Here is a 57251-nt window from a genome sequence, read left to right as displayed (position 1 = left end):
TCGGCATGGCAAGTCTGCGCTCGGATGGTTCGCAAGCCGATGCACGTTCCATCCTGATTGAGCAGAATATCGGCGAAGGTGCCGCCGTGCTGCGCGTTTTCGTGCCTGACGCGACGTGGAACACGGAAGTGCGGCGCTTCTTTGCGGAGGCGGAATGCGCTCCGTTTGAAGGGCTCTAATTGCCTGCCCCAAAAGTCGTCAGGCATTACCCCAGCCAAATGCTGTTTCTTTATGGCACGGTTAATGAGTTGCTAAGGCTTCAACGCTACTATCCGGAATACCGACCCATGCGGGGAGCACTTCCGCATTGACCGGCTGCTGCCGGATGCGCGATCTGCAATTTGGGACGGGTGAGTTGTGTGCCTACCGGAGTATTCTGCGTGACAAATGATCAGTTCCGCGCCCTGGAGGATATTTCAGGCCACCGGAGCCCGTCGAATTCAAAAGCGGGGAGCAGCAAGGCGGACGACCTTCTGGCGGCCGCGATTTCGGCGTTCGCGGGTATCACGCGCCCCGGACGGCAGGACATGCAACAGCTTGAAGATCTCGCCATGCCGCTACTGCAATGCGCGTCCACCCGCGGCAAGCGTCATGCAGCCAATGCGCTGGCACAATTGGAAGACGCACCGCGCCGCCTCATTCTGACGCTGGCCGACGACCCCGTCGAAATCTCCGCACCGATCCTGTTGCGCTCTCCCCTTCTGCGCCCTTCCGACCTCATCGAGATCATCGGCAAGAACGGTCTTGCCCATGCGCGCGCCATTGCGCGACGCCAGTCCGGTGACGTTCTTTTGCAAGGCGTGCTGCGCAGTTTCGCCGATCCGGTCATCGATCGCACGCTGACCCTTCAGGAAAATCTCGCCAATATCGAGGCCGAACCGCTCGAAAGGCCGGATGTACCCGACCTTTCTGCGGCCAGAGCGCCGCTGATGAAGGAAGACAGTTCCGAACGACTGGCACGCGCGTTGCAACAGCCTTTCTTCGAGGCTGGCGCAACTACCGGCTCACAGCATCTCATCGATACCGCACTGCTGATCGACAGCCAGTTTTTCCGCAATGCGCTGGCCGATACGCTAGACCTGTCCTTTGAACGGTCCGACGCGATCATCGGACAGTGGCCGGATTCGCATCTGCCGATTGCACTCAAGGCGCTCGGATTGTCGCCTGCAGAATGCTATCTCGTCATGACTGCCATTCTGGGGCCTATCGACACCAACCGCGACAGCCTGCGTGAGTTTGTGCATATTTATCGCTCCATCGACCGCGAAAAAGCGATGGCGCTCGTGCGGCGCTGGAAGGCGGAAGACATGTCTGCCATGCTGCGTGGGAAATTGCGTGAAATGGCCGAGGACGACACGCCACTCGCCGACGCCGCCAATTCCGATCACCCGTCGCTTCAGCGATTGGTGAAATAGAGTTCATCAGGAAGAAGTTTTAGAAAGCTTCTCCGTCCTGCGAAATCGAGAACAGTGCCGACGCATCGGCTATATCTTCCAGTTCGACCAGCCACAGGTCGGGGTCGAAGCGGGTTTCCCGCGCCATACGGTCACTTGCCGCCATGTCATCGGCATCGTGCAGAATGCGCAGGAACATGCGCTCGCCGTCATTATCCTCTTCATAAGAAGTTTGCGGCGCAGGCGAATATAGATCGCAGGTGCCGAAGCGTGAGCTTACCTTGATGAAGATTGCGCCCGCCTCCGGCGATCCGCGACGGGCAAGATAGGCAAAGCCGCCCTCGCCCTGAACATTGCGGATCAAAGCCGAAACCCAGAAGTCGGATGTCAGGCGCATCGGAAACCCATCAGCTTATCAGGCCGATCTCGCGCATCTTGGTGATGAGCGTCGCATCGATTTCGCCGGTTACCGGCATACTGAACAGTTTCTGGAATTCGCGCACCGCTTCTTGTGTCGTCTTGCCCGGCTGTCCGTTCACCGGCACGGTGTCATTGCCGAATGCTTTCAACCCGGCCTGTACGCGGATGATATCCTGCGAACTCACTTTCACCGATTGCACGGTGGGCGTTGCCGCCACCTGCTTTTTCGGCGCGGGCTTTTCATAGGAAGCGAGAGCGGGTTTCGGTTTTGAAACTGTTTCCGTCTTCAAAACGGCGGGCTGCGGGCGCGGCGTCGGAACTGCTACCTCGATGACTTTGGCAACATCGTCCTGAGCCGGGGCACTGTTTTGGGCATCGGCCTGCAACTGCGCCGGAATATTTGCTTCCTGCACGCCGAGCTTCTGCTGCAAAGCGCGCCAGCGTTCCACCGCTTCGCGGGTCTGCGGCCCGGTGAAACCATCCACCGGTCCCTTGTAAATTCCAAGCGTCGAGAGACGTTGCTGCAGCCGTGCGATTTCGAGATCGGCATTGGGCGCAAGTGCCGGCAGCATGTCATCAACCGATGCGCTCATGTTCAGCCGGTCCGCCGACAGGCTCGCGGCTTCCAGCGGCTGGGCAGTCTCATTGTTTGCAGGTTCGGCAGAGGCGGTCTCGGTGGACTTCGGGGCATTGTCACTTGCCGCCGCCGTGCCAGGCAGGACTGCACGTGGAGTCGGCTTGAACACAAAGTCCGGTCTTGTGCTGAAGAATACCGCCTTGTGCGCCTCCGGCTGATACCAGAGCGCATTAGCCGAGACGAAACTCATCACCACCAGAAACGCAGTTGCCCCGCCAGTCAGGACGGGGTTGCGCACGATGAAATCTCCGGCAGCAATTGCAAGTGCCGAAGCCGATGTGAAGAAGTAGTGGACGAGCCGCAAGCCGAGACTACGCCGTTTTGCGGGTTTGCGCATCTTTCTGCTCCCGGATTTGGCTGTTGTCTTCGTCGTTCTGCCAGTCATTACGCCTTTCCCCCTGGTGACGGTGCATGTCGATCACCGTGCCAAGTTCCTGATATTCGTCTTCTCCCATGACAACCTGCGGGCCTGCCACCGGAAGGCGGATCGTGACGATCGTGCCTTCGCCGGGGCAACTCTTGAGTTGCATGCTTCCCTGATGCAGTTCCACCAGCCCCTTGACCACAGAAAGTCCGAGGCCACTTCCCTCCTGCGCGCGCGTATAGTTATTGTCGGCGCGCACGAATGGCGTGCCGATGCGCTGCATATCTTCCGGCTCGATGCCGATGCCCGTATCCGACACGCTGATTTCCAGCATCGCGCGTCCGCTCGCCATCACGCGGCTTGCATCGATGGTGACGCAGCCGCCGCTTTGTGTGAACTTCACCGCATTACCGGCCAGATTGAGCAGAATCTGCTGAATGGCGCGGCGATCCGCTACCAGCTCACCAATGCCTGCGCCGACGCGGTGGCAGAAGGCAACGCCTTTCTTTTCAGCCTGCGGCAGCATGACAGAAGTGCACATTTCAGCCGCGTCACGGAAAGCGAAGTTCTGCGGGTCGATGCTGTAATTGCCGGTTTCCAGACGCGAATTGTCGAGAACAGCATTCACGAGCTCCAGCAGGTAATGGCCGGACTGGTGAATGAGGCCCGCATATTCGCGCTGCTTCTCATTGGCCAGCTTGCCGCCCATTTCATGCGATAGCATGTCGGAAAAGCCGATGATCGAATTGAGCGGCGTGCGCAGCTCATGGCTGACGGCTGCAAGCAGGCGGCCCTTGCCGATGCGCTCCGATTCAAGCTCTGCTTTCAGTGTTGCAATCTCGTCCAGAAGCTTCTGCTCGCCTTCGAGCGAGCGGCCAACGAGCGTGATAGCGCGAGCGCTTGCGGCACCTTCGAGACGATAAGTGCGGAAGACCGTATCGCCATTTTCGATGAAACGCAGGCGCACATCGATCTTGCTGGAAGCGGAACCGGCGCGAAGATCGGCCAGAAGCGAAAGATATTCTACACGGTCGGCGACATGAACACGGTCGATGAGCGCCGTGCCTTCCAGCATTTTGGACTGTACGCCCAGAAGCTTTGCCGAATTCATATCGACCGAGGCAACCACGCCATCCGAATCGAGGCTGAACTGCAGGTCACCCGCAGCAACTGCGACTTGCGGCGCGGTGACCTTGATCTGCGCGGGCTTGGCGGCGCTCGCGTAACCACGTGCAACAAGACTTGCTGCATAAAGTACCAGAACAGCGACGGACACATAGCTGCCGCCGGAAATGGCGCCACCGCTTGCCGTCGCAAAATAGCCGAGAATCATGGCCGCGAATGCAGCGCCTGCTACTGCGGCGGCAGGCTTGCGGGTCGCAAACCAGACTTCAAGCGGCAGACCAGCCGCCATCAACCACAAAACCGCATTGCCATGAGAAAAAGCGCCAATGGCAGCAAGACCCACGCCATAGGCAGCGAAGTTCAGGCCAGCCAGAACAGGTGCGGCGACGCCCATCAGCGACAGCGCGCAAAGGATCATGGCGACGCCTGCAAAGCTTGCTGCAAGAATCGCAAATTCCGTAAAGCCCGGTGTCACACCCGAAGCGAGCACGGCCGCACAAAGCAGGACCGGCGCGGTGATGACCGAACCGATAACACGTATGGAGGCCGCATCGGGACTGGATACCCAATGGCGGCAGAAACGTTCGTAAAAACGGCTGATCGCCTGCACATTCATGCGGACGGTCTCGGCTGTTTTCAAAAGAATGGCGTTCAACGTGCCGTACTCACTCGATACTCTTGCATTGTCAAAACCGGAAAACCGTTCGCCGTGACGACGCTCTCCCAGCCAGCAACAGATTGCAGCCGAGGCTTTAAAGAAACGATAAAACGAAACCGCCCAAAGCGGATAAGTGACGCGCCGGGTCTGCTTTTCTGCCTATGGTAAACAGAGAGTAGCGATCAGGTGGCGAAACCATAGCCGCGGCACAATTTTGACGTTCAAAAGCTTTACCATGACGCACATCTTGTCCGAAAACCGTTTCACACTTTTCGCGATGCGCTCCAATAAACCGAACAGTTACGGAATCTTTTCCAATTCATCCGACATTGACGCAAACCGAAGGCACGCAACCGCAAGATGGCAATGATCCGTTTTCTCATCAAATCCGTTTTCTGGTTGTCGTTGGCATTCATCGTGATGCCGCGCTTCTTCCCTGCGGATGAGCAAAACAAGCCGCAGGAGAAGCCAGCCATTGCCGAGACGAAGCGGGAGCCGGATTCAATCGATCAGCTTCTCGCTAATGGCAAAACCGCCGTGGAACTGGGCAAGCTGTGCATCGACAACCCATCCTTCTGCCAGAACGGTACCTCGCTTGTTTCCGGCGCCGGGAGCGGCCTTCTGGAAGGAAGCCGCGTGGCCCTCGAATATCTGAGTGATCGTTTCGGCACCAAGCCGCAACCGCCTGCAAAAGTGGAACCGGCAGCCGCCACCCCTGTGCAGGCCGCAATCGGCATTCCCATCCCGACCTCGCGGGACGAAGCCCTGCGCGCACTGGACCGTCGCCCGACTGGTTCAATTCAACGCTAAAGCTTTTTTAGACACGCAGCTGGGTGCGCTCGAGTTTTCCGTGACCTTGCAGCGTTTCATGACTATATAAGCGGCAAGAAACTTCTTTCAGGCGAGTATTATGACCACGACCATCGATAGCATCATGTCCGATTTCGAATTTCTCGACGATTGGGAAGACCGCTATCGCTATGTCATCGACCTCGGCAAGGAATTGCCGCCCTATCCTGACGATGCGCGCGACGCTGCACACAAGGTTCAGGGCTGCGTCAGCCAGGTCTGGCTGAAGACGCTTCCGCAAGACGGCAACGATCCGGTCATCGAGTTTCTCGGCGATTCCGATGCGCATATCGTGCGCGGTCTGGTGGCCATCGTGCTGGCGCTTTATTCCGGCCACAAGGCTTCAGAAATTCTCGCCGTGGACCCGGAAGCCATTCTGAAAAAGCTCGGCCTCGATGAACATCTGACGCCGCAGCGCTCCAACGGCCTGCGCGCCATGGTGGCACGCATCCGTCGTGAAGCAGAGCTGGCGAAAGAAACAGCCTAAGAACCCGTTCCAAAAGTCGCTCTGTGCGGCTGCAAATGGCAATTTACCTGCGTTCCGGTGCTCATGTACCAAAAGTACATTGCGCTCCGGTACTCGAAAATCACCATTTTCGCACTCACATGCCGCTTTTTGATTCAGGCTCTAAGAGTTTCTCAACCGACAAGGCTGCGGCAAGCAGCCTTTTATCCGTGCCGCCGCGCGCGCTGAGCATGAAGCCGGTCGGCAGTGTCATGCCCGGCATGGGCACGGTGATGCTGCACAGGTCGAACTGGTTTCCGACCTGCGTATCACGCAGCAGCAGCCCTTCCACACGGTCATATTCAGCCTCGTCATTGCTGACCGAAGCAATCGTCGGCGCAACAATCGGCGTAGCGGGCGTTACGAACATATCGAAGCCGCTCAGGCGCTCGTCCATTTGCCGAACAAGCGTTGCGCGTGTTTCCATGATCCCGCGATAGGTTTCCATCGGAACCTTGACGCGGACGGACAGCGGGTGCTTCACACGAATATCGACATTGGCGTCAAGATCGCCAAGCCAGGTCGATGCGTGGATATGACTTGCCTCGATCCCGGCGATGGAGCCAACGCGGGTTGCCTCACGCAGGCGCTGGATCAGATCGTCGACTTCCAGATCGGCGATGATCGCTCCTGCCTTTTCAAGAAGCGCAACCGTTGCTTCGAATTGCTTTGCGACGTCCGGCTCCATATCGGCCAGAAGATAGCCTTTCGGCAGTGCAATGCGCAGACCCTTCAGCGGCAAGGCGTTCGGCAACACCGGCGTTTCGCCTGCCATAATCGCATCGCTTATAATGGCGTCGGCTACTGTCCTGGTCAGCGGACCAACGGAATCGAGCGACGGCGCCAGCGGAAACGCACCGTCGAGCGGAATGCGCCGGGCGGTCGGCTTGAAGCCGACAATGCCGTTCAGCGCTGCCGGAATGCGCACCGATCCCCCGGTATCCGAACCGATGGCGATCTCGCTTGTTCCTTCAGCTGCCGAAACTGCCGCACCCGACGACGATCCGCCCGGAACGCGCGTCGGATCAATCGCATTGCCCGGCTCGCCGTAATGCGGATTGAGGCCGACCGGCGTGAAGGCGAACTCCGTCATCTGGGTCTTGCCGACAATGACCGCACCCGCATCACGCAGACGGCTGACAATCTTGGCATCCTGTGTCGCCGGGGCAGCATCGCGGCGAATAACCGAACCGGCAAGCGTCGGCTCTCCGGCAACATCGAAGAGATCCTTGATCGAAACAATGCGCCCGTCGAGCGGCCCAAGGGCGCGCCCATCACGAAGACGCGCATCGGCGGCATCAGCCTCAGCGCGCGCCTGCTGTGCATAGACCTTGCTGAAAACGTGTTCGCTTGCTGTCCGCGCTTCCAGACGCGACAGGATGCTTTCCAGCCGATCCCGTACCGAATTCATGTGATTTCTCCCCACTTCCCCAACGGACACAAAGTCCCTTTGAGAAAGAGGCGATAGCCCCGCTCCGGAAAGGTGTCAATGAGTGCGCCACCTCACATATTCTGCGGACGCATTTGCGGCCGGTAGTCGTCTGTTCCCCAATGCAGGACAGCGCCTCTGCCCCGCTCCTTTTCGAGTTGAGGATTGTAGTGCCGGTGCAGCGCGGCCAGACCGAACTTGAGCAGCATCTTGGCAGAACGAACGGGCCATTGCCGCTCACGTTCCACGGTTTCAAGCCCTTTCAGGAAGCAGCAGACATCAACCAGAACGCCGTTCAGTTCCGGCCCGACTGCTTCCAGCGCCCGCTCGACGCGGATGCGGCTGGCCAGCGCGATATCGGTCAGCTCTGCCATGCCGCCCGGCCCGCTGCGCCCGCCGCCAACACTGGTGTCCCAGCGCATGGTGACGGACGGCATCAGCGATCCGCGTGTGAAGTCGGCCCGCAGCCTTTCACCGGCAAGGAACTCGCTCTCCGAGATAAAGGAAGAACCATTCGCATTCTTGCGCCTGTAGAGCATCGCAAGAGGCGATTCCTCTGGATTGATCTCAATCTTTTCGCCCTGCTCATAGTAAATCGTCTGCAAGGTTCTTGCCGGGTTGCGCAACGGCTTGCCGCCTTCCTTTGCGCGGTTGATAGTGGGCTGCGATGAAACAAGCCGTTCCTCATTCCAATACAGCAATCCCTTTTTCTGCATGGCCTCCAGTTCGGCGCGGGAAGCAGCGATGGTCACCTGATCCGTTGCAAGCAAGACATGCGAAGCGCGAATGGAATCCTGAACCTCGCAGCCGCCATTTTTCAGAAAGCGCATAATTCTCGCTTCGGACGCTAACAATTGGGTGGTCATGCCGCAAACCTCCAGGCCGTGAAAGCACTTTGCGCAATGCGTTCGAATGTCGAGACAATCGCATCGAACTCCGTATCGTCGCGCATGTCCTCCACCAGATGGCAGGCATGCATTACGGTTGTCCGGTCTCGCGCAAATCCGGCAGCCACTTCACGCATGGCCAGCCCGAAAGCCGTGTGCGCGACATACATGCCGATCTGCCGCAAACGCGCCACCTCTCGCCTGCACCGCAGCGGTGACCGCAATTCAGCGCCGGAAACACCGAACACAGTCACCAGCAAATCAATAAGGGCATCGCATAGCGCTATGTTCTGCCGCTCCCGTGACCGGTCGGCGACACCCTCCACCCTTCCAAGGTTAAGGCTTCGCCCATGCCGCACCGCAAGCAACTTCAATGCTTCGAAAGCTTCCGCCCGTGTATGAATGACATCCGATAGTTCCAAAGACATTCATCTTTCCTCGCCAGAATAGGAATATCTTCTTATACCTAGAAAATTGCAAGTGTGGATAAGTTTCGTAGAAGGAATTGCTGTCTGCGGTTAGTTTCGACAGCCCAAACATAGGCTAAAGCCTTGCCAACACGGGCATTAACGCGTTTGAATCCATCGCGTTTGATGGCCATTTTACAGAAAAATCAGAAAGAATCTAGGAATATTATCCAACGACATTTTGCGTGGCTCATGCTCATTCGCATCAAGAAATGAGGAATGATCGCCATGGACGCGGATATGAAGCAAGCCCGCACACTATTTTTCGCCCGGCAAAAACAGAATCAACGGACCGCAATGCAACGCATTGCCTTGCAGATCATCGCCGGCATCGATCTCGATGAAGTTCTCAAGGCCCCGCTGGAAGAGAAGGAACGGACCAAACGGCGTTTGACGCGTCTCATGGAAAGGGAGCGCCTGAAAGGAATGTGCGGTCACTGGAGTTATGACCTGAACAGGCACATTGCACTAAAACAAGCATTCGACCGGATTGGTTGAAAAGACCATGCGCTTCCGGACGTGCTCAAATCCAAAACAAAATGGCCAGCATCTAGGAGCGTAAGCTCAACGATACTGGCCATTTCTATAAAGCTCTCAGAACAGACACTGCAAAGCGCGGTCCGCTCGACAGTCGGAGCGATTAAGCGTCCTTAGGCTTGCGGCCCAGGCCCATCTTCTTAGCCAGGCGCGAGCGAGCAGCAGCGTAGTTCGGAGCGACCATCGGATAGTTCGGGTCGAGATCCCACTTTTCGCGGTACTGTTCCGGCGTCATGTTGTAATGGGTCATCAGGTGACGCTTCAGCGACTTGAACTTCTTGCCGTCTTCGAGGCAGATGATGTAGTCGTCGTGAACCGACTTCTTCGGATTGACGGCAGGCTTCGGCTTCTCGACAACGACAGGCGCTTCTTCGCGTTCGACGTGACGCTTGAAAGCAGCGTGTACTTCAGCGATCAGCAGCGGCAGTTCACCAGCGCGAATCGAATTATTGCCGACATATGCGGCGACAACGTCTGCAGTAAGGCTCAGAAGCAGTTCCGCGCTTTCGTCGTGCGTGTCCAGATTTTCCATTGTATTTCCTTTTTACTTCTTATTGTTGCGTAATCGACGACTGGAGATCCCCGCCTGCCATCGTCGTTACGTATTCCTAAGCCCTGCCCCATCCGTTCCCGGCTGCGAATACCAGTTGATAATGTCATTTGCAATAGAATTGTCAAACCACATTACATTAACAACAAGTCTTTCTTCTTGAATCATCAAATAGAAAAACTCGAACTCAACCTTACTAAGATGGGGAAACTTTGAATCGCGATGTGTTCGCGTTGCCGCCCCTGCCGTTTATTGAAGGATATGGATGAAGCTGCAGTTCACAGCCGTGCTTCCTTTAATTTGCTCGAACTGCGTTAGCAATAGTTTTCTCCCTCAAGTTTTCTTGTACGAAGTCCAAGACTAACATGTTTCCGCTAGGTAGCTTTTGGCGACAGAATCGGGCCTCAAAAAGGCATTGCTCAAATATATTTCAACGAAATCAACTCGCTTTCGCCACTTCGGCCAACTATATAAATATCACTATCACCCGCCAGAAGGCACGGCTTACCGGCCTTGCAGCAAATTGAAACAGTTTTCATCGGAATTGTGGATGTCTCAAAGCTCCTCCCAACTTCAACCACCGCATGCAGCCAAGCATCTGGTCAATGACACTCGTCACGGGATCACACGCACCGACGATTATGCTTGGTTGCGCGCAGATAACTGGCAGGAAGTATTCAGGGATCCATCGGTGCTGGCCCCCGAAATCCGCACGCATCTGGAAGCAGAGAATGCCTATCAGGCAGCGTTGATGAAGGACACGGAAGCGCTGCAGAAAGGCCTGTTTGCCGAAATGCGCGGGCGCATCAAGGAAGACGACTCCTCCGTTCCTTCCAAGGATGGCCCTTTCGCCTATGGCGTGTCTTATCGTACCGGTGGCGAGCAGCCCTATTTCATTCGCACACCGCGCGATGGTGGCGCGGAAACCATCCTTCTCGACGGCGATGTCGAAGGCAAGGACAAGGCCTATTTCCGCCTTGCATCGGCCGATCATGCACCGGATCACAAGCTTTTGATCTGGGGATATGACGACAAGGGGTCGGAATTCTACAAGCTGAAAGTCCGTGATCTGTCTTCTATGAAAGACCTTGAAGACATCGTCACCGATACGAATGGCGGCGGCGCGTGGGATGCGGAGAGCAAGGGCTTCTTCTATACGCGTCTCGACGAGAACCACCGTCCATCCAAAGTATTCTATCACAAGGTCGGCACGGACCAATCGGATGATCCGTTGATCTATGAAGAGAAAGATCCAGGCTTTTTCCTCGGCGTCGGCGGCTCGGCGCTGGACGACTATATCTTTATCGACATTCACGACCATGAAACATCGGAATGCTGGCTCCTTCCCGCCAACGATCCGGCGGCAAAGCCGCAGCTCGTCATGGAGCGCAAGACCGGCACGGAATATGACATCGCGCCGGGCGGTGATGTCTTCTACATCCTGACCAATGCAGGCGGCGCCAAGGATTTCAAGATTTGTCAGGCGCCTGCCGCCTCGCCGCAGCCGGAAAACTGGGTAGAGGTTGTGGCGGAAAAACCGGGACGGCTGATCCTGTCGCACTCCGCCTACAAGCATCATCTAGTTTGGATGGAACGCGATAACGGCCTGCCGCGCATCGTGATCCGCGATCGCGAAACCGGCGAGGAACATGCCATCGCATTCGATGAGGAGGCCTATTCGCTCGGCCTTCATGGCAGCGCCGAATATGATACGGATGTGATCCGCTTCTCCTATTCGTCCATGACAACGCCGGAACAGCTCTTCGACTACAATATGCGGACACGGGAGCGGAAGCTCTTGAAGACGCAGGAAGTTCCTTCCGGCCACAACGCCCAGGACTATGTTACGCGTCGGGTCTTTGCCACGGCGTCGGACGGCGAACTGGTGCCGGTGTCCCTGCTATACCACAAGGATACGAGGCTCGACGGCTCGGCACCCTGCCTGCTCTATGGCTATGGTTCCTATGGCATCACCATTCCCGCAAGCTTCAGCACGTCACGGCTGTCGCTCGTGGATCGCGGCTTCGTCTATGCCATCGCCCATATCCGCGGCGGCAAGGACAAGGGTTTTGCCTGGTACGAAAACGGCAAGCGAGACAAGAAGGTGAACACGTTCACCGACTTCATCGCTGCTGCAAACCACCTCGTCGCCGAAGGCTTCACCAGTCATGACCGCATCGTTGCCCAAGGCGGTTCCGCAGGCGGTATGCTGATGGGCGCGATTGCCAATATGGCGCCCGAAGCATTCGGCGGCATCATCGCCGAAGTCCCGTTCGTAGACGTGCTGAACACGATGCTGGACGACACCTTGCCGCTGACTCCGCCGGAATGGCCCGAATGGGGAAATCCGATCACATCGGAAGCGGATTACCGGACGATTGCCGGTTATTCGCCCTACGACAACGTCAGCCGCCAGGCTTATCCGGCCATTCTGGCCGTGGCAGGTCTTACCGATCCGCGTGTCACTTACTGGGAGCCTGCCAAATGGGTCGCCAGACTGCGTGAACTGAAGACCGATAGCCATCCGGTTCTGTTCCGTATCAATATGGATGCGGGCCATGCCGGCGCGTCGGGTCGCTTCTCGCGACTGGAAGAAGTCGCCTATACCTATGCCTTCGCACTCAAGGTGGCAGGCAAGGCGGGCAGTGTACTCTGATCCTTTACAACAAGCATCGCATCCAGGTTTTAAGGGTGCGATGCTTCCTTCATTTTACACATGTCTTTATCCCGAAACGAATTCCCACTTTCGGGAGACATGCTCTGGAAGACCGCGCTATTTCACTTATAATATTGTTTTACATCTATTCTTCTTAAGGAGAGACCGATGTTGCGTCAGGTCATTGCTGTTTGCCTCACTTCCGCATCGCTTGCCGTTTTTGTTGCACTGCCGATGTCGGCTGAAGCGCAGGTACGCAAGGATGTCAGCGAATATGCAGGCCAGCGCTGTAACGTGCCGAGACGAGGCAGCGGCATCATCGTCGGTCAGTTCAGCGGCGTGGACGACTCGCCCTTCATCACTGGCGGTGACGGTCTGGTTGCGATCGACCGCGTCCGGTGCTTCAGCAGCATGTCTGAATGCAAGGGATGGCTCTATACGATGCAGAGCAAATACACCAATGCCGGTGCCGCCACTCTGGTGCGCTGCACCAAGCGCTGAACGTCAACTTAAAAACTGCGGTTTTCACGAAGCCTCACGAATGGCATCCTCCCATCACTTGATGCATCGCCTTCGGGCGTCATCTTCGGTTTAGGAGGATCGGAAATGCAGCAGGCCAGTTATGTACATGGTGCGAGCGACAAGCTTCTCATTGGCAATACGATCGGTCGGCATCTTGACCAGATCGCGGAAAAATATCCCGAACGTCCTGCCGTCATTGTCCGGCACCAGAATATCCGGCTGACCTATTCCGAACTCAGACAACTGACCGACCAGCTTGCCGAAGGCTTCCTCGCCATCGGGCTACGCCCTGGCGAACGTCTCGGCATCTGGTCGCCGAACAATCTCGAATGGATTCTCACCCAGTTTGCCAGCGCAAAAGCGGGGTTGATCCTTGTCAACATCAACCCGGCCTATCGGGCGCATGAACTGGAATATGTACTGGGGAAAGTCGAATGCGCGGCGCTGATCCTCGCGCCGTCACTGAAAACCAGCAACTATATCGATATTCTGCGCAGCATCGTGCCTGAACTTGATGAAGCCCGGCCCGGCCATGTGATGTCCGAGCGGCTTCCCAATCTGCGATGCGTGATCCGGCTCGGTGCGGAACAGACGCCGGGCATGTTGAATTTCGACGAGGTCACCCAATCCGGCGACGAAGTCACCGGGCAAGAACTTGCGCAGCTTTCCGAAGAACTGCAATTTGACGATCCCATCAATATCCAGTTCACCAGTGGCACGACCGGCAGCCCGAAGGGTGCGACGCTCTCCCACCACAATATCCTCAATAACGGGTTTTTCGTCGGCGAAGCGATGCAACTTTCCGAACAGGATCGGCTCTGCATCCCGGTGCCATTCTATCATTGCTTCGGCATGGTGCTCGGCAATCTTGCCTGTGTGACCCATGGTTCCTGCATGGTGATCCCGAATGACAGTTTCGATCCACTCCTGACGCTCCAGACCGTTGAAGAGGAGCAATGCACCGGCCTCCATGGCGTGCCGACAATGTTCATTGCCATGCTGGATCACCCGGAATTCAGCCGTTTCAACCTCACCAGCCTGCGCACCGGCATCATGGCCGGATCGCCCTGCCCCATCGAAGTGATGCGGCGGGTAGTGAGCGAGATGCACCAGAGCGAAATCACCATCGCCTATGGCATGACGGAAACCAGCCCGGTCAGTTTCCAGAGCTCGACGACTGACCCTCTGGAGCGGCGCGTTTCCACCGTCGGGCGCATCCATCCTCATCTGGAGGTGAAGATCGTCGATGCAGATGGCAAGGTGGTATCGCGTGGCGAAAAGGGCGAATTGCTGACGCGCGGCTATAGCGTCATGCGCGGCTACTGGAACGATGCGGAAAGTTCAGCTGGCGCCATCGACGATGCGGGCTGGATGCACACGGGAGACCTCGCCACGATAGACGAGGAAGGCTATTGCAACATTGTCGGGCGCATTAAGGATCTCATCATTCGCGGTGGCGAGAACATCTATCCCCGCGAGATAGAAGAGTTCCTCTTCATCCATCCCGCGATCAGCGATGTCCAGATATTCGGTATTCCCGACCGCAAGTTCGGCGAAATCATCTGCGCCTGGGTCAAGCTGCACAAGGATGGCGAGCTTTCCGAAGAAGAACTGATTGAATATTGCCGACAGCGCATCGCGCATTACAAGGTTCCGGCCCATATCCGCTTCGTGGATCAGTTTCCGATGACCGTGACCGGCAAAATCCAGAAATTCGTCATGCGGCAGGTCATGATCGAGGAACTCGAATTGCAGGAAATTCGAACAGCGTAATTATCCCGTCACATCACGAGACATATTCTCCAAGAGCGGGATGTTTGTAAGTTTTGTCGTCGTCTCGCTCCAAGTTTTTGTTTGAACATGATTTTATCCGAAAACCGGTTCCCACTTTTCGGAAACATACTCTAATATTTTCGCTCATGGCGGCTTGCAAAGCGAAGGTGAGAATGCATATTACGTAAACGTAAGATTTTTGGGAGAGTTTCCATGGAAGAACTGATCGCACGCATCACCTCCAAAGTTGGCATTGATGCGGCAACGGCAGAAAAGGCAGTCGGCATGATCCTCGCCTTCCTGCAGAAGGAAGGCCCGGCAGCCGAAGTCCAGAAGCTTCTGACAGCATTCCCCGGCGCTGAAGAAGCAATCGCACAGGTCAAGGGCGGCGGCTTCCTGTCCGGCCTGATGGGCGGCGTGATGGGTCTCGGCTCCCAGCTCATGGGTGCTGGTCTGGGCATGGGTGAAATTTCCGGCGTTGCCAAGGAAACCATCCGCTTTGCCAAGGAAAAGGCTGGTGACGAACCAGTTGATGCTGTCATCGGCGCAATTCCGGGCCTCGGCCAGTTCGTCTGATCAAACTTTACATGCTCGAAAAGGTCCCGGTTTCCGGGGCCTTTTTGTTTTGGGCTGCCCAACCGAGTATACCGGCACAAATAATTACACGGCTCAGTATAAAACAATATTATTTAAGTCATGTTTTTCACGATAACGTGAAGCCGATGTAATAATCCCTATAAATTCAGGATGATACTTTCTGCACTGGGGATTTAACCGACGCAATGATTGCAATGCTCCGGATTGTATCGGATATTTGAACCAAGGGACGAAGTCTGTTCAATTTTTAAATGCGGAGGATCGCATGCGTTTGTTTTTCCTGACTATCAGCTCTGCAGCTGTATTGATCGCCGGCGCAGCACAGGCTGACGTCACCGCAGATCGTCAGGCAATCATGAAGGACCTTGGACGCTCGGTCGGGTCAATTGCTCCGATGATCAAGGGGGAGAAGCCATTCGACGCCACCACAGCACTTGCTGCGCTGGAAAAGATTGATGCCGATGCCAAGAAGCTGGATGTGGATGCGTTGTTCCCAGCCGGTTCGGATCAAGGCGATACTGAAGCTTCGCCGAAAATCTGGGAAACCAAAGACGACTTCGTCAAGCACGTCGAAAAATTCCGGGCCGACGCCGCTACGGCACTGGCTGCCAAACCGCAGGATCTTGATGCGCTGAAGCCAGCCTTCCAGCAGGTCGCCGCCAATTGTGGTTCCTGCCATCAAGCCTATCGCGTCAAGAAGAACTGATCTTCGCTGTTGACACAGAGCACACCGAACGGAAACACTCGGTGTGAAAAAGCATTTTCGGCAAAAGTGCGGTGCAATTCCAGTGCATCCGTACTTTGGAACTGTCACGGTGAATAACGGTCAAAAGAGCGGTCTGGCTCGTCCTGGAACCGCCTCACGGGAACAGATGGAATGGTCCGAAAACTGGCATATGCCGCAGGCGCCGTGGTCGTCCTTGGAGCCGCTGCCTTCTGGATTCTGACCGCGCCGCAGAAGGTGGACGCGACCGTGATGGACGCGATGAAGCCGGGTGATCCCGTCAAGGGCGAACAGGTTTTCTGGGCAGGCGGCTGTGCCTCCTGCCATGCCGCGCCAGGTGCCTCCGGCGATGCACGCAAGGTTCTGGCAGGCGGACATGAACTGGTTTCAGATTTCGGGACATTCATCGCGCCCAATATTTCCCCGTCAGAGCAAGGTATCGGCACATGGACCATACAGGACTTTGCCAATGCGATGCTGAAGGGGGTCGGCAAGCAGGACGAACATCTTTATCCATCGTTCCCCTACACTTCTTATACCAAAATGCAGCCGCAGGATGTGGCCGATCTCTTTGCGTTTATGAAAACATTGCCGCCCTCCGATAATGTCGCAGCGCCGCACAAGCTTTCCTTCCCCTTCACGATCCGACGGGGGCTCGGCCTCTGGAAACAGCTTTACCTGTCCGACCAGCCTGCGGTGGAAATCGCAAATGCTTCCGACCAGGTGAAGCGCGGCCAGTATCTGACTGAAGCCCTTGGCCATTGCGGCGAATGTCACACACCACGCAATGCTATTGGGGGAATAGACACAAGCAAGTGGCTCGCCGGAGCATTGTCGCCCGAAACCGGCAGTGACGGGAAAAAAGGCATAGTGCCGAACATTACACCGGATGAAGCGGGTATCGGCAGCTGGAGCGAGAAAGACATTTCCTATGCCCTGCAAAGCGGCTTTACCCCGGATTTCGATTCGCTCGGCGGATCGATGACCGACGTGGTTGCGAACATAGCCCATCTTGCCGAAGCAGACCGCAATGCCATTGCCGCCTATCTGGAAGCTATTCCGGCGCATCCAAACGGCTATCCTGCGCGTTGAGGGCCGCTATCCGACACAATCTTACCGATCCTTGATTCACTCCGGCCGGATTTTGCTCTATATCATAAGTTAAAGTTGAACAGAGGGAGCAAGCTGCCTGATGACTGCCGAAGACGCTATTTTTCTTGGCGCGAGCCGCAAGCCTGACGACTCCTACCAGCAGCCGGAATATCTAGCGCTGAAATACGGCAACCGGCACGGTCTCGTCACCGGCGCGACCGGCACGGGTAAAACGGTCACGCTGCAGGTTCTGGCCGAAAGCTTTTCAGCGGCTGGCGTTCCGGTTTTCTGCGCCGACATCAAGGGCGATCTTTCCGGCATTGGCGCGATCGGCGTTCAAAATGACGGCCTTCTGAAGCGTGCAGCGGAAGTGAAGCTCGATCCGTACGAAATGCGCGCCGCGCCTGTGATCTTCTGGGATATTTTCGGCGAACAGGGACACCCTGTCCGCGCCACCATTTCCGAAATGGGGCCGCTCCTCCTGTCGCGCCTGATGAGCCTGACCGAGGCGCAGGAAGGTGTGCTGAACATCGCCTTCCGCCTGGCGGACGAAGAAGGCTTGCTGCTTCTGGACCTGAAGGACTTGCAGGCCATCCTCGCCGAAATGGCGGAGCGCTCGGCAGAACTTTCGGGCAAGTACGGCAATGTGAACAAGGCTTCGGTGGGTGCGATCCAGCGTTCGCTTCTGGTCCTCGACCAGCAGGGCGGCTCGAAATTCTTCGGGGAACCGGCGCTCAAGATTTCAGACCTGATGCGCACCACGACCGACGGGCGCGGTGTAGTGAGCGTGCTTGCTGCCGACAAGCTGATGATGAGCCCGCGGCTCTATTCCACTTTCCTGCTTTGGCTGATGTCGGAACTCTTCGAGGAACTGCCGGAAGTCGGCGATCCCGATAAGCCGCGGCTCGTCTTCTTCTTCGATGAAGCCCATCTTCTCTTCGATGAAGCGCCGAAGGCTCTGGTCGACCGTGTCGAACAGGTGGTGCGCCTGATCCGCTCCAAGGGTGTCGGCGTTTATTTCGTGACGCAGAATCCGCTCGATGTGCCGGAAACCGTTCTGGCGCAGCTCGGCAATCGCGTGCAGCACGCGCTTCGCGCCTATACGCCGCGCGAAACCAATGCCGTGAAGACGGCAGCCGATACATTCCGTCCGAACCCGGATTTCAACACGTTTCAGGCGATCACCAATCTCGCCACTGGCGAAGCACTGGTGTCGACGCTGCAAGCCAAGGGGGTGCCTTCAATCGTGCAGCGCACGCTTATGCGCCCGCCTTCATCGCGTATCGGCCCGCTGACGCCGGAAGAACGCGCGAAGATCATCGCCGCAAGCCCGGTTGCCGGGCAGTACGATCAGGTACTGGATCGCGATTCCGCTTTCGAAATGCTGGCCCGCAAGGCGCAGAATGCTGCAGCAGCCCAGCAAAAGACCAAGGAAGAAGAAGAAGGCGGCGGTAGTATCCTTGGCGATCTCGTTGGCACCGCACTTGGTACTGGTCGCCGCTCCGGTCGCCAGACGGTCGCGGAAACGGCCATGAAGTCCGTTGTCCGCTCGATCGGTAATTCGCTTGGCCGCGCACTTGTGCGCGGCATTCTCGGCGGCTTCAAACGGTAGAAAGTGTCAGTGTCACGCCTTCGCCGGTTTGGCGAGGGCGTAGGCGACAAGGGCATTGGCATGGCCATGCCCCATCTCGAATTCCGACTTCAGCCAGTTGACGATTTCCATATGCTTGTCGCCCTTTCGCTGCTTGATCAGCGAAAGCCAATGCTGGACAGGCTGCCCGTATTTTTTCTCGATGGACGGGAAATAGGATACAGGGCCCTTCACGACTTCCTTGGTGGCTTTTTCCTCGGACATGACTTCCCTCCCCTTGTTCCGACGATTTGTCCGCGCGGAAAGTGACTTATTTTCAAGGCGGCGGCAAGTTGGCGCGCGGCACAATGGAAAAAGCCCCGGACAGCTGGCTGTCCGGGGCTTTTGCAATCTGTCGTTCAGACAATCGCTATTACATCACGAGAATCGGCGACTTCGCCGGAACGCGATCATAGAGATCGATGATGTCCTGGTTCAGGAAGCGCACGCAGCCCGACGAGACCGCCTTGCCGATGGACCACCATTCCGGATTGCCGTGCAGGCGGTACAGCGTGTCCTTGCCATCCTGGAAAATATAGAGGGCGCGGGCGCCGAGCGGGTTCTTGAGGCCCGGAGCCATGCCGCCGTTCCTGGCGCTGTACTGCACCAGTTCCGGCTGGCGGGCGACCATTTCATCCGGTGGGGTCCAGCGCGGCCACTGGCGCTTGTACTGGATCACAGCGCGACCCGACCAAGCGAAACCTTCGCGGCCGATGCCCACGCCGTAGCGCATTGCCTGTCCGTTTTCGAGGACCAGATAGCAGAAGCGGTTGGCCGTATCGATGACCAATGTACCAGGCAGTTCGCCTGTTGGATCCTGCACAACCTGACGCAGGAAGCGCTTGTCCATCTTCTGGATCGGAATTGCCGGAAGCTGGAAGCCGCCATCCTCGACGGCGGCATACATCTGCGCCCATCCGCCATAGGAAGAGTCGACATTAGCCTGCGGGGTGCGGTTGATCGGGTTGCCCGACTGATCCACATCAATGATTGGAACATTCTGCCCCAACTGAGCGCAACCGGCCAGACCGGCGGCCGCTGTTGCTGTCATTGCCGTCAGAAAGGAACGGCGGGTAAGGGTCGTTTGCATATGAAAACCAGTTTAGTGACGGGAGGAGTTACAGATACACATTCAGGGTTAACGAATTGCGACCCGGCCAATTGTGGCAGATACGCAGTGAGCCATCGAAAAGGCCGTAAACGGCTGCTTCCGGTGTTTGGTTGCACGGAAAACGCCCGAAAAATGTGGCGTACGCCCGTTCGTAATGCGGCCTAAACGTGGCGAAAGCCGACCAGCATGGCTCGTGTTGCAGCCGCGACACAATTTTGGGTGCAGGAGCCAGCTTTCCATAAACCCGGCAAGTTCAAATTTTAGTGAGAACTCAATCAAGCAACTGGAGGCTTGGCAGAATCAGTGCCGGAGCAAACTGTTTATATTCGTCGGGCTGGTTGGTCCGATTGATCCAGACCCCGCGCATGCCGAACCGCACCGCCCCTGCCACGTCCCAGCGGTTCGAGGACTGGAACGAGATTGCGGAAGGATAAAGCCGCCATTGCAGAGTGATGAGCTCATAGACCGCCGGGGCAGTCTTGTATTTCCTGACTTCATCAACCGAAATCACGTCGTCCAGCAGGACGTCGAGCGCTGCCGAACGCACTGCGGATTCGAGCATGGCGGGCGAACCATTGGAAAGGATCGCAAGCCGTGCGCCCTTCTCCTTCAGGCTTTTGAGAGCAGCGGGCACTTCCGGATAGCAATCGAGCTTCCAATAGGCATCGAGCAAATCATTGCGCAGTGCCGGATCAACGGACGGGTAGCGCGCGAATGCGAAATCGAGTGATTCCTCGGTGAGTTTCCAGAAATCGCTATAGGCACCCATCAGGCTGAGCACCCAGGAATATTCGAGCTGCTTGGCCCGCCACAGTTCGGAAAATGCCCGACCGTCCGGCCCGGCTTTGTCTGCATGTCGCCGCACCGCCGAATGGACATCGAATAATGTGCCATAAGCGTCGAAGACATAAGAACTGTGGGACACCGTTTCCTCCTGTGAGGGTCCGCCACGCATCGCGAAGCATAAAATCTAGAATTGCGCCATCCTACTGTGATTTCAATAATAATTCATTGTCTTGAAACTAAATTGCTCATTCACGCCATTGCCGCCCGCACCGATGCGGCCTATGTAGATTCCGCACGCAAGTTTTGAGGCAGCATCTGCTCGGCCCGCCCGCAAGCTGCCCATGTAAGCTCAAAGAAAAGAGGAGAGTTTCCAATGGCTTTCGAACTGCCCGCCCTGCCGTATGACTATGACGCCCTTGCGCCTTTCATGTCGCGCGAGACGCTTGAACTTCATCACGACAAGCACCATCAGGCCTATGTCACCAACGGCAACAAGCTGCTCGAAGGCTCCGGCCTCGAAGGCAAGAGCCTGGAAGAGATCGTCAAGGAAAGCTACGGCAAGAACCAGGGCCTCTTCAACAATGCCGGCCAGCACTACAACCACATCCTGTTCTGGAAGTGGATGAAGAAGAACGGTGGCGGCAAGAAGCTGCCGGGCAAGCTTGAAAAGGCAATCGAGTCCGATCTTGGCGGCTACGACAAGTTCCGTGCGGATTTCATCGCTGCTGGCGTCGGCCAGTTCGGTTCAGGCTGGGCCTGGCTGTCGGTCAAGGACGGCAAGCTTGAAATCTCCAAGACCCCGAACGGCGAAAACCCGCTGGTTCACGGTGCAACGCCGATCCTTGGCGTCGACGTGTGGGAACACTCCTACTATGTCGATTATCGCAATCTGCGTCCGAAGTACCTCGAGGCCTTCGTCGATAGCCTCATCAATTGGGAATTCGTCGAAGAACTGTACGAAAAGGCCTGAGCCTTCATACAACAATAAAGAAAAACCCCGGTTTTGCCGGGGTTTTTTGTTGCTGCTATTCCTTGATTACCTGCACACCTACATGTTGCGCGCGCCCGGCTCCCCATCCGGCGATGGCAGCCCCCAGCCCCAACACAGCGAAGAAAAGACCACAGGCGGTAAAGCTGCCCGTTGCGCTGTGGATCAGCCCGACGATGAGCGGGCCGATTGCGGCAAGCGTATAGCCGACGCACTGCGCCATGCCGGACAGATGCGCCGCCGTGTGTGAGTCCGGCGCCCGCAGCACGATCACCATCATGGCGGCGGCGATGAGACCGCCCTGCCCGATGCCCTGAATGACCGCCAGCCCCCAATAGGTCCATAGCGGCAGATAGAGAAAGCCGATCAGCGGCAAGGCCGCACAAGCGCAGAGAATGACATTGAGCAGGCTCTGGTTCTTCTGGCGGGTAGCAATCGACGGTACCGCGAGACAGGTGATGACCTGAGCCAGGATCGAAAAAGAGACCAGACCGCCGGCCGCTGCCGGGCTCAGGCCCTGTTCGCGCAGGATCGGCGCCAGCCATCCGAAAACGATGTAGGCGGTGGAGGATTGCAGACCCATGAACAGGGTTACCTGCCAGGCCAGCTTATCCTTCCACAAGCCGATCACCTTGAAACCCGAATGGGCGACATTGTGTTTCGCACGCATGGCCTGCGGCAGCCACAACAGCAGAACGACTGCCGCCGGAACAGCCCAGAATGCCAGAGCAAGATTCCAGGAACCGCCGAGCATCCCCTTGATGGGAATGGTGAATCCGGCTGCGGAGGCAGCGCCGCCGCATAGCGCCATCGTATAAAGACCGGTCATGATGGCCGCAGTTTTCGGGAAATCACGCTTGACGACGCCCGGAAGCAGCACGTTGCCAGTAGCAATTGCGGCACCGGCCAATGCTGCGCCAATATAAAGCGAATAGAACGAACCGAAGCCGCGAATGGCGGTGCCGACAGTCAGCACGACCAGCACGAAAAGCAGAACGCGTTCGGCGCCGAAACGCTGCGCCAGCCGTGGTGCGAATGGCGCAAAGACGCCAAGGCAGACAACCGGTAACGTGGTCAGGATACCGGCTGCAACGGATGACATGCCGGTGGCATCGATGATTTCCGGCAAAAGCACGGAAACGCTGGAAAATACCGGTCGCAGATTGGCGGCGATCAGCACGAGGCTCAGACCCAGCAAAATGCGCATCGCCTTGCTTGGCGGTCGCTGGACTGGCGGCGGCGGAACGCTGTCCGCCTCAGCGTCGACCAGCGCCTCTGGCTGAAGCATCGCCTCGTTTTCCGCCGCTTCCGACAGGGCTGTGTTCGTGTGGCTCATGATGCCAGCAACCTTTCAAGTTCTTCAATCAGGGGCGCCATGAAGCGGCGAACCGTTGCACCGGCCTGGTCAGGATCTCCCGAAGCGATGGCTTCGACGATCTGGCGGTGCGCCTCATGGTTTGGCTCGGGCAGTTCGCCGTCGAGCGTAGCTTCTATGGATTCGCGGATGGAGGCGGAGAAAAAAGCATAGACCTCGATCAGTGCGCTATTGCCCGAGGCCGCGACGATGGCCTCATGAAAGGCAAAGTCTCGGGACACGAAAGTTGCCCGGTCGAGTTCATCGCGATTGCCGCGCTGTGCCAGCATCTTCTCCAGATGCACAATCCCCTTCGGCTTGATGCGTAAGGCGGCCAGACGTGCGGCTTCCGTTTCGAGAACTGCCCGCGTCTCAAAGCGGTCGCGCAGGCTGGTATGGCGGATGCGGTCGAGGCTGCGTGCCGTGTCGGCAGTGGAACGGACATAGGTTCCCGACCCCTGCCGGGTTTCCAGCATTCCTTGTGCCACCAGCGCACGCACGGCTTCCCGTACCGTACCGCGGCTGACATCAAGCGTTGCAGAAAGTGCTGCTTCATTTGGCAGCTGATCGCCTATCGTCCAGCGTCCCGACGTGATTTCGCCGCGCAATGCCTGCGTGGTCGAATCCGTCAAAGTCTTGCGGGATATCGCCTTCATATCTTCACCAAAGTCATCTGATGACTTGATGAATTAGACCTATGTAATGGAGCTGTCAACCGTCATGAAGAAAGCTAATTGCGGGCTGGAAACCACTGCCGCATTCCGTTAACAGTTTTCGCGCACAGTGCCCCATAATCCAGCCGCTCGAGATTTCGGGCTAGACGTCAGGTGCCAGTATGATCACACTTTACAGCCTTTCCGGAGACCACCTCGAACAAGTGGAAGTCGAGCCCGGCACTCCGCTGCCCGAAAATGTTATCTGGATCGACCTGTTTGCTCCTGGCGTCAATGAAGACAGTATTGTCGAAGCATGGATGGGCATTTCGATCCCCACCCGCGAAGACATGACGGAAATCGAGGAATCGAGCCGCTTCTACATGGAAACCGGCGCCCAATATCTCACAGTGCCGATCCTGCACGCGGTCGATCTCGACCATCGCGAGCTGGCGCCCGTCACCTTCATCCTGCACGGTTCGCGGCTGATCACTGTTCGTTATGCCAATCCGAAATCGTTTAGCACCTATATCCTGCGCTCAACCAAACCGGGCAACGGGTTGATATCACCCAAATGCTCGGGCCTGTCGATCATGCTTGGTATTACCGAAGCCACGACGAACCGCCTCGCCGACATTCTGGAAGGTGTCGCCGGCAAGATCGATGCTGCCTCGCATTCCATCTATCGCCGTCAGCCGAAAGCACGACCGATGACGACGGAGGATTTCCGTCACATACTGACCCAGATCGGTGGACAGGGAACATTTCTCTCGCGAATGCGCGAAAGTCTGGCGGGGATCAGCCGCATGCTGGTCTATCTGTCGGCCATCAACAATCCCGCAGCCGGCAAGAAGGAAACGCGCAGCTGGATCAAGTCGCTGGAACGCGACACGCAATCCCTGACCGCCTATGTGGATTTTCTATCCAACAAGGTCACATTCCTTCTCGATACGATCGTTGGTCTGATTTCGGTAGAACAGAACGCCATCATCAAGATTTTCTCTGTGGCGGCGGTCGGTTTTATGCCGCCGACGCTAGTGGCTTCCATCTACGGCATGAACTTCTCCTTCATGCCGGAGCTGCAATCGCCATGGGGTTATCCGATGGCGCTTGGTCTGATGATCGCCTCCGCCCTGCTGCCGCTTTACTATTTCCGCCGAAAGGGTTGGCTGTAGCTTGTGGTGACAACGCAGGCGCACCATGTTATATCATGCGTTATAACATAGGAGAGCAGCTATGAACGTAACCCTGCGCAAGATCGGCAATTCCGACGGTGTGATCATCCCAAAGGAAATGCTGGAGCAGTTGAACGTGCAAACTGGCGACACTCTGGTTCTGACCGCAGAAAAGGATGGACTGAGACTGACCAGGAGCACGGAAGATCCGGAGGTCTTCGAGAAGAAAATGAAGATTGCCCGCGAGCGGATGAAAAAATATGAGACCGCTTATCGCGTGCTCGCTCAATGATCGACTTTCATTCGCGGGCTTTCATAGAAGCGCTGCATCAGGAGCAGTTGCGTCTGCATGGTGGTGCAGCGGGTATTCGCGATTCCGGTTTGCTTGATTCAGCGCTTGCGCGTCCGTTGCAAAAGGAAGCCTATGGCGATCCTGATATCTTCGATCTGGCGGCGGCCTATCTGTTCGGTGTGCTGAAAAACCATCCTTTCGTGGACGGCAACAAGAGAACTGGACTGGCTGCCGCTGACTTGTTTCTTTATTTCAACGGCTTCAGTCTTGAAGCCGTACAAGAAGACATTATCCAGCTCGTCCTGATGGTTTCGAAAAGTGAAATCGATGAAGCCGGCGCAGCAGCGTTTTTCCGTGACCATACCGTCGCTATAGACGAAGACTAAACAATCTTCAGCGACACGATTTCCCACTCGACATTATTGATTTTCACGACATCGCCGACCGGCTTGCCGAACAGCAGAATGGCAACGGGCGCGACATGGGAAATCTTGCCGTTTGACGGGTCAGCCTCATCCTCGCCCACGATGGTCCAGCGGCGAACCTTGCCGTCGTCCAGATTTTCCAGATCTACCGTCATGCCGAAACGCACGACATCGCTGTCGGGAGCGGGAACGGAAAGCTCGGCATTTTCACGCCGCGCCACCCAGTAACGCAGATCGCGTGAGATACGCGCAATCGCCGAACGCTCGCCCGCGACATTGGCGTCCGCCAGCTCGCGCTGCAGCCGGGCGATTTCATCCTCGATCATCGTCAAGCCCGTCGGCGTGACGAGATTGCGATGCGGACTAACCGGGCGCTCGCCGAGGTCGGTCGGTGCATCATCCTGTTCTTTGGTGAAAGCTCTGCTCATTAGTTGAATGTAAGCGGTCGGCACCTCCCCGACAAGCCTCCCCGTCATGCAGACCGCCCGCTGTTGCGCCGGCAAATGCATGATTTGCATATCCGGTTTTTATTGATTGATGAGTCAATCAACGTTAAACTGACCGCTCAGTTAGACTGAGAACGGACGAGGATTATGCCCAAGATCGGGATGGAGCCCTTGCGGCGGCGCGAGTTGATCGATGCCGCCATTCGTACCATCGGCCAGCGTGGTTCGCTGGACGTGACCGTCGCGCAGATCGCGCATGAGGCGGGTGTTTCGCCAGCGCTTGCGCATCATTATTTCGGCGGTAAGGACAAGCTCATCCTGGCCACGATGCGCCATCTGCTGCGCGAACTGAGGCAGGATCTCAACGCTGCCATCCGAAAGACCGAGGCGCCGCAGGAACGTATCGCGGCCATCATTGCGGTCAATTTTTCCGCATCGCAGTTCGCGCAGGAAACCATTGCCGCCTGGCTTACCTTCTATGTGCATGCGCAACAGTCGGAGGATACCCGTCGGCTCTTGCGCATTTATGCACGCCGCCTGCATTCAAACCTTGTTTTCGCGCTTAAACAACTGACCTCGCGCGAGCGGGCCGGCCGCATTGCCGAGGGTGCAGGTGCCATGATCGACGGACTTTACATTCGTCACGCACTTGGCGCCGATGCGCCCAATGCTGCCTCAGCCATTGCGTTGGTGGAAGACTACATCGCGGTTCAGCTTAAGGGGGAGAAATGAGTATGGAAGCGGATTTCGTCATCATTGGCTCCGGATCCGCCGGATCGGCAATGGCCTATCGCCTGTCGGAAGATGGTCGCTATTCGGTGATCGTGATCGAGTATGGCGTGCCTGATGTCGGCCCGTTGATCCAGATGCCGGCCGCCCTCTCCTTCCCCATGAATATGGAAACCTATGACTGGGGCTTTTCAACCGAACCAGAACCGCATATTGGCGGGCGCAGTCTTGTGACGCCGCGCGGCAAGGTGCTGGGCGGCTCATCTTCAATCAATGGCATGGTCTATGTGCGTGGCCATGCCCGCGACTACGATCACTGGTCAGAAAGCGGTGCGCGGGGCTGGGCCTATGCCGATGTTCTTCCCTATTTTAAGCGCATGGAAAATTCGAGTGGCGGCCAGGAGGGCTGGCGCGGCACCAATGGCCCGCTTTATATCCAGCGCGGCAAACGCGACAATCCGCTGTTCCATGCCTTTGTAGAGGCTGGCCACGAAGCGGGCTTTGAAATCACCGAAGACTATAATGGCGAGAAACAGGAAGGCTTCGGCCCGATGGAGCAGACGATCCACAACGGTCGTCGCTGGTCTGCCGCCAACGCCTATCTGAAACCCGCCCTCAAGCGCCCGAATGTCAAGCTGGTCAAGGGCCTTGCACGCAAGATCGTGCTGGAAGGCAAGCGCGCGGTTGGCGTTGAGATCGAGGCGGGCCGCAGCTTCTCGACCATCCGTGCGCGGCGTGAAGTCATCATTGCCGCCTCGTCGATCAATTCGCCGAAGCTCCTGATGCTCTCTGGCATTGGCCCTGCCGCACAACTGAAAGAACACGGAATTGAAGTGGTCGCCGATCGCCCCGGCGTCGGCCAGAACCTGCAGGACCATCTGGAAGTCTATATCCAGCAGGAATGCACGCAGCCAATCACGCTCTACTCCAAACTGAACCTGTTCTCGAAAGCGAAGATCGGCGCGGAATGGCTGTTCTTCAAGACCGGCGACGGTGCCACCAACCATTTCGAATCCGCAGCATTCCTGCGCTCGAAAGCTGGTGTGGAATATCCAGATATCCAGTATCACTTCCTTCCTGTAGCTATCCGCTATGACGGCAAGGCGGCAGCGCAGTCGCACGGCTTTCAGGCCCATGTCGGCCCGATGCGGTCGAAATCACGTGGCAGCGTGACGCTTCGCTCAGCCAATCCACGTGAAAAGCCTGTCATCAAGTTCAATTATATGTCGCATGAAGACGACTGGGCCGACTTCCGCCATTGTGTGCGGCTGACCCGTGAAATCTTCGGACAGGCCGCATTTGATGCTTATCGTGGCGCGGAAATCCAGCCCGGTGCGCATGTTCAGAGCGACGATGAAATCGATAATTTCATCCGCGAGCATGTCGAGAGCGCCTTCCATCCGTGCGGAACTTGCAAGATGGGTGCGGTTGACGATCCAATGGCAGTCGTTGATGCTGAATGCCGGGTGATCGGTGTCGAAGGCCTGCGCGTTGCGGATTCATCCATCTTCCCGCGCATCACCAACGGCAATCTCAACGGCCCGTCGATCATGGTCGGCGAAAAGGCTTCCGATCATATTCTCGGCCGTACGCCGCTGGCGTGCTCCAATCAGGAGCCTTGGATCAATCCGCGCTGGCAAGTTTCCGACCGCTGATAAAATTTAAGGGATAACAATGAAAGCACAACCCAAAGCCTCGCATTTCATCGGCGGCGCATTCATGGAAGACAAGGCGGGCAAGCCGTTGCCGGTCATCTATCCAGCAACCGGCGAGGAAATTGCCAAGCTATATTCGGCGACACCCGATGTGATCGAGGCGGCTTATGCAGCAGCGCTGAAAGCGCAAGGCGAATGGGCTGCGCTTAAGCCCGTCGAACGCGGACGCATCCTGCGCCGCACTGCAGAAATCCTGCGCGAAAAGAACAAGAAGCTGTCGAAGCTCGAAACGCTTGATACCGGCAAGGCGCTTCAGGAAACGCTGGTGGCGGATGCAGCTTCGGCCGCGGATGCACTGGAATTTTTCGGCGGCATCATTTCGGGCTTCAACGGCGAGTTCGTGGAGCTTGGCGGTTCGTTCGCCTATACGCGCCGCGAAGCGCTCGGCATCTGCGTCGGTATCGGCGCATGGAATTATCCGATCCAGATCGCCGCGTGGAAATCCGCGCCTGCACTCGCGATGGGGAATGCCTTCATCTTCAAGCCGTCCGAAAACACGCCGCTTTCAGTGCTTGCATTGGCGGAAGCATACAAGGAAGCGGGCCTTCCCGATGGCTTATTCAATGTCGTGCAGGGCTTCGGCGATGTCGGCGCCGCACTCGTCAATCATCGCTTGACGGCCAAAGTTTCACTGACTGGCTCTGTGCCGACAGGCCAGCGCATCATGGCGCAGGCAGGCGAACACCTGAAGCACGTCACCATGGAGCTTGGTGGCAAGTCGCCGATCATCGTGTTCGATGACGCCGACCTTGAAAGCGCTATCGGCGGCGCGATGCTCGGTAACTTCTATTCGACCGGGCAGGTCTGTTCGAACGGCACCCGCGTCTTCGTTCACAAGAAGGTGCGCGAACGTTTTGTCGAACGGCTGGTCGAACGTACACGCAAGATTCGCATTGGCGATCCGCTGGATGAAGCAACTCAGATGGGGCCACTAGTCAACAGTGCACAGCGCGACAAGGTGCTGTCCTATATCGAAAAGGGTAAGGCAGAAGGGGCGAAGCTTGCCTGCGGCGGTGGCGTGCCGAAACTGCAAGGCTTCGACAAAGGCTTTTTCATCGAGCCTACCGTCTTCACGGATGTGACCGACGGCATGACCATCGCTCGCGAGGAAATCTTCGGTCCGGTGATGAGCGTTCTGGAATTCTCCGACGAGGACGAGGTAATCGCACGCGCCAACGATACCGAGTTCGGTCTGGCGGCGGGTGTGTTCACCTCCGACATAGCACGGGGCCATCGCGTAATCAGCCAGATCAAGGCCGGGACCTGCTGGATCAATGCTTATAACCTGACGCCAGTGGAAGTACCGTTCGGCGGCTATAAGCAATCTGGCATCGGACGCGAGAACGGTATTGCCGCGCTGGCCCATTACAGCCAGATCAAGACTGTCTATGTTGAGATGGGCAAGGTCGACAGCCCTTATTGACCGCTGTAATCGGCCCGCGGAATTGAAGTTGGTTCTGCGGGCGTCGGCGTACAGTCATAGCGGTAAAGCTGTGGCGACGGCACTGCCTGCGGATAGACGATGGCACGTTGCGACCGTTGGCTGGCTGGAACCGATGGTGAATTCCATAACGGCATGGCCCAAGACGGCCTTGTCACCGTATCGGAAGCACCTGTCCCTTGAACGGGAATACGTCGACACTCGGTCCCGAGAGTACCGTTTAATCCGGCTGAGGCCGCAACACTGGTGAAGCTGATCAGAGCAAGCGCCAAAGCGGCAAAAAACAGTCTCATATCGAAACACTTTCAAAACAACACTCCCAAATGCCCCAAAGTCGATCAGGCTCACGACTATAAAGCGCCTCCTCAACCCGGCTCCATTTGTACCGACAAGGCCATTCGGGACATCTTCAAACCTGAAACCAAAGATAGAAGATTTATCCAGGCGTTCAACAGCGCCCCCTGTACGAGACGTTCAAACTTCTGCGAAAAAGCAGAAGTCTATTCTGGCATTCTATCGAGAATAGTTCCTGTTCGGCATCAGACAACATATGGTGATAGTTCCAACAGGGTTTAGTTTATCAGTCAAAATCGGGAGGCTTCAGTTATATTAGAGGTTAATAATATACGCTTTGGGCAGCTAGCTAAAATCAAAGCCCCATGCAGAAGAATTTATTTGTTCAAGTACAAAAATGCATAAAATATGCACCTAAACAAAAAATATTGATAATAATACATGCTATCAATATTTCACACATTGTGCGATTTCATATCAACAACCTGTCGTGGACTGAATGACTTGTGATGGCTAATGAGATTTCAATCTCGACCGACATGGTCGACGACAAGCTTCGCAATGATTTTTGGCGATCTGCAATCAAACCCATATACGAAATCGTGGCAGAGAACGGGAAGTACCAGTTTTCTGGAACAATTGCTGCTCGCGCTCTCGGCACTTTCCATGTCGGAACGACTTCCTTCAACACCCAGAACTACTCACGCACACGCAAACTCATCGCACAGGGTGGGCTTGATCACTACGTTCTGCAGCTTATTACAGCAGGCAGTTTACGCGGCGATTTCAACGGGGTCGATGTCGTGGCAAAGCCCGGAGATATCGTTATTATCGATCTGACACAGACCGTGGAGAGCCAGGCATCCGCCGGCTCGCGCATCACAGTAACAATACCCCGCAATGAACTGGAGAGATGGTAGGCTGGCGTAATTTGCACGGCCTTATCTTGTCAGCGAATGCTCCCCTCACGCGACTGCTTTTTGATTATCTCCATAGTCTGCAATCGTTGACCGGCAAACTGGGCAAGGCCGAAGCAAAATCAGCGCAGGAAGCAATGTTGACACTGCTTGGTGCAGGCATCAACGGCGTTGACAGAGAAGATATACAGAGCCTTCCGGTCAATATTCCCATGCGCAAGAGCATCCTCGCCTATATCGACGATAACCTGTTCAATCCTCTGTTGGGGCCAAATCTCATCGTCCAGAATCTTCGCGTCTCCCGCTCACGCCTTTACCGGACATTTGATACAGAGGGTGGTATTGCCACAATCATTCGTGAGAAGCGGCTCGATCATGCCTATCGCATTCTGGTCGGCGAGTGTAGCAGACACGTGTCATTCAAGGAAATCGCTTATCGCTGCGGATTTCATGACGGCGCACAGTTTACCAGGGCATTCAAGGCTCGTTTTGGCGTGTCGCCGAAGGAGGCTCGTGAGATAAAAGCCCCGCTGTTATCGTCAGATATGGGCAACTTCGATTATACGGTACATCTTGCGGAAGAAGCCGCCAAACTCGGCGATGTCAAACCGTAACCCGTCAACCAGGGGAAAGACGGTCCAGAAAGTCATCGCACCAGTGATTGACGTCGTGGGTAATCAGAAAAGCCATCATGCCTTCAAACCGCTCCTTACGTTCCTCAAGCGGCATAGCAAGTGCGCGCGCCATGGCATAAGCCATCGCCTCGGTATCATAGGGGTTGACCAGAAGCGCGCCGTCCAGTTCCTGTGCGGCACCGGCAAAGCGGGACAGAACCAGCACACCCGGATTTTCGGGATCTTGTGCGGCGACATATTCCTTGGCGACAAGATTCATGCCGTCGCGCAACGGCGTAACCAGTCCAACAGCGGCAAGCCGATATAGCCCTGCCAGCACTTCCCGGTTCAAAGAGCGATTGATGTAACGGATTGGTGTCCAGTCGACGGTAGCGTTCGCACCATTCACTCGCCCGGCAAGTTCCGCCACCGCGCGTTGCATGTCCTTGTACTCTGGCACTTCGGAGCGGGATTTCGGCGTGACTTGTAGGAAAGTGACCTTGCCACGATTGCCGGCATCGACCTTAAGAAAATGCTCGAAAGCTTCCATTCGGTTGGTGATGCCCTTGGAATAATCCAGCCGATCGACACCGATGATAAGATCGCGGTCCAGCATGCTGTCGCGCATGCGCTTTACCGTCGGATGGCGTTGGGCCTTGTTCGCTATCTCGGCGAATGCGGCTGTCTCGATACCGATGCCAAAGCGCTCGGCACGGAACTGATGTCCGAAAGCCTCGAACAGACCGTTGTCATCGAGACGCTTGCCGATTTTCTCCCGCCGCAGACAGCCGATGAAATTATCGACGTCGTTCTCGGTCTGGAAGCCCACCACATCATATGAAGCAAGGCCACGCATGATCGTTTCATGCACGGGCAGCGTGAATAGAATATCAGCGGGAGGCCAGGGAATATGCAGGAAGAAGCCGATGCGATTGGTGACACCGAGATTGCGTAGTTCGGCGGCCAGTGGAATGAGATGGTAATCGTGAATCCATATCACATCCTCCGGCTCGATCATCGGTAGAAGATGCTTCGCAAACAAGCGATTGACCCGGAAATATCCCGCCATGTCCTTGCGCGTGTAATCGATCAGGTCGAGACGATAATGACAGAGCGGCCAGAGCATGCGGTTGGCGAAGCCGGCATAATATTCATCGATATCCTTCTTGTGGAGATCGAGCAGCGCGTAGCGAATGGAGCCCACATCGCGGATCGCCAGTTCCTGTGTTTGGCGATTGGGAAGTGTCTTTCCGGACCAACCGAGCCAAATACCGCCGCGTTCGCTGAGCGCAGCCTGTAACGCAACTGCCAAGCCGCCCGCAGGCGCCTTGCCCTGCTCATCAGGCAACGGAACACGATTGGAGACCACGATCAGTCGGCCCATACGTCAAGTCCTTTCAGTATTATTCTCATTCACGATCCCAGAAAGCCAAAGCCACAGCTCACCCGGGCTTGCCAGTCTGGCTGCGCCCGGATGGTCGATCGCACGGCCGATCACGACGGCTGTACCGCCAAGTTTGCGCGCCGCGCCAAGCATCGGTAAATCTGTCAGGTCGTCGCCGAATGCGATCGGCGCCCTCCCCGCAAATGGCTCTTCTTCCATGAATCGGCGCAAGGCAGCCCCCTTGTCGCTGATTGCCGGGCGCAGCTCGAAAACCATCTTGCCCGACTGCACGATCCAGTCCGGCCCGGCGAGCTTCACTGCCTTCCCGACGATATCGTGCGCCAGATCGGCTTTTTCTGGCGCGGAGCGATAATGAAGGGCAACCGCACTGCCCTTGTCTTCGGCGAGAAAGCCGCTGACGCGAAGTGCAGCCTGTCGTAGAAAATCCTTCGCAATCAAAAAATGTTCGCCGGGCTCGATCAACTCAACCAACCCGGATGCGTGCCGGAACTCGGCACCATGCAACGCGGCTATGGGGCCGCGATAATCGGGAAAGCGTTCTTCGATGAACGCAATTGCCCGGCCGGTGACCAGCGCCATTGCACCGGACAGCCGCTCGGAAATGATCGAAAGCGATTTTTGCAGACCAACTGGAACGATAACGCCATCGGGATTGGCAGCGATATCGAGCAGTGTTCCGTCCACATCGAAAAAAAGGGCGTGTTTTTGAAAGTCGATGACCGGCATACCGATCAGATCGGTAGCCGGGTCCTGTTCCTTGCTGGGCATGTTAAGGCAAACATCCGCGACGGCGAATGGTTCCCGAATTAGTTCAGCCCGCTCCTATTTCCTACCGGTCAGACGGCCCTATGTGCGCCCGTAGACATCATCGAAACGCACGATATCGTCTTCACCCAGATATTCGCCGCTTTGCACCTCGATGAGAACGAGCGGTAGAATGCCCGGATTCTCCAGCCGGTGGCGGAAGCCGCAAGGGATATAGGTCGACTGATTGGTCGTGAGCAGAATCTCGCGATCGCCATTGGTGACCTTCGCCGTTCCGGAAACGACGATCCAGTGTTCGGAACGATGATGATGTGCCTGAAGGCTCAAGCGACGTCCGGGCTTCACCTCGATCCGCTTGATCTTGAAGCCATCACCTTCTTCGAGAACCGTATAGGTGCCCCATGGGCGATGGGCCGTGCGGTGGAGCTTGGCTGCTTCATGGCCGTTTGCCCGTAGCTTGTTGAAGACCTTGCGCACTTCCTGCGCCTTGTCGCGATGAGCTACAAGCAACGCATCAGGCGTGTCCACGACAAGCAGATCATGAACACCGACAAGGCTGACCAGCCGGGTTTCGGACAAGACAAAGCTGTCGGTTGTGTCCTCTATAACCGTTTCGCCACGCAGACGATTACCCTCATCGTCCGGCGCGATGAGATCGGCCATCGCTGCCCAGGAACCGATATCAGACCAGCCGCAGGACACCGGAATGCAGGCAATATTTTCGGCCTTTTCCATGATCGCGTAATCGATGGAAATCGCAGGAGCCGCCGCAAAATCGTCCTTTGCAATCTCGACGGTCTTGGTCTCACCGTTGACGCCGCGCCGGGCATGTTCGAGCGAAGCCTGCACGGCATTGAAGATTTCCGGCGCAAAATGCTGCATCGCTGCCAGCATGGTTCCAGCCGTGAAGCAGAACATGCCAGAATTCCAGAAGTAACGGCCGCTTTCGACATAGGCCTGCGCGGTCTCGACATCAGGTTTTTCGACAAAGCGCAGCACGTCCGTGCCTTCAGCTTCAATATAGCCGAAGCCGGTTTCCGGATGATCGGGCAAAATACCGAACGTGACGATACGACCGGTTTCGGCAAGCTGCCGTGCCTTTGACACAGCCTCGGCAAAAGCAGCCTCATCCTCGATCAGATGATCGGCGGGCATGACAAGCAATGTCGCGTCCGGGCCGTAAGTCGCTGCGGCATGAAGCGCGGCGACGGCAACAGCAGGTGCTGTATCACGCCCGAGCGGCTCCAGCAGAAACACGTTGTCAACCTTGGGTGCCTTCGCGTCTGCATAGGCATCAAGCGTCAGGAACAGGAAGTCGCGATTGGTCACGGTGAGGATATGGTCCACACCGTCGAGCTGAGCCGCGCGCTTGTAGGTCTTGCCGATCAGGGTGCTACCATCGGGCAGCTCGATGAATGGCTTCGGATGTGCATCGCGCGAAAGCGGCCACAATCTGGAACCGGAACCGCCGCTGATAATGACAGGAATAAAGCTCATTGCTCAGTTGTCCTTCGTTGCGTTGCGGGCGATGGCAAGTCCCGTTTCCAGAAGCTTCGCTGCCTGGTTCTCATCTGAAGCTTCGACATAGCATCGCAGTTCAGGCGCGTTACCGGAAGCGCGATAATGGATTGCGTTGCCTGAATGAAAGAAGAGTTTCACGCCGTCAATCGTCTCGGAACGAACAATCGGATCATCCATCTCAAACAGTTCGTTTCGTCCCATGTCATTTTTGAGCCGGGACAAGAATGCGAGACTCTTTTCCTGCGGGATATTCTGAAGCCTGTCGCTAAGAGCAAAACGGAAATGAAAGCGGGCTGCGATTTCAGATAATGGTTTCCCAAGCTCTTTGATGGAGCCAAGGCAGCCGAGAATTGGCAGCAACGCATCGCGGGTCGGAAGCGCAGTCAATGTGCGATTGTCCCGTCTGGTATCAGTACCCAGCAACACGCCACCATTGGCTTCGAAACCGAGAACCGCCTGTATGCCCTCGTCGATGGCCTGCGTCATGCCTTCAATAACATAGGGCGACCCCACCCGTGTTCTGATGACCCGCTCGAAATTGTCTTCAAGAGCGGAATTGGACGTCACTGGCGTCACAATCGTTTTTACGCCGAGCCAGCTCGCCGTAATTGCATCCACAAGATCACCCCGAACGAAACGCCCTTTCTCATCCGCGATTAACGGGCGGTCGGCATCCCCATCGGTGGAAACGATAGCGTCGAAACGACTTTCCTTTGCCCACTGGTCAAGAAGCTCGATATCCTCGGAACGAAGGGCTTCCGTATCGACTGGCACGAACACATCGGATCGACCGAGCGGTATCGCTTCGACTCCGAGCTTGCTCAGGATACGGACAATCAGGTCACGCGCCACAGACGAGTGCTGATAGACACCAACCCGCAACCCCTGAAGGTTTTGAGGTCCCACGAAACCAACATAGCGCTTCACATAGCTGTCGATCGCATCATCACTATGGTGCGCATTATTCAGATGGCGAAAGGCAAGGTTTTCAGGCAGAGCGGCATAGACGGCACTGATTGCGCTCTCGTCGTTCTTGTCGATTTCTCCGTCGCCGCGATAGAATTTGAGCCCGTTGCGATCGTCCGGGATATGGCTGCCAGTAACCATGATGCTTGGCGCTTGCTGCGCGATCGCATAATAGCTCAGTGCCGGGGTCGGCAGAACGCCACAGTCCACTGGCTGGAATCCGGCATCTTCGATTGCTGCCATGCAGAGTGCTGCGATTGCCGGACTGGACGGGCGAAGATCGCGACCGACGAAGACCCTGGCACCCTTCTGCAGCTTTCCGGCTTCCGACAGCATTCCGACGAAAGCAAGGGAATAGGCATAAGCGGGCAAACCATTCAGTTCGTCCGCCAGTCCCCTAAGACCGCTTGTGCCAAATTTAAGCGATGTGCCGCTCATGCTTTCCGCCAGATCTTTTCCAATGTCGAAGAGACCGCCCCTGCGAGCGCCCCCAGCTCAAAAGTTTTGTCATCTTATAATGTGAACATGAAAACCATCATCCCCACAATGGTGCAATCATATGCACCTTATTGCTGGTGATAATCCGTATATGCAGGCAATTTCAAATCCTTAACGTCGTCTACGTTAACAATTGCTGTTGAGTTTGGCATGATGCTCCAATGGCAATAAAATTGTCACGTTCGTGAGTGTTACCGAGCAGCGTGTTTTTTGCCCGCCGAGACGCCTGGATTCCCAGCCAGACCAAATTCCTCAATGATTTCAATAAATCATTTATTCACATTCGCCAAATGTGTCATAGGTTTGTGCTACAGTTGGCGCACGGCGTCAAGGTTGATTGCCAAGCTGAAATTGTTTCCATGATAAGAGAAAAAGCGGCACCGTTCGTTGAATGATGCCGCGCTCAGAATTTCTGATGTCAAAACGTTAAATCAGTCTGGCCACTACATCGCGTAATGATGACTGCCAATGCGGTGCGGACCAGTTGAACACCCATTGGAATTTGGCGGTTGACAGGCGGGAGTTAACAGGACGTACCGCTTTGGTCGGATAATCGGCTGTCGTAATATCCGTAACTGTCGCGGTCGATCCGCCGAGCGTGACGCTTTCACTAAATATTGCGCGCGCAAAGCCACTCCAGTTTGTATCACCCGTACCAACCAGATGGTAAACACCGTAAGCTGAAAAGTCTGGCGTAGCCGCCAAATGATCCGCCACCCGGATAATCGCGTCGGCGATATCGAGTGCACTGGTTGGGTTGCCCCACTGGTCGGAAACGACTGAGAGAGCATCGCGCGTCTCCGCGAGCTTCAACATTGTCTTGACGAAATTCTTGCCGAATGGGCTATAAACCCAAGCCGTTCTTAGAATGATATGTTTTGGATTGGCTTGCGTAACCAGACGCTCACCTTCAAGCTTGGAGCTTCCGTAGATGCTGCGAGGTCCGGTGACATCCGTTTCAGCATAGGGTTCGTCAGCGTCGCCCGCAAAAACATAATCCGTCGAAAGATGGATGATAGGAACGCCACAGGTCTTCGCCGCGTCAGCAACGGCTTCAGCGCCAATAGCATTCACTGCAAAGGCAAGTTCCTGCTCATCCTCGGCCAGATCCACCGCCGTATAGGCGGCGGCGGAGACAACGAGGTCGGGCTTGATCGTCTCAATGGCACTGCGCACAGTGTCCGGCTTTGCCAGATCCAGTTCCGGGCGACCCAACGCAATCACCTCCAGATCAGGACGTTGAACTGCCTTCTCAAGGAGGCTCTGGACAACCTGCCCTTCCCGTCCGGTGACGAGGATTTTCATGCCTTGGCCCCTTTTGCTGACGTGCTGCCCAGACGCTCACCAGCATATGTACCGCTGCGGATCGGCTCCCACCACCATGCATTATCGAGATACCATTGAATGGTTTTTTCCAATCCCGTCTCGAAGCTTTCCTGCGGCTTCCAGCCCAATTCGCGCTCGATCTTTGACGCATCAATCGCATAGCGGCGGTCATGGCCGGGTCGATCTGTCACGAAGGTTATCAGATCAGCGTAACTCTTGCCGTTTGCGCGAGGCCGCTTCCTGTCGAGAATAGAACAGATCGTTTCAACAACATTTAGATTGGTACGCTCCGCACGCCCTCCAATATTGTAGCTTTCGCCCACCTTACCAGTGGTCGCGACCAATGTCAGAGCACGCGCATGATCCTCAACATAGAGCCAGTCGCGCACATTCGCCCCCTGCCCCATAAACCGGCAGTGGCTTTTCATCGAGCGCGTTAAGAATGACGAGTGGGATCAGCTTTCGGAAATGGAACGGCCCATAATTATTTGAGCAATTGGTGAGCACCACCGGCAGGCCATAGGTTTCATGCCAGGCCCGCACCAGATGATCGGATGCGGCTTTCGAAGCCGAATAAGGTGAGGACGGCTGATAGGGGGTTTCTTCGGTGAAGATACCACTATCGAAAGGCAGATCGCCAAACACTTCATCCGTCGAGATATGGTGGAAGCGGAAGGTTGACTTGCGCGGCTCCGGCAATTCTCGCCAATAAGCAAGTGCCGCATTGAGCAGACGGAACGTTCCGACGATATTCGTCTCGATGAATGCACCCGGACCATCGATTGAACGGTCGACGTGGCTTTCCGCCGCCAAATGCATGATCACATCGATTTCGTGGGTGCGCAATGCTTCCAGAACACTCGTGTCGTCACAAATATCGGCTTCGAGAAAGCTGTAATTCGGGCGGTTTTCGATCTGGCGGAGTGACGCCAGATTACCCGCATAGGTCAGCTTATCAAGGTTGACGACATTGACCTTTGGATCTGAAGCCAGATGCCGACAGACCGCCGAACCAATAAACCCTGCTCCACCGGTAACAAGAATATTCATATCATTTCCTCAAGCAAAAACTTCTGCGTCAGCAAAAAGCGGGGCTTTCTGATCCTTGTCAGAAAGCTGGACGCCTGAAGAAGGAAGTGGCCATTCAATACCGATAGCCGGATCGTCAAAACGGATCGAGCGATCATGCATCGGCGAATAATAATCCGTGACCTTGTAGATAACCTCGGTGTTTTCAACAAGTGTTATGAAGCCGTGTGCAAAGCCCTTCGGCACCAGAATCTGGTTCCATTTTTCAGCCGAGACTTCAAGCGCAACCCACTTCCCGAATGTTGGAGAGCTTTTGCGAATGTCCACTGCAACATCCAGAATTGCACCGTGCGTAACACGCACCAGCTTGTCCTGTGCAAATGGTGGCAACTGATAGTGAAGCCCGCGCACAACGCCCTTTGCCGCTGAATAAGAATGATTATCCTGAACGAAAGTCAGCTCAATACCGGCTTCCGCGAATGATTTCGCATTATAGGTCTCGGAAAAAAAGCCACGATCATCACCGAATTTACGCGGGCTGATCTCAAAAACGCCATCTATACCTAAGGGACGAACTTGCATTAATCTTTTCCTAATTCTGCAACACGGCGACGAAGATATGCAGCATACTCAGTTTTACCAAGCTTGGCAGCACGTTCGAGCACAGCTTCACCGCTCAGCCACCCTTTATCCAGACCGATTTCCTCTGGGCAAGCGATTTTAATGCCCTGACGCTTTTCGATAGTTTGAACAAACGAGGATGCTTCATGAAGGCTGTCATGCGTTCCTGTGTCGAGCCACGCGTATCCCCGTCCGAAACGTTGAACATTCAGTTCTCCGCGTTCGAGATACAAGTTGTTCACCGTAGTGATTTCAAGTTCGCCACGGGCGGAAGGCTTGATCGAACGTGCAATGTCGACCACTTTGTTGTCGTAGAAATAGAGACCTGTTACAGCCCAATGGGACCGTGGGTTTTCAGGCTTTTCTTCAATCGAAACAGCTTTACCTGTGTTGCTATCGAATTCCACCACGCCATAGCGTTGCGGATCATCCACACGGTACGCAAAAACAGTTCCGCCCTTCATCGGACGAGCGGAGAGCTGCGACAACTCTGAAAGCCCATCACCAAAGTAGATATTATCGCCAAGGATCATTGCAACGCTATCGTCGCCAATGAATTCTCTACCGATGATGAAAGCTTCGGCCAGACCGTTCGGATGAGCCTGTTCAGCATAGGAAAAATTCACTCCGAATTCGTGGCCGTCCCCAAGCAATTTCTGGAAAAGAGGCAAATCATGCGGCGTCGAAATGATTAGTACGTCCCGAATCCCCGCGAGCATCAGCACGCTCAGCGGATAATAGATCATGGGCTTGTCATAAATCGGGAGGATTTGTTTAGAAACGGCTATTGTGAGAGGATAAAGCCGAGTTCCGCTACCCCCGGCCAGGATGATGCCCTTCATGTGCTTCCCTTCAACAAAATTGAATGTATGGCCAATGCCCTATCATTATGTTCACTGTTTGGCGACTGAATATGAAGAGCAAAGCTTGCCTAACAATTCTTTTGGGAATACCGATCCACAATAATGCCTTATACGACAAACGACAAACGACAATGAAAAGACTTCATGGTTAACCACAAGAGTCAGCCTGCCAGCACAAAAAATTGCGTAATCGGGATTGTTATAACATTCAATCCCGATTTCCAGCAATTACGAAGTTTGATTAGCGCAATCCTGCCCCAACTGCATCAGCTACTTATTGTGGACAATGGCTCGAACGAAAATCTTGCCCCACTATTGGAGATAGGTAAGAGTATAGAACTGATAGCGCTAAACGAAAACTTCGGAATTGCGAAGGCTCAAAATATTGGCATCGAACGAGCCAAGGCCATCGGCTCAGACTATGTACTCCTTCTCGATCAGGACAGCGTACCAGAACGCGATATGGTAGGAGAATTATTAAAAGTCGCAGAAACACTAAAGGCAAAAGGGATCTCTGTTGCAGGCGTTGGTCCGTCCTACATAGATGCTCGGCAAGGTGAAGCTGCAGCGTTCGTCTACCTTGATGGTTGCCGATTGAAGCGTAGAGAAAAACCTTATCACAACCAATTTGTAGAGACCGACTTCCTCATAGCCTCGGGTTGTCTTATCCCGGTGCGGAGTTTCGATGCTATTGGCTTAATGAATGAAAGTATGTTTATCGATTACGTTGACATTGAGTGGGGACTGCGCGCGCGCCAACAAGGTTATTATTGTTTCGGTGCCTTCAACGCCAAAATGGAACACACCCTCGGAGACGAATGGACAGAGTATCGCGGTCGACGTATCCCTGTGCATAGCCCTTTGAGACATTATTATCATTTTCGCAATGCCGTATGGTTATGTCGGCGCCCATGGCTTTCATTTTCATGGAAAATCGTACTGTGGTGGCGACTGCTTCGCCAGTATCTCTTTTTTACCTTCTTTGCTTCGCAAGGTATTAGTCATGCGAAAATGATGACCCTCGGCGTTTGGCACGGCATTATCAATCGAATGGGCCGGAAGTAACGAATTCATGGAAACTACTACTAATGCGACTTCGTTAACAGAATCGATGGTTACGATTTCCATCGTAACATACAATCCAGATTTGGATGAGTTTAGTGCAACGCTCTCCACACTCGCCGATGCTCTCTCTCATTTTGACCCATCATCCGTTACCATAACCATCGTTGACAATTCAAACGACGACATGATTACGCCAATCATTGAAGCGCAGCTGGCTAGCTGGAAGACAAATCTTATCAACGGACACAATAATATCGGTTTTGGTCGCGGTCATAATTTGGTTCTGGGCCAAACAGGTGAATTCCATCTCATACTAAATCCGGACACTCAATTGGACCGTCATGCCTTGCAAAAGGCGATTTCATTCATGAAAGAAAACCCGATATGTGGGCTCCTATCTCCTCACGCTATCTGGCCTGATGGACAACGCCAATACTTGTGTAAACAGTATCCAGCAATTTTTGACCTTTTTCTACGTGGCTTCGCTCCTAATTTTCTTAAAGTATTATTTCGAAAGCGCCTAGAACGATATGAAATGCGCACAGAAACACAAGAGAAAAGTTTACTGGAATCCACCTATTATAAGTGGTTGTTTTTATGTTTTTCCGCGGTGAAATATTTAATGCGATTAATGGATTTGATCAACGATACTTTCTTTATTTCGAGGATTTTGATATATCAATAAGAACAAACAAAATTACCATGACTGCATACGTACCTGACGTCAAGATCACACACATTGGAGGAAACACTGCAAGAAAAGGACCTTGGCATATTTGGCAGTTCCTAAAATCGGCGTTGAAATTCTATAACGATCACGGAATTCGTTTAAAATGACTTCTTTTAATATTATACCTCGTGGAAAAGCTGGGTAATCCCCCACCAAATAACGGGCTTCAAAAGTAGAATTTTCTCGGGCTATATGATCGAGGAGATTTTAATGAAGACGAGCAGATTCAGCGAACCACAAATCCTTGCCATCCTTCGCCAGGCGGAAGGCGGCGTTCCTGTACCCGAGTTATACCGGGAACATGGAATGAGCACTGCGTCATTCTACAAATGGCGATCCAAATACGGTGGCATGGATGCCTCGATGATCAGTCAGATGAAGGCTCTGGAAGACGAAAACCGTCGCCTGAAGAAGATGTATGCGGAGATGAGCATGCAGGCGGAACTGCTTAAAGAGGCTCTTGGAAAAAAGTGACACGGCCATCTCAACGCCGGGAGATGGCCGGGAAAGCAGTGGCGTTGCGAGGGGTGAGCGTTGCGCTTGCCTGCCGCACCTTCGAGGTCAGCGAGACATGCTATCGTTACAGCGCCAGGCTGAACGACGAGAACGGGCAGATTGCCGATCTCCTGATCGGACTGACGCGGGCAAAGAAGACCTGGGGCTTCGGTCTGTGTTTCCTTTATCTGCGCAATGTCCGGGGGCATCACTGGAACCATAAACGCGTTTACCGCATCTATCGTGAGCTTGAATTGAACCTCAGGATCAAGCCGCGCAAGCGGTTGAAGCGGGACAAGCCCGATGCTCTGACCGTGCCAGATGCGCCGAACATGGTCTGGTCCATGGATTTCATGGCCGACCGGCTGGAGGATGGAAGGCAATTCCGGCTGCTGAACGTCCTGGACGACTTCAACCGCGAAGGTCTGGGCATTGAGGTAGACTTCTCGCTGCCTGCCGAACGCGTCATCCGCAGCCTCAACCAGATCATCGAATGGCGCGGCAAACCATTCGCAATTCGTGTTGATAATGGGCCGGAATACGTCAGTGGCAAACTGATGAAATGGGCTGCCAACCAAGGCATCGCCTTGAGCCATATCCAACCCGGCAAGCCACAACAGAATGCGTATGTTGAGCGCTACAATCGCACCGTTCGGAATGAATGGCTCGACCAATATATCATCGAAAGCATTGAGGAGGCGCAGGAATTTGCCACGCAGTGGCTATGGACCTACAACAACGAACGTCCCAATATGGGCATCGGCGGCGTAACGCCCGCACAGAAACTGAAAATGGCCGCGTGAATTCTACTGACGAGCCCCGTTAAAAACGGGGGGATTACCGCTGAATCTGCTCGTCTTCATTAAAATCTCCTCGATCATATAGCCCGAGAAAATTCTACTTTTGAAGCCCGTTATTTGGTGGGGGGATTACCAGAGGCTTTGCGCTCGGCAGAAAGTCGTGGCTCTTCGCCGGATCAGACCGCGGTGCAGATCGTGCAGCCTTCATGGCCACGCTAATCATGACGGCAAAGCTCAACGACATCGATCCCCAGGCGTGGCTTGCCGATGTCCTTGCCCGTATCGCGGACACGCCGATGACCAAGCTGGAGCAACTGCTTCCTTGGAATTGGACGCCTCCGACAGTCAACGCTCAAGCGGCCTGACCGGTGGCCTTGACCGGAGGCTTACCCATTATCGATAGCCAGTCGGTGAAGACGACAGAAGCGGGTGGTCCGCGCGGCTATGATGCGGGCAAAAAGATCAAAGGGCGCAAGCGCCATATCGTAACCGATATGGTCGGCAACATGTTGGAAGGCATCGTGCATGGTGCCGACGTTCAGGACCGCGACGGTGCGCCAGATCTAATCGAGCGCGCCTGCCAAAGCCACCCCACGGTGAGGAAACTCTTTGCCGATGGCGGGTATGCTGGCGAAAAGCTGACAACTGCTGTGGCACATATCGAAGCACTGGCGATAGAAATCGTCAAGCGCTCCGATCAGGCTAAAGGCTTTGTAGTTCTGCCTAAACGCTGGATCGTCGAGCGAACCTTCGCCTGGCTTGATCGTTGCCGTCGGCTGGCTAAAGATTGGGAAGCCTCTATCGCATCTTCAGAGGCATGGATGTTCATCTCGTCAATCAGGCGTATGACACGCCGCATCGCTACGCTCCAATTTTGAGTCGGGCACTCAGGTCAATTGGCATATTTGCTGAATGTGGCGCTTCACATTCAGCTCAAATTGCTCTATCCACTGACCAGACCTAATATAGCGATACTTCCATCTAACGATATAGCTTCGAGCTGGATTAATATGATCAAACCGATTGCATTTTATCTCCCTCAGTTTCATCCCGTAAAGGAGAACTCGGAGTGGTGGGGGCCGGGCTTTACCGAATGGAGAAATGTCACCAAAGCTCGCCCAAACTTTCATGGTCATTATCAACCGCACTTTCCACGGGATTTGGGTTTTATGACCTACGAATACCCGACACCTTCGAAGAACAAGTAAAACTCGCGAAAGAAAATTCTATATTTGGCTTTTGTTTCTATTATTATTGGTTTTCCGGGCGACGGATACTCGAGAAGCCGATAGATTTATTTTTGGAGTCGAAAATAGATTTCCCATTCTGTTTTTGCTGGGCCAACGAAAACTGGACAAAGCGCTGGGATGGCGGAAATAACGAAGTAGTGCTAGAGAACGAGCATTCTGTTGAAAACGATAACCGCTTTATAGAGGATGTATTCCCTTATATGCGGGATCAGAGATATATTACTTATGAAGGCGTTCCGGTTCTGCTAGTTTACAGACCCGATATTCTAACCGACGCAAAGCAAACATTTTCGCATTGGCGACAACGCGCTATTCAAGAGGGGTTTCCTGGCCTTTTCATTGTAGCGGTAGCCTATCATATCTTCCATCCAGATGAGTGTGGCGCGGATGCTCTGGCCGAATTCCCTCCTCACCAGTATGTAAAATCGAGCACCTTTGCGCGACACCCGCCTCATATAACAAATCCGCAATTCAACGGACTGATTATGGATTATCGGACTGTGATGGCGGAATCTATAACTCGCAAGCATGACGATTTTGTTTTTTTCACGGGGCGATGCCTTCTTGGGATAATACCGCTCGACGCCAAGATGACCCTGCAATTTTTCTTAATTCTTCCCCAACGCTGTTTGAGTATTGGTTGCGTAGGCAGAGCGTTAAGACAATAAATGACCCCTTAAATAAGGAAAAATTTATTTTTATTAATGCGTGGAATGAATGGGCGGAGGGAGCCCACTTGGAGCCGTGCATGAAGTATGAACACGAGCACTTACGCGCAGTGAAGCGAGCCGTGCAAGTTGATAGATATTTAACCCCAGCCCTTCCGTCAGAAACCGTCATTGGAGCATTAAGTTCGCTACAGTCTTATGATACAGATGATATAAAATACTTCACAGAACTGGAGTATGTATATAGTGAAACGCTCAACGAATTGGCTGCCGCTAAAGGAAATACCGCTGTTTTGCTTTCCGACAGTTTTGTCAGTAAGGTTGCAAATCGCCTGCGGTCCTTTCCTCGTATCTACAAAGCCGCTCGTGCATGCTATCGTTTTTGAGGAAATAGCGCCATAATGGAACACAATTGTTTTGCCATTATTGCTCATTTTGATCCAAAAGGAAAAAATCTAAAAATTGGAATGAGCTTCTGAAATGCATCGCAGCTGTATGCGAAAGCGGTGTTGTAGTTTCAACTGGTATTACACACGCGGATGTCGTTATTGCGCGATCAATGGGCTTTAGCGTAATTACGCGTGAAAATGTTGGTTATGATTTCTTAAGTTATGCTATTGGAATGGCTGCATCGAAGTGCGCCTCACCATCGACCAAAAGACTGGTTTGTAATGACAGTTTATATGTTTTTAATCCGGGAAATTCATCGGCGCTCTGCGAACGCTAATCAATGATCCGCATGATGTTATGTTTTTGAGCAAGTCAAAGAAGTTTTTTTGCATGGGCAAAGCTTTGCGTTCTCAGTGTCTTCGGCTATTTTCAATCGTGCGGCATTTCAGGAATTCTTCAAAGGTATTAGACCTCAACCGACAAAATGGAGTGTAATTGTCGCTTACGAACTAGGCTTTACTCGTCTTCTAGAAAAATTGAATGTAAGTTGGTCTGCTTTGATTGGTCCGGACAATTTAAACCATTTAAAAGATATTAGTATAACGGAAGAAGTAAATCCAACGCATTACTTTGCAGACGAGATATTAAAATGTTTTGGGTTTGCCAAAATCGAAAGACTAGTCAGCAATCCGAAGGGTTACACCAATTCGTTATTAGTTCAAGAATGCTCCAATACATATAGGTCGGAACTAAAAGAAAGCAATTTATCTATTAATAATGCAAATCCAATAGCAATCGTAATATGCCACTGCCATTACATGGAAGTTGTTGACGAAATTATAGAAAACTTGGATAGATTGCCGGATGGTTGTATTGTTTATGTAACATCTTCAAATCCGGATATACTGATAAATTTCAAATTAAAATGGCGGCGCAGACATATCGCTCTACATGTTACCTGTTTGGAAAACTGGGGCGAGATGTGCGGCCGTTCGCGCATATTATACAAAGTCTGGAAGTGGCAAACAATGTACCGATATTAAAAATTCACGGTAAGCGTAGTTTATATTCCCCTGATGGTGAAGCATGGCGACGCGATCTTTTAAATGCCTATTGCCAGATGAGGACGGGATATTAGAAATATTGGATAAGTTTCAAAGAATACCTGAATTGGCGATGATAGGAGCACCTGGTTCTTACGTAAGTAATGCAGAGTATTGGGGTAGCAATAAGGATACAGTTAACAGTTTATTGCGTGCCAATAATATTGAATGTGAAGATTCCGATCTAGGTTTTTTGCCGGAACGATGTATTGGATACGTTCACAATGTGCAGTTAGGTCTTTTGCTGACATTGATATATCAACCTTTGAGGCGGAAGCTGGTCAAAGAGATGGTACGCTGGGGCATGCTTTGGAGAGATCAATTCCAATGATGCTCCGCGCAGAAGGCTGGCAGCTTATGGAACTTGATAAAAATGAACCGCTTACTCCATCTGCAACGCAAAACCGTCGTGTAATCTATTATTAGCACATTACCGGTGGAGACCTTTAAAGCTTTTCAGTGCAGTCGCAATACGCCGCGCTAGCTCCGCTCCATACCGGAGGGGCTTTGTTAGACGCCAACTCCGCGAATTGTACAAATTGGATAATTGCATATCATTTAATTGAATGGTTTCGAGAAGCGAGATTTTCTCTAATTTGTAAGCGGTTATATTTTTTCCCGCTCTTTTAGAGTAACATTGAGGCTTTCTATACAGTCATTGTATTTGCTACATGAAGCTTTAAGAACATTTATTTTATCATCCCGCATTGCCAGTTGGGATTGTAATTCGGCAATTTGTTCATTCTTAGAGTTCATCTCTTGAACGGTCAGGATGTCAACGTTGGCCCATTGATTCTGTGTCTGATCTTGGGCTACGCTAAGGGTGCCATCAAATTCTTCGTGACCTAAGACAAAGCTAGGCTCCCCGGCTAGGATACGCCTGCCAAGGATATTCTCCGCAGCTGGAGCTTTTCTGACAATACAAATGGAATTCACAAACTCAATTGCATGAATATCTTGGAGCGTTTCTTCGTCAAAAACTATGCCGTAACTTTCCGCAAAATTTTGCAATAGCCAGCCTCTTTGTGTGGAACTCCCCAATGCTCATGATTAATGATATCGGCTAATAATTTAAAAATGAAATTGACGACCGTGGATCGAACAATCCTCCTCCAAACTGTTCCCAATAGCTACAATGCAGATCTTCTGCTATATATAATCCACCATCATTAATATGACGAAAATATCTATTGAATGATGAAACTATATCCGACGATGTATGCGATCCATCATCAATAACGATGTCTAAATTTCTGTCTATATATAGTATCTTCTCCTCAATAGATTCAGTATTTGCATCGCCTATCAAGATTGATATACGATCATCATCATAATCTAATTCTCCACACCTCTCATCGATATCACAACCAATAAAATGTCGGCCATTTTTGAAATATTTTGACCAAATTTCTAGAGACCCACCATTTTGAACGCCTATTTCCAAGAGACAGACTGGAAGTGTTCTATATTGAGTGAATATTCTCTCATAAGTTGTTAGATAAATTGACCACTTATCGGATACTTTTTGTGTGTGATCATGATAGAAATCAGTTAGTGACTTAAGCATTTGTCCACCTAATAGGTCTTTTGTGGAGGTAATCGGTAATCCCCCAAGTTTAATGGGGCTTGTCAGTAGAATTTACGCGGCCATTTTCCGTTTCTGAGCGGGTGTAATACCTCCAATGCCGATGTTGGGCTATTTCTGGTGATATGTCTAAAGCCACTCCGCATCGATCTCCTATAGCTCTGTTAGGCTATCAAATTTATACAGATCAAGCCATTCATGCCGAACAGTTCGGTTGTAGCGCTCGACATAAGCATTCTGCTGAGGCTTACCAGGCTGGATGTAGTTTAACGCAATTCCTTGCGTCTCTGCCCATTCGACCGGTTTCGAGTTGACATATTCCAGGCCATTTTCCATCCTAATCGGCAGCGGCTTGTCCCGCCATTCAATGATCTGGTTAGGGCTACGTACAACCCGCTCGGCTGGGAGTGAGAAGTCGACCTCGATGCCCAGTCCCTGACGGTTGAAGGTGTCCAGAACGTATAAAAGCCTGAAACTGCGACCGTCAGCCGGGCGAACCGCCATGAAGTCCAACGACCAGACCACATTCGGTGCATCGCACACCACCAGTTCCTCTGGCTGGCTTGTCACGCTTCAGCCGCCGCCTGGGCTTGATCCTAAGGTTCAGTTCAAGCTCCCGGTAGATGCGGTAAACGCGTTTGGGGTTCCAACGATGTCCCTAGACATTGCGTTGCGGGCTATACCGGTAACACGTTTCGCTGACACCAAACGTCCGGTACGCCGGCGCGATACTCACTCCACGTTGCGCCACAGCTTTCCTGGCCATCTCCCGGCATTGCGATGGCCGCGTCATTTTTTCTAAGAGCCTCCCCAATTAACAATTAGCCTCTCAAGCTGAGCATTCAATAGAGCGTCACCTTTCATAGAAGAGGCTCATTCCGTTATTCGCCAAAATAAGTCGCCAACACCTCATGAGGGGAACCGTCCATTTTGACTCGCCCATGTTCAAGCCAAATCACACGATTGCAGTTTTTCAGCAATAGCTCTTTAGAATGACTAGCAAGCACAAGTATTTTAGTTTCGTCCACCAAATTTCGCATTCGCCCGTTAGCGCGTTCCTTAAAATCTTCATCACCGGTTGATAACCATTCATCCATGATGAGAATTTCAGGATTGATGGATGTTGACGCGGCAAAAGCCAAACGAAGTTGCATACCGCTAGAGTACGTTCTAAACGGCATATCAAGAAACTCGCCAAGACCAGAGAAGTCTGAGATTGCGTTAAATTTTGCCGCTATTTCTTTGGGATACATGCCCATCATTGCGCAGCGAAGACGAATATTTTCTCGTCCCGTCGCATCTGGATCTATGCCAAGGTTGATATTAATTAGTGAAACTGCATGTCCATCAATAACGGCGCTACCTTTGGTGGGCGTATAAATTCCTGACAGGATACGCAAAAGGGTCGTCTTACCTGACCCATTATGTCCTATAAGGCCAACACGGTCTCCATCGTTGAGCGAAATCGAAACGTCGTCAAGCCCGCGAACAATTACCGTGCGGTCACTCCGACGCTCGATCTTTCCCCAGTTGCAACGCTCAATACGCGATTTTTAAATGACCGGCTGGACGAATTATAGATGGGAAATTCCACACTAACGTTTTTCAGTCGAATGAAGCTCATGAACTACAACCAATATGCTATACGGCAACGGTACCTACCGAAGAAGCCAAGTGAAATGATCCACCCTGAAATTGCGAGACCAATGGCAACAATCCAAGTAAGTGGTTCCGGCGGTTCGCCGAAAAGGGGAGCTCTGACAAGCTGAATAAAATGAAAAAGGGATTCAAATCAATGAATGCATGCGATACGTGACTGGGTAAAGCTTTAGCAGACCACATGATCGGGGTCGCATAGAAAGCCACTTGAAGGACGTTAATTACCACTTGGGTCATGTCACGAAATCTGGCGCACACGATAGCTAAGACCAGCATCATCCAAGCCAAATTAAGACAAATTAGTAAGAATCCTGGAATTGCTAAGAAAACATACAGATTGAAGCCGCGCCCCAAAATTAAAGCAATAATTGGGAAAATTACAATATTATGCGCAAAGATAATCATATTGCGCCATAACGCCCGCATAATATGTGTATACAGTGGTAGACGTATCTGAAGTATCACCTCGTCGGAACCACTAAATGTGGTACACCCTTCAGAGAGAGAAGTTGATATAAACCCCAAACAATCACCCCAGCACATAAGTGGGGAAGAAATTCACGCATTTCAGATCGAAATAGCGTTCCAAATATCAAACCAAGCGCGCCTATGAATACTGCCATATTCAGCGTCAGCCAAAAAGCACCGACACGGGAACGGCGATATCGCTGCGCTACGTCCTGCCATCCAAATATCAACGCTAGCCGATATTTCGATAACGCATCTCCGACATCACGCAAAGCGACCCTGAAGCCTGTTACAGACGGCTCGAAGGCCGTTTCAGCTTGCTTATTTAGCTCGAACATTTGGATGTTCATGATCGTTCTATTTCTACCATTAGCATCGTTACTATCCACTTTTAGGCACGTTCATCTGGCGGCGTCTAGAGCAATTGCGCCATATGAACCAACTATCAACGGCATAAATGTCGGAAAAATGCGGTTTCATTAAGATGTTCGCGCTTGCTAGTCCGGCAGGAGTATAAGCGGTTATTCTATGGCTATCACCCAGTCCCACCGAAATCCGTTTCTGCCGTGCTCCCATCGGTAACCGTAAGGATTGCAGACGATGCGGCTTTGGCCGACCTGAACGTCAAAGGCATGATGCGTATGGCCACAGATCCACAAATCCGGGGCCTGTTCGGAATGCAGGATGTCATTAAAGGCTTCGGCACCACAGGCGAACAGAAAATTGGCGTCTTGGCCTGCATAGGCGGGCGGCGTGCAATCAGGATGCGGCATATGGTGGGTCAGCACCACAGTGCGGCCATCAAACGGTTCTGCCAGCTTTTTTCGAATGTAAGCTGCATCTGAACGATGCAGCTCCAGCATATCCTCCGGCGTGAACCGTTTGCCATTCTGCATGGAGATGGCATGAAAATCATTGAGCATCTGACGCGCCATCAGCATTCGCTGTCGAAGTTCAGACTTCGCGGCGAGTTTCATCAGGAAATCGACCCATAGGCTTGCGCCAATGAAGCGCGTATTGCCGATAATCACCTCATTCGCATCAAGACAAGAAAACGGTTGTGGCCATTGCAGAGAAAGCGCCTCGATTGCCCTGATCGTCTGCCTGTCGCTTTCAAGCGAACGGTCCCGGTCGTTCATAATCCACTTGTTCTGATAAAATTCGTGATTTCCGGGGACATAGATAATAGGCTTCTCGTAGCGTCTGATCAGGAATTCCAGCGTTATGTGTAGATCTGGTGCCGCATTGAGATCGCCGGCAATCATGATCACATCGCAGTCCGGTGCTTCTTTACGGGATGGATAGGCAACATCCTGCAGTTCATTATGCACGTCAGACCAGATCCAGAGTTTCATGCCGCTCCCCCTCTATTCCTTTTGGTAATCTCGAAGCCGTTTTCGTGTCCGGTTTTTCATGACAGGCCCCCGCGTCTCTGGCAGGCGTGCAGAGACGTCGATACCGGCTGCATGTCGGTTGTTATTGTGCTGTCTGATCAGCTTCATTCTGTCTCATTGGCCTATGTCTTTTTGGCCAAGCCGATAAAAGCGACTGAAGGTGCGGGCATAATTTCTGTCGAGATCGAGTAACCAGAGCTCGGACGTGATGCCATTGGGCACGATGTAACCAAGATGAGGATGTTCGAATAATACGCCCTCCAGGCACGTTGCCCGCCGCGCGCTCAGCTTCCAGTTGGTGATCGCTGGCGAAATTGTCAGTATCCGCTCATCCGGATAATCACCCTGGAATATCCGCTCGAGATCATCGACCAGAGCTTTCAGCATCCTGATTTCGAGTTCGAGCTGTTCGCGATTGTATTTTCCGTTTTCGATTATGACTGTCATGACGTGTTCCTGATGTATGAAAAAATGAGGGATCGTTCGGGCGCGCAACAACGCGCCCGGGGATTGGCGTTTCCTGAAGTTCAACGCCTCTGATCCGTGTCGAACGACAAAGCTGGCCGTTCAGCGGGAATTAGATGCCGGCTGACTATTCGCCGTGCAGCAGATACTCTGTTGTCGACACCCGACTATTTTCGCGATGGTACCCGCTCTCACCGGTTTGCCGTTAACCGATAATTGAAAAGGCTGATGTCCCTCTTCGACGGTGCCGTAGCAATTAACCGGCGCTAGGCCAACGGATAACGGAGAAGTCCGTGATAGCTGCTTCCGTCAGCACACGCGGCCAGTGCCCCGCTTGCCCCAGCGCGACACGGCACCAGGCGTCAGGATTTGATCTTGCGGTAAAGACATCCGGTCGAGTGCTTCGACGGCAATCGTCGCAATCTCTTCATCGATCAGACGCGCTTGTTCAGCTTCAGTTTTCGCGAATGTGTCGCCGAGCCAAATGATGAGCTCTTCACGAAGCGCTTCTTGCACGCCCAGCACTTTTTCCGCAATTCCGTCTTTGCCGATCAAGCTATCGAGATCCGACAATGCCCAGATGCCCTTTTCGCATTGGCTTTCGCTCAGGAGCGGATCGATCAGCGCGAAATCGTAGTGATCAATATCAACGCCATAATATTGTTGCGCAAGCCGCCCCCACAATGCTGATGTGTTCGATGCTTCAATGCGCCACTGATCCAGAGCCCTTTTATGCGTGCTAATGCCGTAGACCATGCTCAACATAAGTAGTCGTGCGTTCTCAGCATCATAGTGCACGAGATCAAAAGCATATGGTCCTGTCGGGAGTGCTGATGTAGTAGTCTCGATATCAGTTTTAGCCGGAGCAGATTTGGACGCGACGGCCTCGACCACATGATTAAATGTATCACGCGTGATTGGCATCGAGCGTCTCGGTTCCTTATCGTCAGAAACCTTCACGCGCGCCAATGCTTCTTCAATCAGACCTACAATCTTTTCTCCTTTGTTCCAAAGTGCCCAGCGGCAGATCTGCGCTGATAAAGCGCGCTTCTGGCTAGCTCTGTCAGGGGCTTGGTCAATCTGGTGAAAAAGCCATGACAGATGCAACGCCGCGTTTAATTCACGTGTGTAGCTGCGCTGCGGGATTTTGTTTTCGATCAAGTCGATGTAGCCAACGACGGTTTCTGCAAACATAAGTCCTCCTTCCCCAGAGCGATGCAATCGCCCGAGCTGAATGGTGTGAAGTGTTGGTCGCGCTTGCCATTGCAAGCGGCGTCAGTTTTTGAAGACAGCAAAGCCGTGACGTTGCGCAAAAACGCAGACGACCAGAGTGTCAAAATGGAAAATTGGGAGTTCGGGTTTTAAAGAGCGCCGAACGCGTCAGAAGCGGAAATTATTTCCGTTGAGGAGCCACAAAGCCGATAAGATTATCAGGCCCGAGATCTTTTAATCTGGGATAAATGTCGATAATAACCAGCATAGCTTGGCTCCTGTTGTTGGCAGGCTAAGTTAGTCTCCATTCTGGTGTTACCAGCACCCGGATGGAGGCGCCTGATCAATCAGGCAAGGTGACTATTGCAGGATCTGAATTTGGCTGCAAGGATCCGGAACAAAAAAAGATCCCAATCGAGAATTTTTATCTAAGTCCCGGATATCACCGGCTTCTTTCGATTGGGAGTGTCATAAAGTTTGTGTATCAGGAACGGCCCATGCTGTTGATACTCAAGCGACGAAGCGCTCGTTGAACATTATGGCGAACTGATTTCTGGCTGCAAACCATTCCCGTACATTTCTCCCATCTTTTTCAAAGCCCCTGATCGCCAGGTAAATCAGCTTGGTTGCCGCTTCGTCGGTTGGAAACGATCCGCGTGTCTTGATCGATTTGCGGATGACGCGGTTCAGGCTTTCTATGGCATTCGTGGTGTAGATGATCTTGCGGATAGCCGGATCAAACGCAAAGAAGGGGATGACCTCCTGCCAGGCTCTCCGCCACGCGGGAGCGATGGATGCATATTTGTCGGCCCATTTTGCCTCGAAACAATCAAGCTCGATAGCTGCCATTTCGGCATTCGTCGCCTCGTAAATCCGCCGCAGATCAGCTGCTACGAGCTTGCGATCCTTCCATGAGCAGAAGTTCAGGCTATGGCGCACCAGATGCACAATGCATGTCTGAACCATCGTTTCGGGAAAGGCGGCCGTGATCGCGTCAGGAAAGCCCTTCAGACCATCTACGACCGCGATCAGAATATCCTGAACACCCCGGTTTTTCAGCTCGTTCATCACCGAAAGCCAGAACTTGGCTCCTTCGTTTTCGGCAATCCAGAGCCCAAGAACCTCGCGTAACCCATCACGGGTGACACCCAGGGCCACGTAAACTGCCTTGTTTTTCACCATCCGACTGTCGGCATCGCGGATTTTTACGCGCAGAGCATCAAAGATGACAATCGGGTACATTCGATCCAGCGCACGGCTTTGCCATTCGCGTACTTCATCCAGAACCGCATCCGTGACCCGGCTGATCAGATCAGGGGAAACTTTCAGCCCATACAGATCAAGAAGATGAGCTTGAATGTCGCGAACCGTCAGACCGGCGGCATAGAGCCCGATGATCTTCTCATCCATCCCGTCGATCCGCGTCTGGCCCTTCTTCACCAATGCAGGCTCGAAACTGCTGTCCCGGTCGCGCGGAACCGAAACAGGCAATTCACCGTCCTCGCTTTTCAGCACCTTCTTCGTCGAGCCATTGCGTCGGTTCGTCTGGCCATCCGGTGCTTCCTTGCCTTCTTCGTAACCCAAATGCTCCGTCAGCTCCGCGCCCAGCATCCGTTCCATCAGGCGGATCTTCAGCTCTTTCATCAGACCGGCATCACCAAGCAGATCCTCAGGGCGCGTAACACCCTTCAGCAGTTCATCAAGAAGTTCTTTCGAGATTGTCATCTATGCTTCCTTTCAATGAAGCATAGGCCGATTGCCTATTACACAGAAGATCGGACACTCTCTTTCGATTTCGCGCTTGCGGCTTCAAAAGCGAGTAGCCGTAAGGCTTCTGTATCGGTCAACGACAGATCTGGACGATTAGAAACAAGGTAAAAGTTATCTACAGGCGGGACCTCAGCCCCCATTTTAACAGCAGGCCAGAGCGCTCATTGAGCGAAGCGTCCCTGCCCGATATCTCGCCGGGAACAAAGCATAGATAAAAAAACTTCGATGCTGAATACGTTTCGGCCTTACTTTCAAACGACGTTTGCCGCTGAATCGGGCAAATTGCCTCGGGTAACTCTCTTCTCGAATTCTGAATCGGATTACTGCAAATTATTTCGATTTGAAACGCGTTGCCGATAAATCGAAATGACGTGCCCGCACATTGCGCACCCCAACCGGACTGCCATTTCATACTCGAGATTTCCGATTCATCTGCAAACGGCGTTTTACGAAGTAATGGGGGGAGAACAGACAAAAGGGGACAAACGCCGTTTGCGAAACGATCCAGTTGAAATCAGGCAGCCACAGTTTTGGAAGCCATATTCATTGTTCCGGGTCGTCGGCATGTCCATGAGGCATCAGATGCACTTTGCGTCGGAAATCCCAACCCCTTTTAGTGTATCTGTCAATCAGATCATCAATGACATCCAATGAAGCGTCTTTATCGAAGCCCTGATCTGCCAGCCCATCAAGCAGCAGATCAATCAGCTTCTCCATCCCGTCTTGGTTGCCAGACTTCATCGCTTTGGCAATCATGAAATGCAGGAACACCCGAGCAACATCATCTCGTGTCGGTTTACGCTCTGCTCTCATGCGATCCCGATATTCTTTCTGCCGCTCGCGCTGTTTGCGCAAGCGTTCTGCCTGCTGCTTGCTCGATGCCATTTCACCCCCAGTTGCCCGCTAACAATTAAATTATGAGCCCGAAACCTGTCGGCGCAAAGCGTTTTTCATCATCCCTGTCTACCCGCAAACAGCGTTTTCCCTTGAATCGGAAATCTCGGGATCAGCAACGTTTGCCCGGAACTTAGCAACGCTTTACCCAAGTTTTGAATCGGATTACTGCAAATTATTGCAATTTGAAATGCGTTGCTGGCAGATCAAAACAACTTGCCGACACGTTGCGGTACCCTACCCGCAACTTCGAATGAAGTACCGGGAAGTTATTGCAATTCATATCACGTACTGGGGCCGCCGATGCAAACGCCGTTTACACCATATAATATATTTTCCCCGGCCTATTTCCGAAACACGGATCTGCTACGCTTTCCGTTCTGTTCGATGGATGCCTCCCACGTTGATAATAGATATAGCGCGACACCTAACGACGTCGCGCTGTTTTCTTAATTACGAATTGCGACGCCGGGACGGCTGCTCTTTTTCTTTTCCAAACCAGGGCGCTGGTTCTTTTGCCTCGACATACGACAGCAAGCGTAAGGGCTGTGGT

General features: G+C 53.6%; 54 protein-coding genes and 8 pseudogenes (2 of these 62 cut by a window edge). 30 read left to right on the top strand and 32 right to left on the bottom strand.

What is annotated here, in order from left to right; all coding sequences use genetic code 11:
• Positions 1–179, top strand: partial view of a hypothetical protein gene (locus LJ361_RS03235; RefSeq protein WP_012092451.1) — the end only. Its footprint begins 364 nt before the window's first position; the window shows 179 of its 543 coding nt (coding positions 365–543); the start codon falls outside the window, past its left edge; its stop codon occupies positions 177–179.
• Positions 180–380: 201 nt separating this feature from the next.
• A complete protein-coding gene (locus LJ361_RS03230; protein WP_010661586.1) occupies positions 381–1415 on the top strand; it encodes a DUF2336 domain-containing protein in 1035 nt (344 codons plus the stop codon).
• A 19-nt stretch (positions 1416–1434) separates the two neighbouring features.
• On the opposite strand, the gene LJ361_RS03225 is transcribed toward LJ361_RS03230, so the two are convergent.
• From LJ361_RS03225 to LJ361_RS03215, 3 genes are read right to left on the bottom strand one after another with little or no spacing between them, the layout of a single operon-like run.
• Entirely contained in the window at positions 1435–1791 is a 357-nt protein-coding gene (locus tag LJ361_RS03225; RefSeq protein WP_029925319.1) for a DUF1491 family protein, read from the bottom strand.
• Between the two features lie 10 nt (positions 1792–1801).
• On the bottom strand, positions 1802–2788 hold the full coding sequence (locus LJ361_RS03220) for a peptidoglycan-binding protein (RefSeq protein WP_264812692.1): 987 nt from the start codon (positions 2786–2788) through the stop codon (positions 1802–1804).
• Positions 2763–4595 (bottom strand): sensor histidine kinase, encoded by a 1833-nt coding sequence (locus LJ361_RS03215; protein ID WP_264812691.1) that lies wholly within the window; start codon positions 4593–4595, stop codon positions 2763–2765. The genes LJ361_RS03220 and LJ361_RS03215 overlap by 26 nt, the downstream gene beginning before the upstream one ends.
• Positions 4596–4964: 369 nt before the next feature.
• Here LJ361_RS03215 and LJ361_RS03210 point away from each other — a divergent pair, with 369 nt between their 5' ends.
• The 3 genes and pseudogenes from LJ361_RS03210 to LJ361_RS23555 form a co-directional block, all read left to right on the top strand.
• Complete coding sequence (locus LJ361_RS03210; RefSeq protein WP_029925325.1) at positions 4965–5408, top strand: hypothetical protein; 444 nt, start codon at positions 4965–4967, stop codon at positions 5406–5408.
• A gap of 100 nt (positions 5409–5508) precedes the next feature.
• Positions 5509–5934 (top strand): SufE family protein, encoded by a 426-nt coding sequence (locus LJ361_RS03205; protein WP_264812689.1) that lies wholly within the window; start codon positions 5509–5511, stop codon positions 5932–5934.
• Positions 5935–5969: 35 nt separating this feature from the next.
• Positions 5970–6114: pseudogene (locus LJ361_RS23555) on the top strand (flagellar basal body P-ring protein FlgI); the annotation flags it as partial.
• Here the strand turns inward: LJ361_RS23555 and LJ361_RS03200 are convergent.
• From LJ361_RS03200 to LJ361_RS03190, 3 genes are all read right to left on the bottom strand, one after another.
• The gene (locus LJ361_RS03200; RefSeq protein WP_264812686.1) at positions 6050–7363 is read right to left on the bottom strand and encodes an amidase; all 1314 of its coding nucleotides are present in this window, start codon (positions 7361–7363) and stop codon (positions 6050–6052) included. The pseudogene LJ361_RS23555 and the gene LJ361_RS03200 sit on opposite strands and share 65 nt — an antisense overlap.
• Before the next feature lie 92 nt (positions 7364–7455).
• On the bottom strand, positions 7456–8247 hold the full coding sequence (locus tag LJ361_RS03195) for a DUF6456 domain-containing protein (protein ID WP_213506035.1): 792 nt from the start codon (positions 8245–8247) through the stop codon (positions 7456–7458).
• A complete protein-coding gene (locus LJ361_RS03190; RefSeq protein WP_213506046.1) occupies positions 8244–8690 on the bottom strand; it encodes a helix-turn-helix domain-containing protein in 447 nt (148 codons plus the stop codon). The genes LJ361_RS03195 and LJ361_RS03190 overlap by 4 nt, the downstream gene beginning before the upstream one ends.
• 273 nt (positions 8691–8963) lie before the next feature.
• Between LJ361_RS03190 and LJ361_RS03185 the strand changes: the two genes are divergently transcribed.
• Complete coding sequence (locus LJ361_RS03185; RefSeq protein ID WP_213506044.1) at positions 8964–9233, top strand: cytoplasmic protein; 270 nt, start codon at positions 8964–8966, stop codon at positions 9231–9233.
• 142 nt (positions 9234–9375) lie between these two features.
• On the opposite strand, the gene LJ361_RS03180 is transcribed toward LJ361_RS03185, so the two are convergent.
• Positions 9376–9804: a MucR family transcriptional regulator gene (locus tag LJ361_RS03180; protein WP_010661576.1), complete on the bottom strand. Its 429-nt coding sequence runs from the start codon at positions 9802–9804 to the stop codon at positions 9376–9378.
• 568 nt (positions 9805–10372) lie between these two features.
• On the opposite strand from LJ361_RS03180, the gene LJ361_RS03175 reads away from it, so the two are divergent.
• From LJ361_RS03175 to LJ361_RS03145, 7 genes are all read left to right on the top strand, one after another.
• Positions 10373–12478 carry a S9 family peptidase gene (locus LJ361_RS03175; protein ID WP_264812683.1) on the top strand — a complete coding sequence of 702 codons (2106 nt, stop codon included), beginning with the start codon at positions 10373–10375 and terminating at the stop codon, positions 12476–12478.
• Between the two features lie 168 nt (positions 12479–12646).
• Complete coding sequence (locus LJ361_RS03170) at positions 12647–12979, top strand: hypothetical protein (protein WP_264812682.1); 333 nt, start codon at positions 12647–12649, stop codon at positions 12977–12979.
• A gap of 105 nt (positions 12980–13084) precedes the next feature.
• Positions 13085–14773 carry an AMP-binding protein gene (locus LJ361_RS03165; RefSeq protein ID WP_264812681.1) on the top strand — a complete coding sequence of 563 codons (1689 nt, stop codon included), beginning with the start codon at positions 13085–13087 and terminating at the stop codon, positions 14771–14773.
• A 213-nt stretch (positions 14774–14986) separates the two neighbouring features.
• The gene (locus LJ361_RS03160) at positions 14987–15349 is read left to right on the top strand and encodes a DUF2267 domain-containing protein (RefSeq protein ID WP_264812680.1); all 363 of its coding nucleotides are present in this window, start codon (positions 14987–14989) and stop codon (positions 15347–15349) included.
• A 286-nt stretch (positions 15350–15635) separates the two neighbouring features.
• A complete protein-coding gene (locus LJ361_RS03155) occupies positions 15636–16076 on the top strand; it encodes a c-type cytochrome (protein WP_264812679.1) in 441 nt (146 codons plus the stop codon).
• A 171-nt stretch (positions 16077–16247) separates the two neighbouring features.
• Positions 16248–17186 carry a c-type cytochrome gene (locus tag LJ361_RS03150; RefSeq protein ID WP_264812678.1) on the top strand — a complete coding sequence of 313 codons (939 nt, stop codon included), beginning with the start codon at positions 16248–16250 and terminating at the stop codon, positions 17184–17186.
• A gap of 100 nt (positions 17187–17286) precedes the next feature.
• Complete coding sequence (locus LJ361_RS03145) at positions 17287–18798, top strand: helicase HerA-like C-terminal domain-containing protein (protein ID WP_264812676.1); 1512 nt, start codon at positions 17287–17289, stop codon at positions 18796–18798.
• 12 nt (positions 18799–18810) lie between these two features.
• Here the strand turns inward: LJ361_RS03145 and LJ361_RS03140 are convergent, their stop codons facing one another.
• The 3 genes from LJ361_RS03140 to LJ361_RS03130 all read right to left on the bottom strand — a co-directional run bounded on the left by LJ361_RS03140 (position 18811) and on the right by LJ361_RS03130 (position 20852).
• Positions 18811–19041, bottom strand: a complete 231-nt coding sequence (locus LJ361_RS03140) for a DUF4287 domain-containing protein (protein ID WP_264812675.1) — start codon at positions 19039–19041, stop codon at positions 18811–18813.
• A gap of 148 nt (positions 19042–19189) precedes the next feature.
• Positions 19190–19906: a L,D-transpeptidase gene (locus LJ361_RS03135; RefSeq protein WP_010661567.1), complete on the bottom strand. Its 717-nt coding sequence runs from the start codon at positions 19904–19906 to the stop codon at positions 19190–19192.
• A 292-nt stretch (positions 19907–20198) separates the two neighbouring features.
• Positions 20199–20852 carry a haloacid dehalogenase type II gene (locus LJ361_RS03130; protein ID WP_010661566.1) on the bottom strand — a complete coding sequence of 218 codons (654 nt, stop codon included), beginning with the start codon at positions 20850–20852 and terminating at the stop codon, positions 20199–20201.
• A gap of 234 nt (positions 20853–21086) precedes the next feature.
• Between LJ361_RS03130 and LJ361_RS03125 the strand changes: the two genes are divergently transcribed.
• A complete protein-coding gene (locus LJ361_RS03125) occupies positions 21087–21683 on the top strand; it encodes a superoxide dismutase (protein WP_012092469.1) in 597 nt (198 codons plus the stop codon).
• Positions 21684–21738: 55 nt separating this feature from the next.
• Here LJ361_RS03125 and LJ361_RS03120 read toward each other — a convergent pair whose 3' ends face one another.
• Together LJ361_RS03120 and LJ361_RS03115 are read right to left on the bottom strand one after the other, a co-directional pair.
• A complete protein-coding gene (locus tag LJ361_RS03120; protein WP_376786713.1) occupies positions 21739–22989 on the bottom strand; it encodes a CynX/NimT family MFS transporter in 1251 nt (416 codons plus the stop codon).
• Between the two features lie 44 nt (positions 22990–23033).
• Positions 23034–23711 carry a FadR/GntR family transcriptional regulator gene (locus LJ361_RS03115; protein WP_123218611.1) on the bottom strand — a complete coding sequence of 226 codons (678 nt, stop codon included), beginning with the start codon at positions 23709–23711 and terminating at the stop codon, positions 23034–23036.
• A gap of 179 nt (positions 23712–23890) precedes the next feature.
• Here LJ361_RS03115 and LJ361_RS03110 point away from each other — a divergent pair, with 179 nt between their 5' ends.
• The 3 genes from LJ361_RS03110 to LJ361_RS03100 all read left to right on the top strand — a co-directional run bounded on the left by LJ361_RS03110 (position 23891) and on the right by LJ361_RS03100 (position 25561).
• Positions 23891–24883: a magnesium transporter CorA family protein gene (locus LJ361_RS03110; RefSeq protein ID WP_010661562.1), complete on the top strand. Its 993-nt coding sequence runs from the start codon at positions 23891–23893 to the stop codon at positions 24881–24883.
• A 61-nt stretch (positions 24884–24944) separates the two neighbouring features.
• Positions 24945–25175 carry an AbrB/MazE/SpoVT family DNA-binding domain-containing protein gene (locus LJ361_RS03105; protein WP_029925342.1) on the top strand — a complete coding sequence of 77 codons (231 nt, stop codon included), beginning with the start codon at positions 24945–24947 and terminating at the stop codon, positions 25173–25175.
• Positions 25172–25561, top strand: coding sequence for a type II toxin-antitoxin system death-on-curing family toxin (locus LJ361_RS03100; protein WP_010661560.1), 390 nt, complete (start codon positions 25172–25174; stop codon positions 25559–25561). Before LJ361_RS03105 ends, LJ361_RS03100 begins: the two co-directional genes overlap by 4 nt.
• Here LJ361_RS03100 and LJ361_RS03095 read toward each other — a convergent pair.
• Positions 25558–26028 carry a GreA/GreB family elongation factor gene (locus LJ361_RS03095; protein ID WP_029925347.1) on the bottom strand — a complete coding sequence of 157 codons (471 nt, stop codon included), beginning with the start codon at positions 26026–26028 and terminating at the stop codon, positions 25558–25560. The genes LJ361_RS03100 and LJ361_RS03095 overlap by 4 nt on opposite strands.
• A gap of 165 nt (positions 26029–26193) precedes the next feature.
• On the opposite strand from LJ361_RS03095, the gene betI reads away from it, so the two are divergent.
• The 4 genes and pseudogenes from betI to LJ361_RS03075 all read left to right on the top strand — a co-directional run bounded on the left by betI (position 26194) and on the right by LJ361_RS03075 (position 31756).
• Positions 26194–26778, top strand: coding sequence for a transcriptional regulator BetI (gene betI, locus LJ361_RS03090; protein WP_213506512.1), 585 nt, complete (start codon positions 26194–26196; stop codon positions 26776–26778).
• 2 nt (positions 26779–26780) lie between these two features.
• Positions 26781–28430, top strand: coding sequence for a choline dehydrogenase (gene betA / locus LJ361_RS03085; RefSeq protein WP_213506564.1), 1650 nt, complete (start codon positions 26781–26783; stop codon positions 28428–28430).
• 19 nt (positions 28431–28449) lie between these two features.
• Entirely contained in the window at positions 28450–29913 is a 1464-nt protein-coding gene (betB, locus tag LJ361_RS03080) for a betaine-aldehyde dehydrogenase (RefSeq protein WP_036585847.1), read from the top strand.
• Positions 29914–30734: 821 nt separating this feature from the next.
• A pseudogene (locus LJ361_RS03075) lies at positions 30735–31756 on the top strand (helix-turn-helix domain-containing protein).
• A gap of 4 nt (positions 31757–31760) precedes the next feature.
• On the opposite strand, the gene otsA reads toward LJ361_RS03075, so the two are convergent.
• The 8 genes and pseudogenes from otsA to rfbA all read right to left on the bottom strand — a co-directional run bounded on the left by otsA (position 31761) and on the right by rfbA (position 40729).
• On the bottom strand, positions 31761–33140 hold the full coding sequence (gene otsA / locus LJ361_RS03070) for an alpha,alpha-trehalose-phosphate synthase (UDP-forming) (protein WP_151614441.1): 1380 nt from the start codon (positions 33138–33140) through the stop codon (positions 31761–31763).
• Between the two features lie 3 nt (positions 33141–33143).
• Positions 33144–33929, bottom strand: coding sequence for a trehalose-phosphatase (gene otsB / locus LJ361_RS03065; RefSeq protein ID WP_264812672.1), 786 nt, complete (start codon positions 33927–33929; stop codon positions 33144–33146).
• A 78-nt stretch (positions 33930–34007) separates the two neighbouring features.
• Positions 34008–35423: a mannose-1-phosphate guanylyltransferase/mannose-6-phosphate isomerase gene (locus tag LJ361_RS03060; protein WP_264812671.1), complete on the bottom strand. Its 1416-nt coding sequence runs from the start codon at positions 35421–35423 to the stop codon at positions 34008–34010.
• A 3-nt stretch (positions 35424–35426) separates the two neighbouring features.
• On the bottom strand, positions 35427–36851 hold the full coding sequence (locus LJ361_RS03055; RefSeq protein WP_264812670.1) for a phosphomannomutase: 1425 nt from the start codon (positions 36849–36851) through the stop codon (positions 35427–35429).
• 486 nt (positions 36852–37337) lie between these two features.
• Positions 37338–38216 carry a dTDP-4-dehydrorhamnose reductase gene (gene rfbD, locus LJ361_RS03050; protein ID WP_264812669.1) on the bottom strand — a complete coding sequence of 293 codons (879 nt, stop codon included), beginning with the start codon at positions 38214–38216 and terminating at the stop codon, positions 37338–37340.
• Positions 38213–39287 (bottom strand): annotated as a pseudogene (gene rfbB, locus LJ361_RS03045) (dTDP-glucose 4,6-dehydratase). Before rfbB ends, rfbD begins: the two are co-directional and overlap by 4 nt.
• 9 nt (positions 39288–39296) lie before the next feature.
• Complete coding sequence (rfbC, locus tag LJ361_RS03040; protein ID WP_264812668.1) at positions 39297–39848, bottom strand: dTDP-4-dehydrorhamnose 3,5-epimerase; 552 nt, start codon at positions 39846–39848, stop codon at positions 39297–39299.
• The gene (gene rfbA / locus LJ361_RS03035) at positions 39848–40729 is read right to left on the bottom strand and encodes a glucose-1-phosphate thymidylyltransferase RfbA (RefSeq protein WP_264812667.1); all 882 of its coding nucleotides are present in this window, start codon (positions 40727–40729) and stop codon (positions 39848–39850) included. The genes rfbC and rfbA overlap by 1 nt, the downstream gene beginning before the upstream one ends.
• 165 nt (positions 40730–40894) lie before the next feature.
• Here rfbA and LJ361_RS03030 point away from each other — a divergent pair, with 165 nt between their 5' ends.
• The 9 genes and pseudogenes from LJ361_RS03030 (at position 40895) to LJ361_RS02990 (ending at position 47582) form a co-directional block, all read left to right on the top strand.
• A complete protein-coding gene (locus LJ361_RS03030; protein WP_264812666.1) occupies positions 40895–41815 on the top strand; it encodes a glycosyltransferase family 2 protein in 921 nt (306 codons plus the stop codon).
• Positions 41816–41822: 7 nt separating this feature from the next.
• Positions 41823–42500 carry a glycosyltransferase family 2 protein gene (locus tag LJ361_RS03025; protein ID WP_264812665.1) on the top strand — a complete coding sequence of 226 codons (678 nt, stop codon included), beginning with the start codon at positions 41823–41825 and terminating at the stop codon, positions 42498–42500.
• Positions 42501–42755: 255 nt separating this feature from the next.
• A protein-coding gene (locus tag LJ361_RS03020) for an IS3 family transposase (RefSeq protein WP_264812664.1) occupies positions 42756–43843 on the top strand; the annotation gives its coding sequence in 2 pieces (ribosomal slippage) (positions 42756–43017 and positions 43017–43843; 1089 coding nt in all).
• 131 nt (positions 43844–43974) lie between these two features.
• Positions 43975–44205, top strand: a pseudogene (locus tag LJ361_RS03015) (transposase domain-containing protein); the annotation flags it as partial.
• A gap of 27 nt (positions 44206–44232) precedes the next feature.
• Positions 44233–44718 (top strand): annotated as a pseudogene (locus LJ361_RS03010) (IS5 family transposase); the annotation flags it as partial.
• Between the two features lie 132 nt (positions 44719–44850).
• Positions 44851–45811 (top strand): annotated as a pseudogene (locus tag LJ361_RS03005) (glycoside hydrolase family 99-like domain-containing protein); the annotation flags it as partial.
• Positions 45812–45838: 27 nt separating this feature from the next.
• Positions 45839–46144 carry a hypothetical protein gene (locus tag LJ361_RS03000; RefSeq protein WP_264812662.1) on the top strand — a complete coding sequence of 102 codons (306 nt, stop codon included), beginning with the start codon at positions 45839–45841 and terminating at the stop codon, positions 46142–46144.
• 417 nt (positions 46145–46561) lie between these two features.
• Positions 46562–47191, top strand: coding sequence for a hypothetical protein (locus tag LJ361_RS02995; protein ID WP_264812659.1), 630 nt, complete (start codon positions 46562–46564; stop codon positions 47189–47191).
• A 43-nt stretch (positions 47192–47234) separates the two neighbouring features.
• Complete coding sequence (locus LJ361_RS02990; RefSeq protein WP_264812657.1) at positions 47235–47582, top strand: hypothetical protein; 348 nt, start codon at positions 47235–47237, stop codon at positions 47580–47582.
• Positions 47583–47857: 275 nt separating this feature from the next.
• Here LJ361_RS02990 and LJ361_RS02985 read toward each other — a convergent pair whose 3' ends face one another.
• The 11 genes and pseudogenes from LJ361_RS02985 to LJ361_RS02930 form a co-directional block, all read right to left on the bottom strand.
• The gene (locus LJ361_RS02985) at positions 47858–48262 is read right to left on the bottom strand and encodes a hypothetical protein (RefSeq protein WP_264812656.1); all 405 of its coding nucleotides are present in this window, start codon (positions 48260–48262) and stop codon (positions 47858–47860) included.
• A 52-nt stretch (positions 48263–48314) separates the two neighbouring features.
• Entirely contained in the window at positions 48315–48818 is a 504-nt protein-coding gene (locus tag LJ361_RS02980) for a class I SAM-dependent methyltransferase (RefSeq protein ID WP_264812655.1), read from the bottom strand.
• Positions 48819–48947: 129 nt separating this feature from the next.
• Positions 48948–49635 (bottom strand): annotated as a pseudogene (locus LJ361_RS02975) (integrase core domain-containing protein); the annotation flags it as partial.
• A gap of 82 nt (positions 49636–49717) precedes the next feature.
• Positions 49718–50460: pseudogene (locus LJ361_RS02970) on the bottom strand (ABC transporter ATP-binding protein).
• A gap of 496 nt (positions 50461–50956) precedes the next feature.
• On the bottom strand, positions 50957–51313 hold the full coding sequence (locus LJ361_RS02960) for a hypothetical protein (RefSeq protein WP_264813614.1): 357 nt from the start codon (positions 51311–51313) through the stop codon (positions 50957–50959).
• A gap of 171 nt (positions 51314–51484) precedes the next feature.
• A complete protein-coding gene (locus LJ361_RS02955) occupies positions 51485–52318 on the bottom strand; it encodes a metallophosphoesterase (protein WP_264812652.1) in 834 nt (277 codons plus the stop codon).
• 153 nt (positions 52319–52471) lie between these two features.
• Entirely contained in the window at positions 52472–52804 is a 333-nt protein-coding gene (locus LJ361_RS02950) for a hypothetical protein (RefSeq protein ID WP_264812651.1), read from the bottom strand.
• Positions 52805–53131: 327 nt separating this feature from the next.
• The gene (locus LJ361_RS02945) at positions 53132–54016 is read right to left on the bottom strand and encodes a hypothetical protein (protein WP_264812650.1); all 885 of its coding nucleotides are present in this window, start codon (positions 54014–54016) and stop codon (positions 53132–53134) included.
• Positions 54017–54544: 528 nt separating this feature from the next.
• On the bottom strand, positions 54545–55759 hold the full coding sequence (locus tag LJ361_RS02940) for an IS256 family transposase (RefSeq protein ID WP_264812647.1): 1215 nt from the start codon (positions 55757–55759) through the stop codon (positions 54545–54547).
• A 588-nt stretch (positions 55760–56347) separates the two neighbouring features.
• Positions 56348–56689: a hypothetical protein gene (locus LJ361_RS02935; protein WP_264812645.1), complete on the bottom strand. Its 342-nt coding sequence runs from the start codon at positions 56687–56689 to the stop codon at positions 56348–56350.
• A 458-nt stretch (positions 56690–57147) separates the two neighbouring features.
• Positions 57148–57251, bottom strand: the end of a protein-coding gene (locus LJ361_RS02930; RefSeq protein ID WP_264812644.1) for a DUF6538 domain-containing protein. The gene runs 2068 nt beyond the window's last position; the window shows 104 of its 2172 coding nt (coding positions 2069–2172); its start codon lies beyond the right edge, outside the window; it ends in the stop codon at positions 57148–57150.

The organism is Brucella sp. JSBI001 (assembly GCF_026014005.1).
GTDB lineage: Bacteria > Pseudomonadota > Alphaproteobacteria > Rhizobiales > Rhizobiaceae > Brucella > Brucella anthropi.
Note: the sequence above shows the minus strand (reverse complement) of the source record. Positions and strands in the feature narration are given on the sequence as shown.

Bases quoted from the DNA above. Each gene is read 5' to 3' on its own strand.
- betA (WP_213506564.1), top strand. From the start codon at position 26,781: ATGGAAGCGGATTTCGTCATCATTGGCTCCGGATCCGCCGGATCGGCA.
- LJ361_RS03195 (WP_213506035.1), bottom strand. From the start codon at position 8,247: ATGACCACCCAATTGTTAGCGTCCGAAGCGAGAATTATGCGCTTTCTG.
- LJ361_RS02935 (WP_264812645.1), bottom strand. From the start codon at position 56,689: ATGGCATCGAGCAAGCAGCAGGCAGAACGCTTGCGCAAACAGCGCGAG.
- LJ361_RS02955 (WP_264812652.1), bottom strand. From the start codon at position 52,318: ATGAAACTCTGGATCTGGTCTGACGTGCATAATGAACTGCAGGATGTT.
- LJ361_RS02980 (WP_264812655.1), bottom strand. From the start codon at position 48,818: ATGCTTAAGTCACTAACTGATTTCTATCATGATCACACACAAAAAGTA.
- LJ361_RS03175 (WP_264812683.1), top strand. From the start codon at position 10,373: ATGTCTCAAAGCTCCTCCCAACTTCAACCACCGCATGCAGCCAAGCAT.
- LJ361_RS03170 (WP_264812682.1), top strand. From the start codon at position 12,647: ATGTTGCGTCAGGTCATTGCTGTTTGCCTCACTTCCGCATCGCTTGCC.
- LJ361_RS02950 (WP_264812651.1), bottom strand. From the start codon at position 52,804: ATGACAGTCATAATCGAAAACGGAAAATACAATCGCGAACAGCTCGAA.
- rfbD (WP_264812669.1), bottom strand. From the start codon at position 38,216: ATGAAAATCCTCGTCACCGGACGGGAAGGGCAGGTTGTCCAGAGCCTC.
- LJ361_RS03135 (WP_010661567.1), bottom strand. From the start codon at position 19,906: ATGCAAACGACCCTTACCCGCCGTTCCTTTCTGACGGCAATGACAGCA.
- LJ361_RS03155 (WP_264812679.1), top strand. From the start codon at position 15,636: ATGCGTTTGTTTTTCCTGACTATCAGCTCTGCAGCTGTATTGATCGCC.
- LJ361_RS03200 (WP_264812686.1), bottom strand. From the start codon at position 7,363: ATGAATTCGGTACGGGATCGGCTGGAAAGCATCCTGTCGCGTCTGGAA.
- LJ361_RS03105 (WP_029925342.1), top strand. From the start codon at position 24,945: ATGAACGTAACCCTGCGCAAGATCGGCAATTCCGACGGTGTGATCATC.
- LJ361_RS02960 (WP_264813614.1), bottom strand. From the start codon at position 51,313: ATGAACATCCAAATGTTCGAGCTAAATAAGCAAGCTGAAACGGCCTTC.
- LJ361_RS03220 (WP_264812692.1), bottom strand. From the start codon at position 2,788: ATGCGCAAACCCGCAAAACGGCGTAGTCTCGGCTTGCGGCTCGTCCAC.
- LJ361_RS03125 (WP_012092469.1), top strand. From the start codon at position 21,087: ATGGCTTTCGAACTGCCCGCCCTGCCGTATGACTATGACGCCCTTGCG.
- LJ361_RS03185 (WP_213506044.1), top strand. From the start codon at position 8,964: ATGGACGCGGATATGAAGCAAGCCCGCACACTATTTTTCGCCCGGCAA.
- rfbC (WP_264812668.1), bottom strand. From the start codon at position 39,848: ATGCAAGTTCGTCCCTTAGGTATAGATGGCGTTTTTGAGATCAGCCCG.
- betI (WP_213506512.1), top strand. From the start codon at position 26,194: ATGCCCAAGATCGGGATGGAGCCCTTGCGGCGGCGCGAGTTGATCGAT.
- LJ361_RS03140 (WP_264812675.1), bottom strand. From the start codon at position 19,041: ATGTCCGAGGAAAAAGCCACCAAGGAAGTCGTGAAGGGCCCTGTATCC.
- LJ361_RS02945 (WP_264812650.1), bottom strand. From the start codon at position 54,016: ATGTTTGCAGAAACCGTCGTTGGCTACATCGACTTGATCGAAAACAAA.
- LJ361_RS03110 (WP_010661562.1), top strand. From the start codon at position 23,891: ATGATCACACTTTACAGCCTTTCCGGAGACCACCTCGAACAAGTGGAA.
- betB (WP_036585847.1), top strand. From the start codon at position 28,450: ATGAAAGCACAACCCAAAGCCTCGCATTTCATCGGCGGCGCATTCATG.
- LJ361_RS03025 (WP_264812665.1), top strand. From the start codon at position 41,823: ATGGAAACTACTACTAATGCGACTTCGTTAACAGAATCGATGGTTACG.
- otsA (WP_151614441.1), bottom strand. From the start codon at position 33,140: ATGGGCCGACTGATCGTGGTCTCCAATCGTGTTCCGTTGCCTGATGAG.
- LJ361_RS03120 (WP_376786713.1), bottom strand. From the start codon at position 22,989: ATGCTTCAGCCAGAGGCGCTGGTCGACGCTGAGGCGGACAGCGTTCCG.
- LJ361_RS03180 (WP_010661576.1), bottom strand. From the start codon at position 9,804: ATGGAAAATCTGGACACGCACGACGAAAGCGCGGAACTGCTTCTGAGC.
- LJ361_RS02990 (WP_264812657.1), top strand. From the start codon at position 47,235: ATGGCGACGCGATCTTTTAAATGCCTATTGCCAGATGAGGACGGGATA.
- LJ361_RS03145 (WP_264812676.1), top strand. From the start codon at position 17,287: ATGACTGCCGAAGACGCTATTTTTCTTGGCGCGAGCCGCAAGCCTGAC.
- LJ361_RS03210 (WP_029925325.1), top strand. From the start codon at position 4,965: ATGATCCGTTTTCTCATCAAATCCGTTTTCTGGTTGTCGTTGGCATTC.
- LJ361_RS03100 (WP_010661560.1), top strand. From the start codon at position 25,172: ATGATCGACTTTCATTCGCGGGCTTTCATAGAAGCGCTGCATCAGGAG.
- otsB (WP_264812672.1), bottom strand. From the start codon at position 33,929: ATGCCCAGCAAGGAACAGGACCCGGCTACCGATCTGATCGGTATGCCG.
- LJ361_RS03225 (WP_029925319.1), bottom strand. From the start codon at position 1,791: ATGCGCCTGACATCCGACTTCTGGGTTTCGGCTTTGATCCGCAATGTT.
- LJ361_RS03030 (WP_264812666.1), top strand. From the start codon at position 40,895: ATGGTTAACCACAAGAGTCAGCCTGCCAGCACAAAAAATTGCGTAATC.
- LJ361_RS03095 (WP_029925347.1), bottom strand. From the start codon at position 26,028: ATGAGCAGAGCTTTCACCAAAGAACAGGATGATGCACCGACCGACCTC.
- LJ361_RS03165 (WP_264812681.1), top strand. From the start codon at position 13,085: ATGCAGCAGGCCAGTTATGTACATGGTGCGAGCGACAAGCTTCTCATT.
- LJ361_RS03055 (WP_264812670.1), bottom strand. From the start codon at position 36,851: ATGAGCGGCACATCGCTTAAATTTGGCACAAGCGGTCTTAGGGGACTG.
- LJ361_RS03205 (WP_264812689.1), top strand. From the start codon at position 5,509: ATGACCACGACCATCGATAGCATCATGTCCGATTTCGAATTTCTCGAC.
- LJ361_RS03115 (WP_123218611.1), bottom strand. From the start codon at position 23,711: ATGAAGGCGATATCCCGCAAGACTTTGACGGATTCGACCACGCAGGCA.
- LJ361_RS03160 (WP_264812680.1), top strand. From the start codon at position 14,987: ATGGAAGAACTGATCGCACGCATCACCTCCAAAGTTGGCATTGATGCG.
- LJ361_RS03000 (WP_264812662.1), top strand. From the start codon at position 45,839: ATGAAGTATGAACACGAGCACTTACGCGCAGTGAAGCGAGCCGTGCAA.
- rfbA (WP_264812667.1), bottom strand. From the start codon at position 40,729: ATGAAGGGCATCATCCTGGCCGGGGGTAGCGGAACTCGGCTTTATCCT.
- LJ361_RS03150 (WP_264812678.1), top strand. From the start codon at position 16,248: ATGGTCCGAAAACTGGCATATGCCGCAGGCGCCGTGGTCGTCCTTGGA.
- LJ361_RS03060 (WP_264812671.1), bottom strand. From the start codon at position 35,423: ATGAGCTTTATTCCTGTCATTATCAGCGGCGGTTCCGGTTCCAGATTG.
- LJ361_RS02940 (WP_264812647.1), bottom strand. From the start codon at position 55,759: ATGACAATCTCGAAAGAACTTCTTGATGAACTGCTGAAGGGTGTTACG.